This is a genomic window from Kribbella sp. CWNU-51 (assembly GCF_054073265.1).
The window spans coordinates 1-49,070 of record NZ_JBSXMZ010000014.1; the positions used below are offsets into that span (position 1 = coordinate 1).

Consider the following 49,070-nt stretch of genomic DNA (forward strand, 5'->3'; position numbering starts at 1 on the left):
GTCGACAGGACTCAAACAGTCCAGGAGGTATGAGTGCTCACCCGCCAGCGGCTACCAGCCACCGAGTCTGTCACCAACCGACCCGATAACACCCATTAGGAGGCCCGCCATGGAAGACATGCGCGCATTGAGCTACGGCCTTGGCCGGCAATACTTCGAGGACCGGGACTACCGCGGCGCGATCCGCGCCCTCCGCCCGGTCGTCGACGAAACCCCGGACGACGTCGGCACCCGGCTGCTGCTGGCCCGCGCCTACTACCACGCGGCCCTCCTCAAGCCCGCCGAAGAGCACCTTCTCGAGGTCATCGAACGCGAGCCCACCGAGTACTACGCCCACCTCATGCTCGCCCGCACCCTCGAACGCCAGTCCCGCCGCGACGAAGCCACCAAGCACCGCCGCATAGCTGCCGCCCTCACCGGCGACGACCAGCTCCTCGAGCCGCACACAATCTGACCGGCGCAGCCGACGGCCCGCGATCCCCTGTGGATCGCGGGCCGTCGGCGTTCACCGGGCAGGATGGAATGACTCGCCGGGAGTTGGCGTTCTGGTGGACAGAGTAGTTTAATAGTGAACTATCTAGGCGAGGAGGACCGATGCAGTTCGGTGTGTTCAGTGTTGGGGACGTGACCGAGGACCCGACGACTGGGACGACCGTGAGTGAGGGCGAGCGGATCAAGGCGATGGTGGCGATCGCGCTGAAGGCCGAGGAGGTCGGGCTGGACGTGTTCGCGCAGGGTGAGCACCACAACCCGCCGTTCGTGCCGTCGTCGCCGACCACGCAGCTCGGGTACATCGCGGCGAAGACGTCGAAGATCATCCTGTCCACCTCGACGACGCTGATCACGACCAACGACCCGGTGAAGATCGCCGAGGACTACGCGATGCTGCAGCACCTGGCCGACGGCCGGGTCGACCTGATGATGGGTCGCGGCAACACCGGTCCGGTGTACCCGTGGTTCGGTCAGGACATCCGCAACGGCATCGCGCTCGCGGTCGAGAACTACGCCCTGCTGCGCCGGCTCTGGCGCGAGGACGTCGTCGACTGGGAGGGCAAGTTCCGTACGCCGCTGCAGGGGTTCACGTCGACCCCGCGGCCGCTCGACGGCGTACCGCCGTTCGTCTGGCACGGTTCGATCCGGTCTCCCGAGATCGCCGAGCAGGCGGCGTACTACGGTGACGGGTTCTTCCACAACAACATCTTCTGGCCGGTCACGCATACCAAGCGGATGATCGAGCTCTATCGCAAGCGCTTCGAGCACTACGGGCATGGCGCCGCCGACCAGGCGATCGTCGGGCTCGGCGGTCAGGTCTTCATGCGGAAGAACTCGCAGGACGCCGTCAACGAGTTCCGGCCGTACTTCGACAACGCGCCGGTCTACGGACACGGCCCGTCGCTGGAGGACTTCAGCCGGGAGACGCCGTTGACGGTCGGCAGCCCGCAGCAGGTGATCGAGCGGACGCTGACCTTCCGCGAGGAGTTCGGCGACTACCAGCGTCAGTTGTTCCTGATGGACCACGCCGGGTTGCCGCTGAAGACTGTGCTGGAGCAGCTGGACATCCTTGGTGAAGAGGTCGTTCCGGTGCTGCGGAAGGAGTTCGCGGCCAAGAAGCCGGCGCACGTGCCGGACGCGCCGACGCATGCTTCCCTGAAGGCCGCGGCCGAGCGGGCGCACGACCTGGAGACGATCGAGGAGCCGACCCGATGACCGCACCTGCTGAACGGGTGATCGCGGTGGTGACCGCCGGGCTGACGACACCGTCGTCGTCCCGGCTGCTCGCCGACCAACTGGCGGCCGCAGTGCAGGACGAGCTGTCCGGGCGCGGAATCGCGTCCCGGGTCGAGCTGATCGAGGTGCGCGACCACGCCCACGACCTGACCAACAACCTGCTCACCGGCTTCCCGACGGCGTCGTTGCAAACCGTTCTGGACACGGTGACCGCGGCCGACGCGCTGATCGTGGTCAGCCCGACCTTCAGCGCGTCGTACAGCGGTCTGTTCAAGATGTTCTTCGACGTCCTGGACGACCAGGCCCTGGCCGGCAAGCCCGTCCTGCTCGCCGCGACCGGTGGCACCGAGCGCCACTCGCTGGTGCTCGAGTTCGCCCTCCGTCCACTGTTCGCCTATCTGAAGGCGCTGCCCGTCCCCACCGGCGTGTACGCCGCCTCCACCGACTGGGGCCCCAACGCCGCCAAACTCCGGACCCGCATCACCCAGGCGGCCACTGAACTGGTCGCTGCCCTCCACCATGAGGCCCCCACCCACGCCGACCCGTACGACAACCCCACCCCCTTCGAGGACCTGCTCAACAGCTAATCGATCAGCAGGGAGATGCCGTCGAGGATCCTGGTCAGCCCGAACGTCAGGGCGTGGGCCGGATCGATGACAGATTGGAAGTGTTCGCCGACCGCGGTGCCTACGCGGCCGGCAACGGGGAAGTGTTTGGCGCTGCCGGACATGACGTGGGTAAGCGTCGGGGATATCTGACGCCACCACTCGTCGTCGGTGAGGCCGGAGTCGCGTTGCGTGCGGAGTTGTTCGGCGCCGGCTCGAGCGGTGCCCTGGACGTGGGTGAGGACCAGGGTCAGCGCGGAGTCCATTTCGACGTCTGTGAGGCCGAGGCCGTCGAGGGGGCGTAGCTCGGCCTCGTACTTCGCGGTGATATTCGGGCCCAGCGCCGTACGCATCGTCGGGACCTCGTGGATCCACGGGTGCGCGGTCAGGACGTCCCAGTTGCGGTGGGCAATGAATTCCAGCGCACCACGCCAGCCGCCGGGTTGCCGTGACGGCTCGTCGACGTCGGCGTACAGGTCGCCGTACACGCGGTCGAACATCAGGTCGGTCAGCTCGCCTTTGCCGGGCACGTGCGTGTAGAGCGACATCGTGCCGACCTTCAGCCGCTCGGCGACCATCCGCATCGAGAGGGCCTCGAGCCCTCCGCCGTCGGCCAGCTCGACCGCCGCGTCGACGATCGCGCGGACGGTCAGACCGGAGCGGCCGGGCTTCGTGTGGCTCCCCCAGAGCAGCGCCAGACTGCGCGCCGGATCGGACGCCGCCACCTTCTTTCCAGCCAAGGAACTAACTCCAGCCGCTCGTCGTTGTCCCGATCGTACCTGAGCCGTACAGTGTACGGTACACTCTACGACTCAACTCGGGCGAGAGGTGGGACGTGACAACGGAACGTGTGATCGAGGCTGTCGGCGTACGGAAGCATTACAAGGGCGGCACCGAGGGGGCAGGGCTGAACGGGTTCGACCTGGAGGTCACCGCCGGCACGGTGACGGGTCTGCTCGGCCCGAACGGCGCCGGCAAGACGACGGCGGTGCGCATCCTGTCCACGCTGCTGGAGCCGGACTCGGGTACGGCGACCATCGCCGGGTACGACGTCCGCCGGCAAGGCGCCGAGGTCCGGCGCCGGATCGGACTCGTCGGCCAGTACGCCGCGATCGACGACGTACTGACCGGGCGGCAGAACCTGGTCATGTTCGGCCGGCTGAACCACCTGGGCCACTCGAAGGCACTCCGCCGGGCGGACGAGTTGCTCGAGCGATTCAGCCTGACGGAGGCGGCGGGGCAGGCGGTCAGCAAGTACTCCGGCGGGATGCGCCGGCGGCTCGACCTGGCGGCGAGTCTGATCGTGGCGCCGGCCGTGTTGTTCGTGGACGAGCCCACGACCGGTCTGGATCCGGCCGGGCGGCTCGAGGTGTGGTCCGCCGTACGGCAGTTGGTCGACGGCGGGACGACGGTGCTGCTGACCACGCAGTACCTGGAGGAGGCGGATCAGCTGGCGAACCGGATCTCGATGCTCAAGGCCGGCAAGGTCGTTGCCGAGGGCACCCCGGACGAGCTGAAGACGCAGCTCGGGTCCGACTGGCTGGATCTCGTCCTCGCGGATCCCGCCGACGTGCCGCGGGTGCTGCGGTTGGCGGAACCCTTGGCGGACGGAGAGATCCGGGTCAGCGACGTACGGATCAGCGTGCCGGTGAAGGATCGGACGCGGGCGCTCGTGGTGATGGCCAATTCGTTGCATGAGGCAAGGATCGAACCGGACGACATCACCTTGCGCAGACCGACATTGGACGAGGTCTTCCTGCATCTGACGGGGACGGAGGTGGCGGCGTGACGGCCTTGAGCTGGGCGCTGGCGGACAGTTGGACGATCGCGCGGCGGACGCTCGTGCACTGGCGGATGCAGCCGGGGATCGTGATCTTCAACTGGTTCTTCCCGGTGCTGATGCTGCTGATGTTCGGTGCGTTGCTGGGTGGGGCGATGGACTTCCCGGACGGGGAGTCGTACTACGAACTCCTCGTGCCGGGGATCTTCGCGCTGGCGATGCTCTTCGGGCTGGAGGGCACGATGACCGCGGTCACGACGGATGCCGCGAAGGGTGTCACGGACCGGTTCCGATCGCTGCCGATGAGCTCGGCGGCAGTCGTGATGGGGCGGTGCATCGCGGACATGCTCGACTCGGCGGTGACGCTGCTCGTGCTGGTCGCGACCGGGCTCGCGCTCGGCTGGCGGTCGCACGAGGGCGTGCCGTCCGCGCTGGCCGCGTTCGGGTTGCTGTTGCTGCTGCGGTTCGCGTTGCTCTGGGTGGGGATCTTCATCGGGCTGACCGTGAAGAACGCGCAGAGCGTGACGATGGTGCAGGTCCTGGTCTGGCCGGTCGGCTTCCTGTCCAGCGCCTTCGTCGCCACGTCGACGATGCCGTCCTGGCTGGGCACCATCGCTCAGTGGAACCCGCTGTCCGCGACCGCCACCGCCTCCCGCGCCCTCTTCGGCAACCCGGACCCCTCCGCCACCGCCACCTGGATCGGCACGCACGCGGAGATCGCCGCGGTGATCGCCCCGTTGCTGCTCATCGCAGTCTTCCTGCCACTCTCCGCACACCGGTTCCGCACACTTTCGCGATAACTGGGTACTGGTCGGTCATGGCCGTTCGGGACGGAGCGGTACGACGAGCCGCGTGGAGTCTCGCGCACGCCGTGGGGCGTGTGCTGGGACCACCCGCGGCACGTCGTACCGCCCGTCTGGTCGGCTTCTTCGAAGGACTCAGCGACGCCGGAGTGCACCGGATCGCGCTGCGGATCTCCCCGCGCGTCGCGGACCAGAACCCGGAGCTCGTGAAGATCCCGCCGACCTGGTCGACGACGGTCCTCGTCCGGAGGCAGGGCGTGGGGCTGGAACTGGACCTGCGGGACAACCTCCAGGCGATCCTGTACTACGCCGGCCGCTACGAACCCGCCGTACGACGGTTCCTGCGGGCCGAGCTCCAGAAGGGCGATGTCGTCCTCGACGTCGGCGCGAACATCGGCGTCCACGCACTGACGGTGGCGAAGCGGCTGGAGGAACTCGGCGGCGGACGGGTGATCGCGGTCGAGCCGGCCGCGGACTGTGTCGCCAAGCTCGGTACGGCGGCCGCACGCAACGGGCTCCCACTGGAAGTCGTGGCGGCGGCCCTGGGCGAGTGGAAGCAACACGCGAGCCTGCGCACGGACAGCCGGTACGACGCGGCTGACGCCGGCGTGCGCTCCCTCTACGGCGACGGAGCGATCGTCCAGGAGGTGCCCGTGATCCGGCTGGACGACTGGGCGCGGGAGCACGCGCTGACCCGCCTCGACGTGGTGAAGCTCGACATCGAGGGCGGGGAGATCGCGGCCCTCTCCGGAGCGACACGCACGCTCAAGCGGTTGCAGCCACGCGCTCTGCTGGTCGAGGACAAGCGAAGCGGGTCGAGCGCGCGGCTGCATACGATGCTGGACGAGATGGGCTACCTGCCGGCCGGCGAGGTGCTGGACCACAACGCGCTGTTCCGGCCGGAAAGCTTGCTCACGGCATCAATTGGCCGCCGTTGACCTCGATGATCTGGCCGGTGACGTAGGAGGCCATCCGGTCGGAGGCCAGGAAGAGGATGGTGCCGACGCACTCGTGCGGGGTCCCGGTGCGGCCCATCGGGATGGTGGCGATCATCGCGGTCATCTGCTCGTCGCCGGTGTGCCGATCGTGGAACGGGGTCTTGATGACGCCGGGTGAGATCGCGTTCACGCGGATGCCGTCGGGGGCGAGTTCCTTGGCCAGGCCGCGGGTGAACGTACTGACGGCGCCCTTGCTGGTCGCGTAGACGACCGAGCCGCCGCCTCCGCCGTGGCGGCCGGCGATCGAGGTCACGTTCACGATCGCGCCGCCGCCCTGCGCGCGGAACACCGGCACGATCCGGCGGCTGAGCGCGAACACCGAGGTCAGGTTCACGTCCAGGATCCGGTGGAACTCCTCGTCCGGTACGTCGGCCACCGGCGACCGCTTGACCAGGTCACCGGCATTGTTGACGAGCACGTCGATCCGGCCGTGCTGCGCGAGTACGTCGTCGATGAACGCGTCGGCCGACTTCGGGTCGGCCAGGTCCGCCTGGTGCAACGACGCCGTACCGCCGGCCGTCTGCACCGCGCCCACGGTGTGCTTCACGCCCTCCTCGTTGCGGTGGTAGTGCAGCGCGAGCGTCGCCCCGGTCTCCGCGAATCCCACCGCCGCCGCAGCCCCGATCCCGCTGCTGGCGCCCGTCACCACCACGACCTGATCCCTGAAATCCAGATATCCCATACGCCCTATCCTCTCCCGATCGCCCACGGTCGCGCGCCGGGGAACGCGCCGTGAGCGCGGTTGCTCTTGCGGGGTGGGCGGTAGATTCGATGGATGGGATACGCGCTCGGGGAGCTGGGGCTGCGGCGGTGGCGGACGGCTGACGCGCTGCGGCTGGCCGCGGCTCACCAGGATCCCGAGATGAGAACCCAGGGCGGGATCGTGGACCGGGCGTCCGCAGTGGACTGGATCGGCCGCGTCGCGGACCTGGACAACGGGCATGTGTACGCCGTCGCCGATGCCGACGACCACCCGATCGGGTGCGTGGCCGTGACGAACATCGACCGCCACCAGGTGGGCTGGACCTGGTATTGGACCCTCGCCGACGTCCGCGGTCACGGCGTCGCCCGGGATGCGCTCCGCGCCCTCGCCGACTGGGCCCACCACGACGCCGGCCTCTACCGGCTCGAGCTCGGCCACCGCCTCAACAATCCCGCGTCCTGCGCGGTCGCGGCCGGCGCGGGCTTCCTCTCCGAGGGCCTCGAACGCCAACGCCTCGCGTACGACGGCTCCCGGTACGACGTCGAGCGCCACGCGCGCCTGATCACCGACCCGCTGACCCCGCCCGAACGCTCGGTCTCCATCAGCGTCTGACGTCCGCCTGGATCTGCACCCAACCAGCAGTCGGGGTCGGTCAGGCGGCGTTGCTTATCCAGTTCTCCTCTCCAGATCCGTGTGATGTTTCCCCTTGTGGATAAGGGCTTTCGGGGTCTCGCCGGATTTGCCGCGGCTCGATGGCGATGCGTAGAATCGCACACATGTTCGAAGGAGATCTGGCGACACTCTCGACGGCCGACCTGCTGGCCTCGGCCGCCGAACACGACGCCGAGGCCCGACGGGTCGACGCCCGGCGCCTCGAGCACGCCCAGATCTACGCCGACCGCTACCACCCCTCCGCCCACCCGGGCCGGCCCGGCCGCCGTGCCTGCGACGGCCGCGAACGCGCGGTCGTGCTCGGGGGCGACGGCTGCCCGGAGATCCTGGAGTTCGCGATCGCCGAGTTCGCGGTCATGCTCGGCATCTCACCGCGGGTCGCGGCGAACTACCTCGGTCAAGCGCTGGCGTTGCGGCACCGGTTCCCCTTCACCTGGGCCAGAGTCCAGGCCGGCGAGGCCACCCCGTGGAAGGCCTGCCGAATCGTCACCGACTGCGCGAAACTGACCCAGGACGCCGCCGCCTACGTCGACCAGCGCATCGCGCCATTGGTGGACTCGATCACCCCGTACCGGCTGAACAAGATCATCACCGCCGCCAAACTCCACGCCGACCCCGACCTGGCCCGGGCCGAGGCCGCCGAGCACGCCCGCGAACGCGGCGTGTTCATCGGCCGCTCGGACCCACACGGCACCAAAACCATGTACATCAAGGCCGCCGCCGGCGCAGTCATCCGCAACAAGGCCACCCTCGACGCGATCGCCGAGGCGTTGAAGACCTTCGGCGACACCCGCCCCGTCCAACACCGCCGCGCCGACGCCGTCGGGATCATCGCCGACCCCCGCTACGCCCAAGAACTCCTCACCCAAGCCCGCCACCACCACCTCACCGACACCCCAGCCACCACCGGCACCGCGGACACGACCGCTCCGGGCACAGCGACCTCGGACACCGCGACCTCGGACACCGCGACCTCGGACACCGCGGCCTCGGACACCACGGCCTCGGACACCGCGACCTCGGACGCCACGGTCCCGGACGCCACGGTCCCGGGCACCAAGGCCTCGGACACGGCCGGGCCTGTGAGCACGAGCGCTCCGGGTGCGCGTCACCGGGGCGCCGGGTGGCCCGAGGCCGGTGACGACGATCGTCCTCACGCGACCACCGACCTGGCCCGGGCTCGTGCCGACCACCAGGTCGACTCCGGCCACGGCATCGCTCCCGCCAGGGCGACCGAGATGCCCGGCGCGGGCTCGGCATCCCGGTGGCGCGATGAGGACCGGACCGACATCCACGACGAACCCGGCCTGGACGACGAGGCCGACCGCGACACACCCCACCCGAGTAGCAGCGACCTGCCCGACCCCCTCGACAGCCCCGACACCGTGCCGATCGAACCCTTCGACCCCTCCGACCCCGGCCTACACCTCGACCCCGACGACGGCCAGCCCCTGGACGCCGCCGCCCAACGCGCCCTGCACGCCCGCCTGGCCAAGATCAAACAGGACGCCTACACCACCCACCCCACCCACGGCACTCGAACCGGCGCGGGGCGCGCCGGTAGTCCCGACCGTGCCGGCCGACGGGTGCGTCCGGGCCACACCGAGATCTATGTCCACCTCACCGACCACACCCTGGCCACCGGGACCGGCGTCCTCCGGGTCGAGGCCATCGGCCCGCTGCTCGCCGACCAGCTGGCCGAACTCATCGGCCACGGGCCGTACACCGTGAAACCGGTCATCGACGTCAACGACGCCGTCAGCGTCGACGCCTACGAAATCCCCGACCGGATCCGCGAACGCATCAAACTCACCCACCCCGTCGAACTCTTCCCGTTCGGCACCCAAGAAACCCACCGCGGCATGGACCTGGACCACATCCAGCCCTACGACCCCCTCGGCCCACCCGGCCAAACCAACACCACCAACCTCGCACCGCTGGGCCGCTTCGGCCACCGGGTCAAGACCCACGCCCACGGCTGGACCGTCCACCGCATCGACCACACAACCCTCGAATGGACCACACCCCACGGATTCGTCTTCCATGTCACGCCTACCGGCACTTTCAGGGCGACACCAGGAGCATGATCGTAATAGCCGGCGCCGCGTTCAGCCCAGCCAGAGAGGTCAACAGAACTGTCGAAGGCCGCGGATACGGCTCGTGGACACCCATCCCGCGCTCGATGTCGTACTGACCGACGATCCGACCGATGCTGAGGTCGCCGTGGTCGCGGATTCGCTGGACGAATTCAACCTCAGCGCGAGCGGCGTTCAGGACCGGCGGGCACTGGCTGTGTTCGGGAAGGACCCCTCGACCGGGCAGACCCTCGGCGGGTTGACCGGCCGCACCTCGCTGGGGCTCTGGTTCGTCGATCTGCTCTATCTGCCGGATGCGCTGCGCGGGTCGGGCCTCGGGAGCAGGATCCTTCAGCAGGTAGAAGCCGAAGCTCAGCACCGGAGCTGTGTCAGCGGCGTCGTCTACACAATCAACTTCCAGGCACCCGACTTCTACAAACGCCGCGGCTGGACCGAGTTCGGGCGAATCCCGAGCGAGGCCGGCATCAGCCGGATCTTCCTCAGCAAGAGCCTGGGCTAGAGGAATCGCTGCGGCAGTTTGGGGTGGCGGTTGACGTCCTTGTAGAGGAGGTAGCGGAAGCGGCCCGGGCCACCGGCGTAGCAGGCCTGGGGGCAGAAGGCGCGGAGCCACATGAAGTCGCCCTCCTGGACCTCGACCCAGTCCTTGTTGAGGAGGTAGACCGCCTTGCCTTCGAGGACGTAGAGGCCGTGTTCCATCACGTGCGTCTCCGGGAACGGGATCACCCCGCCCGGCTCGAAGCTGACGATGTTGACGTGCATGTCGTGCCGGACGTCGTCCGGATCGGCGAACCGTTGCGTCTTCCATCGACCCTCGGTGCCCGGCATCTCGCGACCCTCGACGTCGGCCTCGTTGGTGACGAAGGCCTGCGGTACGTCGATGCCCTCGATCCGCTCGTACGCCTTCCGGACCAGGTGGAAGGTCGCGGTCGCATCACTCGTGTTCCGCAGAGTCCAGTCGCCGCCCGGCGGCAGGTACGCGTACCCACCCGGCGCCAGCGCGTGCTTCTCGCCGGCGACCGTGAGTACCAAGTTGCCTTCGACAACGAACAGGACAGCCTCCGCGGCCGGGTCGGTCTCCGGCTTGTCGCTGCCGCCGCCCGGCGCGACCTCGACGATGTACTGCGAGAACGTCTCGGCGAACCCGGACAGCGGCCGGGCGATCACCCACAGCCGAGTGCCGTCCCAGAACGGGAGCCGGCTGGTGACGATGTCGCGCATCGTGCCGCGCGGAAGGACGGCGTACGCCTCGGTGAAGACCGCGCGGTCGGTGGTGAGGTCGGTCTGCGCGGGCAGTCCACCCTTCGGGGCGTAGTAGTTCATCGTTGTGCTCCTCGGGTCAGCAGGCGGCCACGCGGGGCCGCCTCGATGTCGACGGGGTGGCCGCGGAGCCAGGTGCTCCGGACGACACCGTCGAGCGTGCGTCCGTCGTACGGCGTGATGGCGTTCTTGTGCTGCAGGGACTTCGCTTCGACGACGAAGGTGTCGTCGGGCGCGAGGACGCAGAAGTCGGCGTCGTAGCCGACCTCGATCCGGCCCTTGGTCTTCAGGCCTACCTGCGCGGCCGGGGCGGCTGACATCCAGCGGGCAACGTCGGTCAGGGTGAAGCCGCGGCGGCGGGCCTCGGTCCAGACGGCCGGCAGGCCGAGTTGCAGGGAGGCGATGCCGCCCCAGGCGGTGCCGAAGTCGCCGGTGTCGAGGTGTTTGAGGTCGACCGTCGACGGCGAGTGGTCGGAGACGATCATGTCGATCGTGCCGTCGCGCAAGGCGTCCCAGAGGTGCTCGCGGTTGGCGGCTTCGCGGATCGGGGGGCAGCACTTGTACTGTGTGGCGCCGTCGGGGATGTCCTCGGCGGTGAAGGTCAGGTAGTGCGGGCAGGTCTCCGCGGTGATGCGTACGCCGGTGTCGCGGGCTGTGGCGATCCTCGGCGGGATGTCGGCGCTCGAGACGTGCAGGATGTGGACGCGGCAGCCTGACCGGCGCGCGAGCTCGATGACCTCGACGACGGCGGCGTTCTCGGCCACACGCGGGCGGGAGCGCAGGAACGCGGGATAGCTGGCGCCGTCCGGGCGCGGGGCCTGGTCGATCCGGTGAGCGTCCTCGGCGTGCACGATCAGCAACCCGTCGAACTCGCTGATCTCGGCCATCGCGGCCTCGAGCTGACTCTGGTCCAGCGGCGGGAACTCGTCGACGCCCGAGTGCAGCAGGAAACACTTGAAGCCGAAGACGCCGGCCTCGTGGAGTGGGCGGAGCTCGGGGACGTTGTCCGGGATCGCGCCGCCCCAGAAGCCGATGTCGACGTACGCCTGAGGCTGCGCGGTCTTTCGCTTCAGCTCGAGCGCCGGGACGTCGCAGGTCGGCGGGATGCTGTTGAGCGGCATGTCGATGAGCGTGGTGACGCCGCCCGATGCGGCTGCTCGCGTCGCGCTGGTGAAGCCTTCCCACTCGGTCCGACCTGGGTCGTTGACGTGGACGTGGGAGTCCACGAGGCCAGGGAGCAGCACCTCGTCGTCGGCGAGCTCTACTTGCCGCTCGGTCGCGAGGTCGGCGTCGTACGGCGCGATCGCGACGATCCGCCCGTCACGGACCCCCACGGCACAGGCCGTCTCCCCGGTGGCACGCACCACCCGGCGGGCCCGGATCAGAAGGTCCAGCGCGCTCATGCGATGCCCCTCTCACTTGCAGTCATCGTAGGTGCTCCCTCGCGATCCACTCCCCAACCCGCTCCAGCAACGGCGCGGGCTCAGCAATACACCGCCGTACGTCGGGCTCCAGGTCGGTGAGCGCGTACGCCGCAACTACGCCCGCCCCTCGCAGCTGCTCATCGTCCAACCGGTTGACCCCACACACCGCAACCACCGGGATCCCCGGTGCCCCGGCCGAGCCCGGGGCTCGGGCGGCGGCTGCGGCTATGCCGGCTACGGCTTTGCCGTGCAGGGTTTGCTCGTCGAGGGCGCCTTCCCCGGTGATTACCAGATCCGCACCAACGAGTTGCTCGTGGAAACCCACCAGATCAAGAACCAGCTCGATCCCCGGGCGGAGGTCGGCGTCCAGGAGTGCAAGTGCGGCGAAGCCCACTCCACCTGCCGCTCCAGCGCCCGGCGCGTCGCGCAGGTCACGGCCGGTCTCGCGGGCGACGAGGTCGGCCCAGCGGGTGAGCGCGGCGTCGAGATCGGCTACCTGCTCCGGGGTGGCGCCTTTCTGTGGGCCGTACACGGCCGCGGCACCCTTCGGTCCGGTTAGCGGGTTGTCGACGTCGCACGCGACGACGATCTCCACTCCGCGAAGCCGTTGGCGGAGTGCGGGCAGGTCGAGGGACTCGGTCCCGGTGAGGGCGTGGACCAGGCCGGCGCCGCCGTCGGTAGAGGCGCTGCCGCCGATGCCGAGGATCACCTTCCGGCAACCAGCGTCGATGGCCGCCGCGATCAGCTGGCCGGTGCCGTAGGAGGTAGCGGTCATCGGAGCCGGCCGGCCGCCGGGAAGCCGGACCAGGCCGGAGACATCGGCCAGCTCGACGACGGCGACATCGCCACGACCGCTGGAGCCACCGCGCGCCGCGTCTCCACCGAAGCCGCGTTCGAGGGGATATCTCCTCGAACCCTGGGTTCTCCCGTGGTGTGCCACGGGAGAACCCGACACTCGAAGGGATATCCGCTCGGGTGGAGCGCCGCGGTCGGGGGATGCGGGGCGGCGGGCGTAGGCGGTGCGGACTGGTTCGCCGGTCGGGCCGGACGCGGTGACCGGCACCAACTGGAAGCCGGCGGCGACGGCGGCGGCCAAGGTGCCGTCGCCGCCGTCGGCTACTGGGATCGCGACCACGGTGGCGTCAGGGCGGACTCGCCGTACGCCCGCATCGACCGCGGCGGCGACCTCCGCGCTGGTCAGGGTGCCCTTGAACTTGTCGGAGGCAACGACCACCCGGGGCGCCGGCATCAGTCGAGCAGCGCCAGTGCGGTGGGCGCGTCCTCGGGCACCTCGGCCAGGTCCTCGAACTCGGTGATGTTGTCGATTTCGAGGCCCATGGAGACGTTGGTGATGCGTTCGAGGATGATCTCGACGACGATCGGGACCTGGTGTTCGACCATCAGCTTCTTCGCCTGCTCGAGGGCGGGGAGGATGCCCTCGGGCTCGAAGACGCGGAGGGCCTTGCAGCCCAGGCCTTCGGCGACCTTGACGTGGTCGACGCCATAGCCGTTGAGTTCCGGGCTGTTGATGTTCTCGAAGGAGAGTTGCACGCAGAAGTCCATGTCGAACCCGCGCTGCGCTTGCCGGATCAACCCCAGGTACGAGTTGTTCACGACCACGTGGATGTACGGGATGTTGAACTGCGCCCCGACCGCCAACTCCTCGATCAGGAACTGGAAGTCGTAGTCACCCGACAACGCCACCACCGTGCTGTCCGGATCCGCGACCGCGACCCCCAGCGTGGCCGGCACTGTCCACCCGAGCGGACCCGCCTGGCCGGCGTTGATCCAGTGCCGCGGCCGGTAGACGTGCAGCATCTGCGCCGCCTGAATCTGCGACAACCCGATCGTGCTGACATACCGGACCTCAGGCCCGAACGCCCGGTTCATCTCCTCGTAGACCCGCTGCGGCTTGATCGGCACGACGTCGAAGTGCGTCTTCCGCTGCAACTCCGTACGACGCTTCCGGCACTCGGCCGCCCACGCGGACCGGTCGGCCAGGCGGCCTTCCAAAGCCCACTCCCGCGCCACCTCGATGAACACTTCCAGCGCGGCGCGAGCATCGGACACGACACCGTAGTCCGGCGCGAACACCCGCCCGATCTGCGTCGGCTCGATGTCGACGTGGATGAACTTCCGCTGGCCCTGGTACACCTCGAGGCCGCCGGTGTGCCGGTTCGCCCAGCGGTTGCCGATGCCGAGCACAAGATCGGAGGTCAGCAGGGTCGCGTTGCCATAGCGGTGCGAGGTCTGCAGCCCTACCATCCCGGCCATCAGCGGGTGGTCGTCCGGCAGCACGCCCCAACCCATCAACGTCGGTACGACGGGAATCCCGGTGAGCTCGGCGAATTCGACCAGCAGGTCGGCCGCGTCGGCGTTGACGATCCCGCCACCGGCGACGATCAGCGGCTGCTCGGCGGCGGCGAGGAAGGACAGCACCTTCTCGGCCTGCGCCCGGGTCGCGGCCGGGCGCGACACCGGCAGCGGCTCGTAGGTGTCGATGTCGAACTCGATCTGCGCCTGCTGCACATCCACTGGCAGGTCGATCAGCACCGGCCCCGGCCGGCTCTCACGCATCACCTGGAACGCCTTCTGGAACGTCCCCGGCACCTGCGCCCCTTCCATCACCGTGACCGCCCACTTGGTGACGGGCTTGGCGATCGACGCGATGTCGACGGCCTGGAAGTCCTCCTTGTGCAGCTTGGCGACCGGCGCCTGGCCGGTGATGCACAGGATCGGGATCGAGTCTGCCGACGCCGAGTAGAGGCCGGTGATCATGTCGGTCCCGGCGGGTCCCGACGTACCGACGCAGATGCCGATGTTTCCGGCCTTGGCCCGGGTGTAGCCCTCGGCCATGTGCGAGGCGCCCTCGACGTGACGGGCCAGCACGTGCTTGATCCCGCCGTGCCTCTTCATCGCGCTGTAGAAGGGGTTGATCGCGGCGCCGGGCAGCCCGAATGCCTGGGTGGACCCTTCCTTCTCCAGGATCAGGACCGCGGCATCGACCGCGCGCATCCGGGTCATCAGCCGATCTCCTGTCCGGACAGGCGCTCCACGCCACGCAGCAGCGCGGAGTGGTCGAGACCGCCGTCACCGTTCACGCGAGCGGACGCGACCAGTTGCGCCACCAGCGCACCGAGCGGTACGACGACACCCGCCTCACGCGCGGCGGCCGTGACGATGCCCATGTCCTTGTGGTGCAGGTCGATCCGGAAGCCCGGCTGGAAGGAGCGCGACAGCATGTTCTCCTTCTTCTGGTTCAGTACGGCGGAACCGGCCAGCCCACCGCCGAGGACTTCCAGGGCCGCCTTCGTGTCGACGCCGTACGCCTCCAGGAAGATGACGGCCTCGGCCACGGCCTGGATGTTGGCGGCCACGATCAGCTGGTTCGCGGCCTTGACCGTCTGGCCCGAGCCGCTCGGACCGACGTGGACGACGGTCTTGCCGACGACGTCGAACAGCGACTTGGCGGCGGCGAAGTCGTCGGCCTCGCCGCCGACCATGATCGACAGCGCGGCGTTCTTGGCGCCCGCCTCGCCGCCGGAGACCGGGGCGTCGAGCAACCGGAAGCCGAGCGCGCGCGCCTGCTCGGCGAGCTGCTGCGTGACGTCGGGCCGGATGCTGGAGAAGTCGATGATCAGCGTGCCGGTCTCGGCCTGCTGGAAGACACCGTCCTCTCCTTCGAGCACGTCCTGGACGTCGGGCGAGTCCGGCACCATCACGCAGATCACGTCCGCGCCCTTGACCGCGTCGGCGATCGAACCGGCAGCCCGGCCGCCCGCGTCGACGAGGGTCTGGGCCCGCTCCGGGCTGCGGTCGAGCCCGGCCACGGTGTGGCCGGCGTTGGCGAGGTGAACGGCCATCGGGTTCCCCATGATGCCGAGGCCGATGAAGGCGATATTCGTCATGTCAGTCTCCTAGTCAGCGGCGCTCGTACGGGAGCCACGCGAAGCTTTCGTCGGTGCTGGTGGACGGCTTGTACTCGAGCCCGACCCAGCCGTCGTACCCCTGCGCCGCGAGGGCGCTGAGCTGCTGGTCGAGCGGGAGGGTGCCGGTGCCGGGCTCGTTGCGGCCCGGTGCGTCGGCGATCTGCACGTGCGCGACCCGGTCGGTGTGCTCCGCGATCACCCGGTCGACGTCGTCGCCGTTGACCGCGAGGTGGTAGAGGTCCGCGAGCAGGCCGAGGTTCGGTACGTCGTACGCCGCCTGGACGCGATCGATCACGGCCAGGGCGTCGGCCGCGGTCCGCAACGGATACCGGTCCGCACCGCTGACCGGCTCGATCAGCACCGTGGCGCCGATCCGGGCCGCCGCGCGGGCGGCCAGGGCGAGGTTCTCGACCGCGAGCTCGTCCTGCTCGGCGTCGGTGTGAGCGTCGTCCCGGTTGCCGTAGAGGGCGTTGAACCCCTGGGCGCCGAGCCGCTCGCCGATCCCGACAGTGACCTCGACGTTGTCCCGGAACTCGCTCGACCGCTTCGGCCACGACACCAGGCCGCGGTCGCCGCCCGGCATGTCGCCGGCGAAGAAGTTGAGGCCGGTCAGCTGGACGCCGGCATCCGCGATCGCGCTGACGAACGCCTCGACCTGCCGGTCCGGCGGCACCGCCTCGACGAACGGCCACCAGAACTCGACGGCGCTGAAACCGGCGCGCCGGGCGGCCGCGGGCCGCTCCAGCAGGGGCAGCTCGGTGAACAGCAGCGAGCAGTTCACCGTGTGGCGCAGTGGGTGGCTCATGGCAACTCCATGTTTTCCGTATTGCGGAAGTCAAATTCTGTTCTGCGAAATGACCATAAGGCGGCCGTGTCGGCACCGTCAAGCACCCGGCCAAGCCGACGGGCAGCCGGCCGCGAGCGCTGTCTCGCGTACGGGCGCGCGTTGTACGTTCCTCTAAGACCAGATCGAGAGGAGGTATGTCGTGCTGCTGTCAGAACTGCTGGACGCGCCGGAGCTCGGGCTCCGCCTCCTGCACTCCGCCGGCGGTTCGCTCGACCGGCCGACCGGTCGCCTGGTGACCACGGACCTGCTCGAACCCGGCCGCTACCTGAACGGCGGCGAGGTCGTCCTCACCGGCCTGGTCTGGCGCCGGCGCCCGGCGGACAGCGAACTGTTCGTCGCCTCGATGGCCGGCCGGGGTGCCGCCACGATCCTGGCCGGCAAGGCGTTGCTGGGCGAGGTCCCGGACGACCTGCTCGCGGCCTGCCGCCGGCACGAGGTCACCCTGATCGAGGTGCCGATCGAGATCGCGTTCGCGGACGTGACCGAGTACGTCGCCGCCGCGGGGTCGGCCGAGACCGGAGCCCGCCTCTCCGCGAGTCTGGTCCGGCAGCGCCAACTGCTGTCGTCGATCGCGGCCGGCCGCAGCCTCGACGAACTCGCGGCCCGGATCTCCGCCGAGATCGGCCACGACTGCCGCGTGCTCACGTCAACCGGGCGGCACGTCGTACCCGGGCCGGGCGAGCTGGACGCCGAGACGCTCGACGTGGTCACGCGGCGGTTCCTGACCGCCGATCGCACACCGGCGGTGGCCGAGGCCGACGGTGCGTCGTACAGCCTGTTCCCGGTGGGATCAGGGCTCGGCAATCGGCTCACGGCTTGGGTGCTGGTCATCGAGGGCGACCACACGCAGTGGTCCGACGATCATGTCGAGGCCGTGCATGAGTTGTGCGCCATCGCTGCGCTGGATCGGGCGAGGCGCGACGAAGGGCGACGGGCACTGCGGCCGCTGGTGGCGGACGCGCTGGCGTTGGTCGAGTCCGGGGCGCCGCATGCGGAGGTCGCCGTACGGCTGCGGCAGGCCGGATCCCACGCGGAGCGGCCGATGGTCGTCGCGGTGGCCGAGCTGCGGGACGACGGACCGAGCGAGGTGGCGCTCAGCCTGTTCGAGGACGTCGCTCTCACCGTGGGTCCGGCGGTGGTCGCGCCTGGCCGCGACGGCTTGCTGGTCGGGTTCCTGCCGTTCGTACCGGGGCTGCCAGAGCAGATGCGGCGGGCGTTCGGGCGGCTCGCCCCCGGGCTCGTCCGGGCCCGGCTCGCGGTCGGCATCAGTGGCGAGACCACCATCGACGCGCTCGCCGGTGCGCTCGAGGAAGCGCGGTTCGCACAGCGCGCGGCTGGGGCCGGACGCGCGCCGGTGTCGGTGGTCACCTCCGACGAGGTCGCGTCGCACGTGCTCCTGCTCGCCACGCTGCCCGACGACGTACGGCGTACCTACACGCACCGGGTCCTCGGTCCGGTGCTCGAGCACGACCGCCGTACCCATGCCGACCTGCTCGCCACACTGCAGGAATTCCTCGCCTGCTCGTGCTCCTGGTCGCGTACGGCGGAGTCGCTGCATCTGCACGTCAACACGGTTCGCTACCGGATCGAACGCGTGGAGCAACTGACCGGACGCGATCTGTCGCGGCTCGAGGACCGGGTCGACGTGTTCCTGGCCCTGAAATCGCTCTGATGGTGTGATCCTCCAAAGCGGGGTGTTCATCAGCGGTTCAACTTCGGAGGTTCATCGGGTGCAATCCCGGCCGCGGTGAGCAGATGCTGACGTGCAGGTCAAACCTGCCGACGCCAAGGAGCGTGCCCCGATGAAGGCCACCCTGCGACCGAGCCGCCGTGCCAGCCGCCATCCCGTCGACGAGGTCCTGCCGGTCCGCAAGCTCGCGGTGTACGGCACGCAGCACGTCCTCGCGTTCTATGCCGGCGCCGTGATCGTGCCGATCCTGCTGGCGAACTCGATCGGGCTCACCACCCAGCAACTCATCCACCTGATCAACGCCGACCTGTTCACCTGCGGCATCGCCTCGATCATCCAGTCCGTCGGGTTCTGGAAGGTCGGCGTCCGGTTGCCGCTGCTGCAGGGCGTGACGTTCACGGCGGTGTCGCCGATGATCGCGATCGGCCTGGCCGCGGGCGGTGGCACGAACGGCCTGCTGGTGATCTACGGCGCCGTACTGGTCGCCGGTCTGGCCACCTTCTTCATCGCACCGTTCTTCAGCAAGCTGATCCGGTTCTTCCCACCGGTGGTGACCGGCTCGGTGATCACGATCATCGGCCTGGCACTGCTGCCGGTGGCGGCCGGGGACGCGGTCGGCGGCGCGGGCCTGACGGCCGACCCGACCAGCGGGAAGAACCTGGCCTACGCGCTCGGGACGCTCGGGCTGATCGTGCTGATCCAGCGGGTCTTCAAGGGCTTCATGGCGACGATCGCCGTCCTGGTCGGCCTGGTCGCCGGCACGATGGTCGCCTGGGCCTTCGGCGACGCCCACTTCGGCGCGGTCGCCGACTCGGCCTGGGTCGGTGTCACCCAGCCGTTCTACTTCGGCTGGCCGAAGTTCTCGATCGCGGCGATCATCTCGATGGTCGTGGTCATGCTGATCACCGCGGTCGAGACGACGGGTGACGTCTTCGCGACCGGCGAGATCGTGGAGAAGCGGATCGGCAAGGACGACATCGCCCGTGCGCTGCGGGCCGACGGCCTGGCCACCACGATCGGCGGTGTCTTCAACTCCTTCCCCTACACGTGTTTCGCGGAGAACGTCGGACTCGTCCGGCTGACCCGGGTCCGCAGCCGCTGGGTGGTCGCCGCGGCCGGCGGAATCATGATCCTGATCGGCCTGGTGCCGAAGGCCGGCGCGGTCGTCGCGGGCATCCCGCACCCGGTGCTGGGCGGCGCGGCGCTGGCGATGTTCGCCACCGTGGCCGTGGTCGGCATCCAAACCCTGGCCAAGGTCGACTTCCACGATCACCGCAATGTTGTCATCGTCGCGACCAGCCTCGGCCTGGCGATGTACGTCACCGCGCAGCCGCAGGTCGCCCAGGCCGTCCCGGGCTGGGCCGAGATCATCTTCGGCAGCGGCATCACGCTTGGCAGCCTGACCGCGATCGGCCTGAACATCCTGTTCCACCACGTCGGCAAGGACTACGGACCCGCGGTCGCCGGCCAACCGGGCGACTCGATCCGGCTGGACCAGGTGAACAAGATGAGCCGCGACGAGTTCGTCGAGACCTTCGCCGGCCTGTTCCAGGGGCCGCGCTGGGCGGTCGAGCGGGCCTGGGACATGCGGCCCTTCGCCGACACCCACGCGCTGCGCCGGTCCTTCCAGGAGGCGCTGTTCTCCGGCTCGCACGAGGAGCAGCGGCAGCTGATCGAGGCATACCCGCAGCTCGGCTCGCAGTTCGTCGCCGACGGGCTCAGCGGCGAGGCGTCGCTGCGGGACCAGGAGGCCTTGGGCCTGACCTTCCTGGCCGATCCGGACCGGGACGAGCTGGCCACGATCACCGAGGCGTACCGCGAGCGGTTCGGCTTCCCGCTGGTCATCTCGGTCCGGGACGCGGACTCGTTCGGCCGGATCGTCGAGCAGGGCCGGGAGCGGCTCGGCAACTGCGAGAACCAGGAACATGCTGCCGCGCTGCTCGAGATCGCGAAGATCGCCGGATACCGGTTCGACGACTTCCTCTCCGACGCCAACCCGATTCATAGTGCAAGAACACGCTGGAGCAGTAACCGATGACAACACAAGCCCAGACGAGACAGACACTCCGTGCACCTGCAGTGAAGGTGAACGGCGAGGACACCGCGATCGGCGATGTCGCCGTCCACACCACCGTGCTGGACTGGCTCCGCGACCAGGGCCTCACCGGAGCCAAGGAAGGCTGTGCCGAAGGCGAATGCGGCGCCTGCTCCGTCCTGGTGGCCCGACCCGGCATCGACACCCAGACCGAGTGGACCGCGGTGAACGCGTGCCTGCTGCCGATCGCCTCCCTCGACGGTCAGGAGATCGTCACGTCGGAGGGGCTGGGATCGCCGGCGGCGCTGCATCCGGTGCAGGAGGAGATGGCGGTCCGCGGTGGATCGCAGTGCGGCTACTGCACCCCGGGCTTCGTCTGCAGCATGGCGGCCGAGTACTACCGCCCCGGGCGTACGACGTCCGCCGACGGCGATCCCGAACACGGTCCGAACGGCTTCGACCTGCACTCGCTCAGCGGGAACCTGTGCCGATGCACCGGCTACCGGCCGATCCGGGACGCGGCGTACGCACTTGGTGACCCGACCGAGAACGACGCGCTCGCCGTACGCCGGGACTCGCCGCCACCCCCGCCTGCGGCGACCGGGATGGTGACCGGTGAGGCGGAGTTCATCCGGCCCGCATCGCTCGACGACGTGCTGGGCTTGCTGGTCGATCGGCCCGGGGCGCAGGTCGTGGCGGGGTCGACCGATCTCGGTGTGCAGGTGAACATCTTCGGCTCCCGCCCGCCACTGACCGTCGCGATCGACCGGCTGGCCGAGCTGCGCGAGTTCGCGTTCGGGCCGGACGAGGTCCGGCTGGGCGCCGCGCTCACACTGACGGAGATCGAGCGGCGGCTGGCCGGACGGGTGCCGCTGCTGGCCCAGATGTTCCCGCAGTTCGCGTCCCGGCTGATCCGGAACGGCGCGACCATCGGCGGCAACCTGGGCACCGGTTCGCCGATCGGCGACACCCCGCCCGCGCTGCTCGCCCTGGATGCGTCGATCGTCCTGGCATCGCGCCGAGGCGAGCGAGTGGTCGCGTTGGCGGACTACTTCACCGGCTACCGGCAGACGCTGAAGGCGCCCGACGAGCTGATCAAGACGATCGTGTTTCCGCTGCCGCTCGAGTCACTGACCGCGTTCCACAAGATCGCCAAGCGGCGCTTCGACGACATCTCGAGCGTCGCCATCGGGTACGCCGTCGACGTGGTGGATGGCGTCGTACGGCAGGCCCGGATCGGGATCGGCGGCGCCGCGGCCACACCGCTGCGGGCGCGAGCCACGGAGGCGGCACTCATCGGTCAACCGTGGACCGAGCGGACGGTCCGGGAGGCGGCCACGGTGATGGCTGCCGAGGGTACGCCGATGGACGACCACCGCGCGAGTGCGTCGTACCGCTCGGCGATGCTCGGCCAGTCGCTGCTCCGGTTCTACTTCGCTGAGGGGGCCGGCGCATGAGTTGGTTGTCCGAACGGCCTGCGCAGGCGGTGGTCGGCGTACCACTGCCGCATGAGAGTGCCGCGTTGCATGTCACCGGTACGGCGCTCTACACCGACGATCTCGTGCAACGGACCCGCGATGTCCTGCACGCCTGGCCGGTCCAGTCGTCGCACACACATGCCCGGATCACGGCGCTCCGGGTGAAGCCGGCGTACGACGTGCCTGGCGTGGTGCGGGTCTTGACGGCGGACGACGTACCCGGGGTGAACGACGCGGGGGTGAAGCACGACGAGCCGTTGTTCCCGGGTGAGGTGATGTTCAACGGGCATGCGGTGTGCTGGGTACTCGCGGAGACATTGGAGGCCGCGCGACTCGGGGCGCTGGCGGTGGAGGTCGAGTACGAGCCGCTGCCCTCGCTGGTGACGGTGCGCGAGGCGATCGCGGCCAAGAGCTTCCAGGGCATCGGGCGGCACCTGGAGCGCGGCGAGGTGGATGCTGCGCTGGCCGGAGCAGCGCATGTGTTCCGGGGTGAGTTCGAGTTCGCCGGGCAGGAGCACTTCTATCTGGAGACGCATGCGGCGCTGGCGCTGGTCGACGAGGGCGGTCAGATCTTCGTGCAGAGCAGCACGCAGCATCCGTCCGAGACGCAGGAGATCGTCGCGCATGTGCTCGGTCTGGCCAGCCATGCGGTGACCGTGCAGTGCCTGCGGATGGGCGGAGGCTTTGGCGGCAAGGAGATGCAGCCGCATGGCTTCGCCGCGATCGCGGCGCTCGGCGCGACGTTGACCGGCCGGCCGGTGCGGTTGCGGCTCAATCGCACGCAGGACATGACGATGTCGGGCAAGCGGCACGGGTTCCACAGCTCATGGACCGTTGGGTTCGACTCGGAGGGTCGGCTGGTCGCGCTGGATGCGACGCTGACCGCCGACGGCGGGTGGAGTCTGGATCTGTCCGAGCCGGTGCTCGCGCGGGCGATGTGTCACATCGACAACGCTTACGAGATCCCTCATATCCGCGTGGACGGGCAGATCGCCAAGACGAACAAGACGTCGCAAACCGCGTTCCGCGGCTTCGGGGGACCGCAGGGCATGCTCGTGATCGAGGACATCCTCGGTCGGTGCGCGCCGCTGCTCGGGTACGAGGCTCTGGAGCTGCGCCGGCGAAACTTCTACCAGGTCGGCGACTCGACGCCGTACGGGCAGCCCGTGCGGCATGCGGACCGACTGGACTCATGCTGGAGCCAGGTGATCTCTGGTGGGGACGTCGTGGCGCGCTCCGCCGAGATCGCGGCCTTCAACGCTGTGCATCCGCATGTGAAGCGCGGGCTGGCGATGACACCGGTGAAATTCGGCATCTCCTTCAACCTGACAGCGTTCAACCAGGCCGGGGCGCTCGTGCACGTCTACAAGGACGGCTCGGTGCTGATCAACCACGGCGGCACCGAGATGGGCCAGGGCCTGCACACCAAGATGCTGCAGGTCGCGGCGACCACGCTCGGCGTGCCGTTGGCCCGGGTCCGGCTGGCTCCGACGCGTACCGACAAGGTGCCGAACACGTCGGCGACCGCGGCCTCGTCCGGCGCGGACCTCAACGGCGCGGCGATCAAGAACGCGTGCGAGCAGATCCGTGAACGGCTCGCGCAAGTCGCGGCCGGGCGGCTCGGGATCGGCTCACACGATGTCCGCTTCGTCGACGGCGTCGTCCGCGGACTCTCCGGAGACGGCGTGGAGTGGAACGAGATCGTCCGCGCTGCCTACATGCAGCGAGTGCAGCTGTGGGCGGCCGGCTTCTATCGCACCCAGGGACTGCACTGGGACGCGAACGCGATGCACGGCGAGCCGTTCAAATACTTCGCGTACGGCGTTGCCGCGGCCGAGGTGGAAGTGGACGGGTTCACCGGGGCCTACACGCTGCGGCGGGTCGACATCGTGCACGACGTGGGCGACAGCCTGAGCCCGTTGATCGACATCGGTCAGATCGAGGGCGGGTTCGTTCAGGGAACGGGTTGGTTGACGCTCGAGGATCTGCGCTGGGACGAGAGCGACGGGGATCGCCGCGGACGGCTCGCGACGCAGGCGGCCAGCACCTACAAGCTGCCGAGCTTCTCGGAGATGCCGGAGGTCTTCAACGTCCGGCTGCTGGAGAAGGCGCACGAGGACGGCGCGGTCTACGGCTCGAAGGCGGTCGGTGAGCCGCCACTGATGCTGGCCTTCGCGGTCCGCGAGGCCCTGCGCCAGGCCGCCGCCGCGTTCGGTCCTGCCGGCACCAGCGTCGACCTCCCGTCGCCTGCGACGCCGGAGGCGGTCTACTGGGCGCTGGATCGCGCACGGGGTGGTGACTCATGGAGTGGATGAAGGCTGTCCAGCAGCTGCGTGCCGGGCGCCGGCCGGGCGTCCTGGTCACGGTGATGTCTGTCCGTGGGCACGCGCCGCGGGAGGCCGGGGCCAAGATGGTCGTTGCCTCTGACAACGTTTGGTCGACGGTCGGGGGCGGGAACCTGGAGTCGGTGGCCGTCGAGCGCTGCCGGGCGATGATCACGGACGGTGTGGTCGAGCCTGAGGTGCTCGAGGTCGCGCTGTCGGACAAAGCGCCGTACCAGCATGGTGTTCAGTGTTGCGGCGGTGAGGTGAAGCTGCTGCTCGAGCCGTTGCCGGTGGTGCCGTCGGTGGCCATCTTCGGGATCGGCCATGTCGGACTCGAGCTCGCGCGGATCCTGGCCCGGCACGACATCGAGTTGCATCTGGTCGACTCGCGGCCGGATCAGCTGACCGCGTCCCGGCTCGCGGTTCTCGATGACGCGGTGGCACAGGTGCACGTCCATCAGGTGCCTTTGCTGCCGGAGCTCGTGGTCGGCGAATTGCCGCCGGGCACCCACGCGCTGGTGATGACTCACGACCACGCCGAGGACGCCGCGTTGTGCGACGCCGCGATCCGCAACGAGCAGCTCGCCACCATCGGCCTGATCGGTTCGCGGGCGAAGTGGGCGCGGTTCCGCCGCAAGCTCGCCGAGGACGGCAACTCCGCGGAGGCGATCGATCGGATCACGACTCCGATCGGGCTCCCCGATCTGCCCGGCAAGGAACCGGCCGTCATCGCCGTCAGCGTCGCGGCCTGGCTCCTGCAGCAATTCTCCGCCGAGCGGCATCCCGCGTCGGCCCGATCTGCCGAGCGTCGCCCCACGCCGGCTCAGCGTGAGGCGAAGGCATGACCATCTTCCGAGGCACGTTCCTCGACACCCCGGACAACCCGTTCGCCGGCGGCAGCCTGCGGGTCGACTCCGACGCCGGCCTGCTGGTCGAGGACGGCGTCATCGTTGCCCGAGGCCCCTTCCTGGAGCTCCGGCAGGCGCACCCGGCCGAGCGGGTCGTCGACCTGAGCGGTGGCGTCGTACTGCCTGGTTTCGTGGACACGCACGTGCACTTCCCGCAGATCCGAGCGGTCGGCGGGCTCGGGTTGCCGCTGCTCGAATGGCTGGATCGGTACGCCTTGCCGGAGGAGGCGCGGATGGCGGACGTCGCCTACGCGACCGGGGTGGCCGGTGAGTTCGTCCGCGGGCTCGCGGCGGCGGGGACGACCTCGGCGCTGGTCTTCGGGGCGCACTACTCCGACGCGGTGGATGCACTCTTCAACGCCGCGTCGAATATCGGACTGCGGATCACCAGTGGACTGGTCCTGAGTGACCGGCTGCTGCGGCCGGAGCTGCTGACCACGCCAGTCCGCGCGTACGCCGAATCGCTTGCCTTGGCCAACCGTTGGCACGGCGTCGGCCGGAACCGGTACGCCGTCACACCTCGCTTCTCGCTGTCCTGCACGGACGACCTCCTCGCGACCTGCCGCGAACTGATGGATGCGGTCCCGGGCGCGCTGTTCACGTCGCACGTCAACGAGAACGAGGCCGAGATCGCGACCGTGGCCGATCTCTTCGGCGGCAGTGACTACGTCACGACGTACGACCGGCACGGACTGGTCGACCGCCGCTGCGTACTCGCCCACAATGTGCACCCGACCGACGTCGAGCTCAAGACGCTCGCCCTCGGTGGCGCGACCGTCGCCCACTGCCCGACCAGCAACGCCGCGCTCGGCAGCGGGTTGTTCCCGCTCGGCCGGCATCTGCAGCACGGCGTACGCGTAGCCCTCGGGTCGGACGTCGGCGCCGGCACCGGCTTCTCCCTCCTCAAGGAAGGCCTCCAGGCCTACTTCTGCCAGCAGTTGCTGGGCGATCACGGGCTCGCCCTGAGCTCCGCCCACCTGCTATATCTGGCCAGCACCGCAGGCGCTGAGGCCCTCGGCCTCGACGAGGTCGGCCACCTGAGTGTCGGCCAACGCTTCGACGCCCAACTCCTCCGCCCCGCCGACGGCTCTCCCCTCGCAGTAGGCGTCGCCCACGCCAACGACGCCGACGAAACCCTCTCCCGCATCTTCACCCTCGGCACCCCCGCCGACATCCAAGCCGTCTGGATCGACGGCGAACTCCTCCACGGGTAACGCCCAGCGGGGACCTCGGTCATGCTATTTCCTGTCCGAGATCCCCACTGCGTGTCCCAGCACCCCCCCGCCGGGACCTCCTGCACGGGGGTGACCAGGTGGAGCGGTGACCAGGTGGAGCTCCTGCATCTAGTGATCCTTGGTGGGACCTCGGACAGTCCATGCCGTGTCCGAGGTCCCCTCGGCGTGTCCGAGCAAGCCTCGTCGAAGCCTGGCGGCCGTCAGCGTGGGGTGATCGAGGTCGGCCCAGCCCACTCTGATCACGCGATAGCCCCGCTCGCGTAGGCGGTCCTCGCGCCATTTCTCCGCGAGTACGGCGTCGGCCGTGTCGCCGTACTTCAGAGCACCGTCGAACTCAACGATCAGCACGCCCGCCAGAAGGAAGTCAACCCGTCCGATCAGTCGGCCCTCGTCGTCGCGGATCTCCACCTGCAGCTCAGGTGCCGGCAGTCCGTGATTGGCCATCAGCACTCGCAGGCGGGACTCGCCGACCGATTCGCTCGCCCTGTCGGCGAAGCGTGCAGCGGCAGCGGCGGCCGGGCTGCCACGCCAGTGTCGATGGCGCTCCACCGCGGCGGCGAGCCGGTCCGGCGTCGTCAGCTGACGTCGGAGTGCAGCGTCGGCCAGGACGACTCCCACTTCGTACGACGTACTGCAGATTGTCTCGGTGATCGCGCGCTCGACCGTGGTCACTCGGACACCGTCCACTTCTGTGAGCTCGTCAGGGTCGACAGGCGATCGATGCAGAGCGACCGTCGCACCGGCCCGGATCCGCCCCGACGATCGCGTGAAGTGCACCCTGGCGAGATCGAGCTCCCAGAAGGGCAGACCGTGGAGCATGGTGGCCGACTGATGACTGACCACGACGTCACCGAGGCGGTCGATCGTTGACCGGAGGTGCAGCAGGTGGAGACGCGCCGCACGCTCCCAGGCCGGCTCGTCGGCGGGCCACTGGTGCGGCTCGACGTACGAGTTGAGGCTCAGTCTCAGCCACCGCCCGCTGCGAACCCGGTGGCGCAGCTCGCTGTCGCTGTACCCGGCCGCTACGGCGTCAGCGCGGGTGAACCACCCTTTCCGACGGGCTGCGATCACTTCCAGCTTCTTGTTCATGCCTCAGAAGATGCATCCGTAGGACGTCATCCCGCCGACCGATCTTCAGAGCTGCGGATAAGTCATCGGACACCCGCTCGGAACTTCGGACAAGGAATGCCGTGTCCGAGGTCCCCGGCACGTGTCCGGGCCTTTGTCCACGCGACCCCAGGCGGCACCTGCCCGGGACCCCGGGTCCTCAGGTGTCGGCGAGGAGGCGGGTCTGGGTTTTCGCTACCTGGCCGGCCAGGGCGAGTTCGTCGAGTGTGGTGACGGTGTCGTGCTCTACGACCGGGCGGCCGTTCACGAGCAGGAGCTCCAGGGGTGGTGGGGTGCCGAGGACCAGGGCGGCTACTGGGTCGGGGATGCCGGCGTGGGCGAGGGTGTTGAGGTTCCAGACGGCCAGGTCGGCGAGTTTGCCTGGCTCGAGGGAGCCGATGTCGTTCTCGCGGCCGAGGATGCGGGCGCCGTCGAGGGTGGCCATTTCCAGGGCGGCGCGGACGCCGAGGGCCTGGGGGCCGCCGCGGGCCCGGGCGAACAGGAGGGCGTGGCGGAGTTCCTCGATGAGGCTGCCTGCTTCGTTGCTGGCGGCACCGTCTACGCCCAGGCCGACGGGACTGCCGGCGGCGCGGAGGTCGGCGGCGCGAGCTATGCCGGCTCCCAGGCGAGCGTTGGAGCTGGGGCAGTGGGCGACACCGGTGCCCGTCTGGCCCATGCGCTTGATCTCGGCGTCGTCGAAGTGGATGCCGTGCGCGAACCACACGTCGGATCCGGTCCACCCGAGCTCAGCGGCGTACTCCAAAGGCGTGCAATTGAAGGTCTCGCGGCACCAGTAGGTCTCGTCGGTGGTCTCGGCCAGGTGCGTGTGCAGCCGGACGCGCTTACGCCGAGCCAACGAAGCCGCCTCGCGCATCAGGTCGCCACTCACGCTGAACGGCGAGCACGGCGCGACTACGATCTGCAGCATCGAATCCGGCGAAGGATCATGCCAGCGGTCGATCGCTGCCTCGGTCGCGGCGAGGATCTCGTCGCGGTCCTCGACCACGGAGTCCGGCGGCAGCCCACCGTCCTTCTGCCCGCGGTCCATCGATCCGCGCGCCGGGTGGAAGCGCAGCCCGATCTCGGCAGCGGCGGCGATCTCGGCAGCGAGCAGATCCCCATCACCGCGTGGGAAGACATAGTGATGATCCGCCGCGGTCGTGCACCCAGTACGCGCGAGTCGCGCCAACGCAGCCTGAGCAGCCACATGCACCGACTCGTCAGAAATCCGAGCCCACACCGGATAGAGCGTGGTGAGCCAGCCGAACAACGTCGCATCGGCCGCTAGACCGCGGGTCACCCACTGATACAGATGCTGATGGGTGTTGACGAAGCCGGGTGTGACGAGACAGCCCTGTCCGTCGATCACCCGCGCTCCGTCGTACGCCGGCGCCGGACCAGGGCCGACGGCAACAATACGGTTGCCCTTGACAACTACATGTCCGGTGAACTCACGCCGCTCCGGATCGACCGTGACCACGGCCGCCCCGTCGATCACGATCGTGTTCATCACTGCCTCAGCAGAAGCCCGGTACGGCGTGCCACGCGCTGCCGGCGTCACTCGCATCATCCCGGACCACAGTGGCCTCGATCAGACCGTACGGGCGATCCGCGGCGATGAACACCTCACCCGGGTTCTCCACGTCGAACGGGCTCAGATCGACCAGGAAGTGGTGCTTGTTCGGCGCCGAGAACTTGATCTCCGCGACCTCCGGATGCTGCTGCAGGACGGCCTCACCCATCCCGTACAGCGTCTGCTGCAACGCCAGACTGTGGATCTTCGCGAACTGCTCGAGCAGCAGTCCCTTGATCTCGTCGTACGACTTGTCCCAGTCGACCTCGGTGTGGTCGTAGCGCCAGCGGGCGACCAGCGACGTGGCCAGGATGCGGTCGTCGGTCTCCGGCAGCGTCGTGTACTTGTCCTTGAGGAACCCGTGGAACTCCGACCCGGTCGACTTCAGCACGACCAGATCGCGAATGCCGGAGACGACGTACCGCTTCTGCTCGTCACCCCGGCCCTCCACGTTGACGACCGTCGTACGCACGCCGCTGCCGGCCCGGACGAACGAGTGGTCGTGCGGCGAACCGTCGACGGAGATCCGCTCCCAGGCGTACTCCTCCACCTCGATCCGCGCGCCGTCGGCCGCCGGCGACGCGTCCAGGAAGTGTGCGCCGAGCGTCAGCGCGTAGTCCTCGATCGCGCCGACGCCCTTCTCCTTGGCGAACGCGAACGCGGTGTTCTTCTGCGTGTCGGTCGGCAGCACGTCGCTCTGGTCACCGGTGGTGTGCGCGGACTCGAACCGGCCGCGCAGGGCGGACGAGACGTTCAGGTCGCGGATCTGGTGGCGGGGCGTGTCGCGGTAGATCCGGACGACGCGGCTCTCGGCCTTGCCGTACTGGTTGGCTCCCAGGTGAATGGCCATCGGGCTCAACTCCCTCGGTAGGTGGAAAACGCGAATGGGCTGAGCAGCAACGGGACGTGGTAGTGCCGCTCGTCGGTGACCGTGAAGGTCACGGTGACCTCGGGAAAGAAGATGTCCTGGCCGGACGCGGCCGCATACGCGGCGACGTCGAACCACAGCCGATACGTGCCGGCCGGCAGCGCCGGTTCCAGCTCGGCGATCCGCCCGTCGTCGTCCGTAAAACCGGTCGCTAGTACGACGTCCTGCTCGCCGGTGACCCGGGACAGGCGAACCGGCACACCGTGTGCCGGTAGTCCCAGCCCGGTGTCGAGAACATGCGTGCTCAGGCTGCTCACGCCTCCACGACCTTGGCGAGTCGGAGCAACGCGATCTTGCGCAGTTCCTCGCGTACGACGGCGACCTCGGTGGCGTCGTCGTGGGTGAGCCGGCGGCGGAGGCTGGTGAGCATCTGCTCCGCCGACAGGCCGGTGGCGCAGATCAGGAACACCCGGCCGAACCGCTGCTCGTACTCACGGTTGCCCTCGGCAAGGGCCTCCCGGACCCCGGGATCCTCGCCGACGCCGGACTGTTCCCGGCGCGACCAGGTGGCCTCGGTGCCGGCGCCCTGCGGGCGGTCACCGATCCGCGGGTGCGCCTGGAGAGCGCGATCGACCTCGTCGTCGTCGAGCTCTCGCAGCGACTGGTCGGCGACCGCGGTCAGTGCGGCGAGATCGCCGTACGGCCGCTTGGCCAGGAGTCCGTCGACCCAGCGGGGGACGTCACAGCAGGCCGCCAGCATCGGACGCAGCCGGTCGGCCGGAGTGGAGTTGAACTCCTGCAGGTCCACGGATCACACCTTCTCGAATCCCGAAATCGACTTTCCGTATGACGAGAGTGGCATTCGTCTCGCCTGTCGTCAACAGTTTGTTGAAATCCGGGTCAGTCGCGCGCCCGGTTGAGGTAGTTGTAAACGGTGAAGCGGGTGACGCCGAGCGCCTCGGCGACGATCTCCGCGGACTTCCGGTACTCGAAGGCACCGCGGGCCTCGAGCATGAGGACGGCCTGCTGCTTCTGCCCCCGGGAGAGCGTGTGCAGCGGTCCGCCTAGCTCGTCGGCAACCTCCGCGAGCAGTGAGCTCACGCCACCCTCGGGAGCCTTCACAAGGCGACCGGCGGGTAGGCGGACGGCGACCAGCGGCTCGCCCTCCCACAGCAGTGGTACGTCGTCGTCGCGAGCCTCCTCGGGTACGACGAGTTCGGCGTCCAGTCGCTCGATCAGCGGCGAGATCGCCGTGATCAGCGGATGCACCTCCGGCTCAGGCATCGCGGCGTACCTGCAAGGTCACCTGGTTCGCACCGCCCGCGAAGGCGGCCGCCAGCACGTCGGGCAGCGCGGGCAGGAGCAACTCCTGCTCGCCGCGGACCTGTGTGCCCAACGGGCCGAAGTCGCACTCGAGACCGGCTTCCTGCGCCGCTCGCAGAGCCTCGGTGGCGTGAGCGGGTGGCGTTCCTTCGACGTCGAAGGGTTCGGTGGTGAACTCCGCAACCAGTCGCATCTAGTGAGGCTAGCGCTCCGATCGCAGCGGGCGACGGGCCAGCTTCGCGAGTCCCGCGATGTCGACGCCGATGAGCTTGTCGACCTCCGCCGGGTCCACCGCCCCGCAGTCGAGGCCGCGCAGGAGGAAGCCGGCCAGCGCCGCGGCGGTCGCGGGCTCGTCGAGGTACCCGGACTCACCGTGGCCGAGGTACGCCCGCAGCCGGGTGGCGGCTGTCTCCAGACCCTCGCGATAGAAGAGATACGTCGCCACGAAGCGAGTCGGCAGCTGAGCCGGGTGCATGTCCCAGCCCTGATAGATGCCGCGCGCGAGCGAACGTCGTACCAACCGGAGGTGGAGGCGCCAGGCCGCGTGGACGGCGTCGCGGTCGCCGATCGGGAGGACATTCGTGGAACCGTCGGAGACGAACACACCGGTCCCGGCCGCGGCCAGCTGCATCACGTCCTTCGCGTGGTCGGCCACGGGATGCTCCATGCTCTGGTACGCCGCGGCGACACCGAGCGAGGCCGAGTAGTCGTACGTGCCGTAGTGCAGGCCGGTGACGCGGCCCGCGCCTGCCTTGATCATCCGCGCGATCAACGCGGTGCCGTCCGACCCGAGGATCGCCTGTGGGGTCTCGACCTGGATCTCGAACTTCAGCTCAGATGCGCCGTACTCGACCTCGAGCGCCTCCAGCACCACCACCATCGCCTCGACCTGCTCGACCGAGGTCACCTTCGGCAACGTGACCACGAAACCGTCCGTCAGGCCGCCCGCCGCCGTCAGCTCACGGACGAACAGATCCAGCGTCCGCACCCCACGCCGCCGGGTCGGCGCCTCCAGCGACTTGATCCGCAGCCCGTGGTACGGCGCCACCGCGCCGGCGCCGTCCGCCGACGCCCCGGCCCGCACGCTCCGCGTCAAGGCGCGGGCAGCGGCGAAGGCGGCCGCGTCCTCTTCCTCGTCGGATCGGGGCCCGTAGCCGTCCTCGAAGTCGATCCGGAGATCCTCGATCGGCTCCCGCGCGAGCTTGGCGCGAACGCGCTCGAAGACCTCGTCCATCAGCCCGGGCGGCAGCTCCAGCACGTCCGCGAGCACCTCGGCCGAGCCGCCGTACTCGCTCAGCACGGCCGTTGCCTCCGCACCCCAGGTGCCGACGGTGTTCACGTCGTACTTGTCGGCCGGCACGTAGACCGTGTGCACCGGCTGCCGGACGCCGCGGTCCCCCGGGTAGTCCGCCGCCAGCGCTGCGTCGGCGGCCGCCAACCGCCGATCCAGCTCGCCGACCAGATCCTCCAGGCTCATGCGGGCCACCTCTCACGCTAGAATTCCGTATTGCGGAGACTAATATCTACTTTGCGGAAGACACAAGGTCCACACTTTCCGGAATCTGGCGCTAAACTTCCGTCATCCGGAAACCCTCGAGAGGCTGGATCCATGGCGGAAGCGAACGGCGGCAAGGGCCGCACCGGCAGTGTGCAGTCCATCGAACGCGCCTTCGGGCTGCTCGAGACCATGGCCGACGCGGGCGGGATGATGGGCCTGTCCCAGCTCGCCACGGCGTCCGGCCTGCCGCTGCCGACGATCCACCGGTTGGTTCGCACCTTGGTCGACCTCGGCTACCTCCGTCAAGAACCCTCGCGTCAGTACGTCCTCGGCCCGAAGCTGATCCGCCTCGGCGAGAGCTCCTCACACATGCTCAGTGTCTGGGCCCGCCCGCACCTCGCGCGGCTGGTCGACGAGCTCGGCGAGTCCGCCAACATGGCGATGCTCGACGGCGACCAGGTCGTCTACCTCGCCCAGGTCCCGTCCCGGCACTCGATGCGCATGTTCACCGAGGTCGGCCGCCGGGTCCTCCCGCACTGCACCGCCGTCGGTAAGGCGATCCTCGCCCAGCTCCCGGAGTCCGAGGTACGCGACCTCCTCCACCGCACCGGTATGCCGAGGCACACCGACAACACCCTCACCACCCCGGACGCCTTCACCGCCCAGCTGCACAAGGCCGAGGAGTACGGCTACGCCACTGACGAAGGCGAGCAGGAGGTCGGCGTCCGCTGTGTCGCGGTAGCGGTCCCCGACGCTCCGTCCCGACTGGCCATCTCCATTTCCGGCCCCGCCGGCCGCATGACCGAAGATCTGGTCGAGCGGGCCGTCCCCCTCCTCACGCAGGCCGCCAAAGCCCTGTCCGACGACCTGCGCTGAGGTGCGCGGCTAGGGGGCGTAGGTGCGCCAGCGTTCGGTGAGGACGTAGCCGAGGGATTCGTTGGCCTGCAGGCTCGCCTGGTTCGCGGCGGCGCCGCCGGTGCTGAAGCTCTTGATGCCGAGGTCGAGGAAGGCGAGGATCGAGGCTGCCTTCACGGCCTGGCCGACGCCGCGTCGGCGGTACGCCGCCAGCACCGAGGTGAACCTGGTGTCGCCGAAGCCATCGCGGACGCGGATCACCGTAGCGCCGACCAGGCGGCCGCCGTCGAACGCTCCGAACACGCGGTGAACCGGCCAGAGGCCTTGGGTGTCGGAGAGGTCACCGACGACGCGATGGGTGGCGGGGGTGTAGGGGTAGTCGGGTTCGTTGGTCTTCTCCAGGGCATGGAGTGCCTTGGCGGACTCCGGGCCGACTTCGCGAATGGTGAGTCCGCCGGCGACCGCACGGCGTACGGCGGAGTCCAGCAGCTCGCGGTCGGGGTTGTGCAGGCGGACGGCCCAGGACTCGGCGACCACGCGGTAGCCGGCGGCTTCCAGCTCGGCACACCGCGGGTCGCCCTCCTGCACAATCACGTAGTCGCCCATCTCGCGATTGTCGCTCCTCAGCCCAGCTTGCGCAGTAGCGGAAGCACGTCCTCGGTGAACTGGGTGAGGAAGCGTTCCTGGTCCTGGCCGGGGCCGTGCACGACGAAGTGGTTGAAGCCGGCATCCAGGTAGGGCTGGAACTGCTTGACGACCTCGTCGGGATCGGAGGCGACGATCCAGCGCTGCGCGACCTGCTCGATCGGCAGCTCGTCGGCCAGCCGCTCCATCTCGGTCGCGCTGGTGACGCTGTGCTTCTGCTCCGGCGTCAGCGACAACGGCGCCCAGAACCGGGTGTTCTCCAGCGCGGCGGCGGGGTCGCGGTCGTAGGAGATCTTGACCTCGAGCATCCGGTCGACGTCCTCGAACGTCTTCCCGGCCTTCTCGGCGCCTTCCTTCACGGCGGGGATCAGCTTGTCGGTGTAGAGCTCCATGCCCTTGCCCGACGTCGCGATGAACCCGTCGCCGGCGCGACCGGCGTACTTGGCGACCAGCGGTCCGCCGGCGGCGACGTACACCTTGAGCGGGGTCTCCGGCCGGTCGTAGATGAACGCGTCGACGGTCTTGTAGTACGGGCCTTCGGCGTTGACGCCGTCCTTCGTCCACAGGTCGCGGATCAGCTGCACGGCCTCCCGCAGCCGGGCGAACCGCTCCTTGAACTCCGGCCACTCCATCCCGGAGACGGCGATCTCGTTCAGCGCCTCACCGGTGCCGACGCCGAGCATCACGCGGCCCGGGTACAGCTCGCCGAGCGTGGCGAACGCCTGCGCGATCACCGCCGGGTTGTACCGGAAGGTCGGCGTGAGCACCGAAGTCCCGAGCAGCACCCGGTTGGTCCGCTCGCCGACCGCCGCCATCCAGGCGAGCGCGAACGGCGCGTGACCGCCTTCGTGCCGCCACGGCAGGAAGTGGTCCGACACGGTCACACTGTCGAGCCCGAGCTCTTCGGCCCGGACCGAGTACTCCACCAGCTCCCGCGGACCGAACTGCTCCGCCGAAGCCTTGTACCCGACTCGAATGCTCACCCTCTGCTCCCAACGTCGTCTGCTCGTACTCGGTGGACAACCGCGTCCGGGTCCGACTTTATGCCGCCAGGGGTAACCCGCGGCGTGGCGGCGTGGACGTTTGACCAAGGGCATGGGGTCGGCAAGGATATGGGCCCGGCGCGGTCCGCGCCGCACCTTCGCCGACCGGCCCCAGCCTGGTCCTGCTGAGAAGGCAAAGGGACTTCCTGTCTCGGACCGCTCGTCCTGGTCAACTGCCTCGGGCGGGATCGCTGGGGGATCGCGTGCGAGTGCGTGGAAGGCCAGATGACAGCGCACAGGAACTTCAAGCAGCGGGTCCGTGCCCGCGCCGCCAAGACGGGCGAGTCCTACACGGCTGCCCTCCGGCACTTCCGTCCGACTCCTCCAGGAGAAGACATGCCGGAGAACGCCCTGCGGATCGCCGTCGCCCAGTCGACGGTCCGCCAAGATCCCACCAACGCCGCCCTGCTCCGCGCGAGTGGCACCGAGGTCCGCGACCTGGTGCGGCAGGCGGCTGCGGCAGGCGCTCGTCTCGTCCACTTCACCGAGGGCGCGCTCTGCTTCCCGAGCAAGCACGTGATGTCCGAGCTGGGCCCGGACGAGATCGGGCCTTCGGACTGGAGCAAGGCCGACTGGGCCGTGCTCCACGACGAACTCGACCAGATCACCAGGCTCTCCCGCGAGCTCAGCATCTGGACCGTGATCCCGTCCGTGCATCCACTGCCCGAGGCCCGGCCGCACAACAGCATGTACGTCGTCTCAGCCGCGGGCAAGGTGGTCGCGCGGTACGACGAACGCGCGCTGTCGACCACGAAGATCACCTGGATGTACACCCCGGGCAGGGAGCCGGTGACCTTCGAGATCGACGGCTATCGATTCGGCCTCGCGCTCGGGCTGGACGTGCTCTTCCCGGAGCTGTTCACGGAGTACGACCGCCTCGACGTGGACGCCGTACTCGTGTCGTACGCGAGCACCGGCGTCGGGCAGAACGAGCACATCGGGGTCCAGACCCGCGGGACGGCTGCGACTAACACCTACTGGATCAGCCTGGCCGTGCCGGCCAATCCGGGGGCCGGCCTGGACTCGGGCGTGAGCGATCCGCACGGGGTCTGGGCGGTGCAGGGACCGGCGGACAGTACGCCGGGGATCGCGGTGACCGACCTGCACCGGGTGGACGTGAGCCAGGTCGGCCGCGACTTCCGGCGCCGGACCCGGGAGCGCATCGGCTCCTGAGGCCTCACACCTCCGGGTGCTGACGCGTTCCATCAGCATGAACAGGCATGCGATCGTCAGCACCCGGATCGGGGACCTCACGCTGGTCGCCTCGAACCACGCGCTCGCCGGCGTCTACTTCCCGCATCACTGGGTGAAGCCGTCGCCGGAGGTGCTCGGTGAGCTGGTCGAAGCCACCGACCCGGTCATCGCCGAGGCGGCCCGCGAGCTGGACGAGTACCTGACCGGCGAGCGGACCACGTTCGACTTCCCGACCGTCCTGCGCGGCGACGACTTCCAGCGCCGCGTCTGGTCGATCCTCGAGGACATCCCGTACGGCGGAACGACGACGTACGGCGAGATCGCGGAACGACTGGGCGACCGGACGCTCGCGCAGCGGGTCGGGAAGGCGGTCGGTCAGAACCCGCTGTCGATCGTCGTACCGTGCCACCGGGTGATCGGGAAGAACGGCTCACTGACCGGATACGCCGGCGGCCTCAAGCGCAAACAGTTCCTCCTCGAGCTGGAGGAGCCGGTGGGCGCGCGGCTCTTCTAGGACATGTCGCCCACCTGCTCGGCGTACCACTCGACCTCGACCAGGTGTTCGGCGATCTGGCGGAGGGTCCAGTTGGCGCCGCGATCCTTGTCCCACTCGGCCGGATCGACCGCGGCGTACCGCAGCGCGAAGGTCCGTCCCAACCGGCTCAACCGCTGCTCGGCCTCGCGCACGTCCTCGACCGTGAACGGCGCGAGGTCGGCGGCGGAGGTGAGCGCGCTCGCGTGCCACTCGTCCGGCTGGGTCGGTACGCCGGCCAGCAGCGCCTCCACTTCGGCCAGGTGATCGACGAGGTGGTCCGCGATCCGGCGGACGGCCTTGTGCGGGGTGAAGGTGCGACCGTCGTCCGACGTACGCGGACGGCCGTCCCAGGCCGGCCAGGTGGTGACCAACCGGAGCGAACGCCCGACCGCGTGCTCCACCAGTTCTCCAGGGTTCTCAGTCATGCCGCTCACGCTAAGCCTGTGATACTTCGGCACCCGCCGAAGTGATCCCGAGCCGGCGGGAGAGCCCCTCCGCGTCGAACGGCGCCCGGACCTTGGCGTCGTTGTCGAAGTAGACGTAGGCGTTCTGGCCCCAGGCCCGGATCTTCGCGGCCCACCGGTCCAGCGCCTCGTCGTCGTACCCGCTGACGTAGAGCTCGTCAGCGCCGTGCAGCCGCACGTAGGCGAAGTCGGAGGTGATGTCGTCGAACATCGGCCACTTCCCGGCGGTGTCCGCGCAGACCAGCGCGATGTCATGCCGGCGGCACAGCTTGATGAAGCCGGGCGTCTGGAAGCTGGAGTGCCGTACTTCGATCGCATGCCGGAGCGGGATGTCGACCGCGCACTCCAGCAGTGAGCGGCCCTCCATCCGCTCGTCGTGGCCCTTGGCAACCTCTGCCGCCTGCACCGTTGTCCGCGGCAACGAGGCGAAGAACGCGGCGCAGCGCTCCTCGTCATACCCGAGGGTCGGCGGGAGCTGCCACAGCACCGGGCCGAGTTTGTTGCCGAGAGCAAGTACTCCGGAGGCGAAGAAGTTGGCCAGCGGCGCGTCCACGTCGGCCAGCTTCTTCAGATGCGTGACGAACCGCGGGCCCTTGACCGCGAACACGAACCCGTCCGGCGTCTCGTCGTACCAGCGCTGGTACGACGACGGCCGCTGGAGCGAGTAGAACGAGCCGTTCAGCTCGATCGAGTTCAGCCGGCTGGAGGCGTACTCGAGCTCGGCCCGCTGCGGCAGGCCGTCTGGGTAGTACACCTTCCGCCAGGGCGGGTAGCGCCACCCCGAGATCCCGACCCGGTACGGACCATCCGGCCACCCATCGCTCACGTCCCGATTATGCGGCGTGATCATCCGGATCGCCGCCGGTTGACGGGGTCGTGTGGTACGAAGGTCGGCATGTCTGTCACCGACAGTCCCGTCGACGCGCTGCTCGAGAGCGGCCTGCGGATGCTGATCACGTCCATCGTCGACAACGCCGGCATCACCCGCGCGAAGACGGTGCCTGCGGCCCGCGTGCGTACGGCGGTCCGCGACGGGATCGGACTTTCGCCGGTGTTCGCGCTGATGTGCGCCGACGACGCCATCACCTCGTCGCCGCTGGTGAACGGGCCCGTCGGCGACAACCGGTTGATGCCGGATCTCGGCGCAGTCGCCCCGCTCGGGCCTGACCACACCGTGTTCTGGGCGCCGGCCGACCAGCTGACGCAGGACCACGAGCCGGTCGACATCTGCCAGCGTGCGGCGCTGCGGCGGCAGGAAGCGCGGGCGGTCGCGGCCGGCCTCGACGTCAAGCTCGGGTTCGAGCTGGAGTTCACGGTCTTCACCGGTGATCCCGGCGATCCCGCGGTCGGCACCATCGGACCGGCGTACGGCGTGCTGGCCATGGTGAAGCTGGAGGACTTCGCGGTCGACCTGCTCGAGGCACTCGACGCGGCCGGGGTCCCGGCGGAGCAACTGCATCCGGAGTACGCGCAGGGTCAGGTCGAGGTCGCGCTGCCGCCCGCGACGCCGCTGGCCGCGGCCGATCAATCGCAGCTCGCGCGGCTCGTCGTCCATCGGGTCGCTCGTGCACATGGGCTGCTGGCGTCCTTCGCGCCGATCACAGTGGCCGGGTTCGTCGGCAATGGCGCGCATATCCACTTCTCCGCGTCGCTGGATGGCGTGCCGTTCGGTGCTGACGACGGTCCGTCCGAGCATGCGCGGCAACTGATCGCCGGAGTGCTCGCCGAGCTCGACGGACTGACCGGCGTACTGGCGCCGAGCGTGGTCAGCGCGGATCGCCGCGTGCCCGGGAACTGGGCCGGCGCGTTCGCGTGCTGGGGCGAGGAGAATCGCGAGGCCGCGCTGCGCTACGTGCCGGGCAGCGTGACCAGCCGGCCGGACTCGGCCAACTGCGAGATCAAGATCGGCGATCCGTCGGGCAACGCGTATCTCTCCGCCGCGGCCGTGCTGGCCGCCGCCTTGACCGGGCTGGAGCGGAAGGCGGTCTTACCGCCTGGGCTCGACCGCGACCCGGCGACGTACCCGGACGACGAACGCCCGCGCCGCTTGCCGCTCACCCTCGACGACGCGCTGTCGGCCCTCGAGCGCTCGGCCGTCCTGCGGGACGCGCTGGGTGATGCGATCGTCGACCCGTTCCTCGCCGTACGCCGTCATGACGCGGAGTCGCTGGGCGGGTTGTCGCTCGAGGACCGGGTCCGCGCGCTGCGCTGGCGGTACTGAGGCCGGCGGCATTGAGTACGGCGCACCCCGCCGGGGCGAGCTGAAGTGGCCGCCCGGATCACTTACGGTGAACCCCATGGCGTTAGCTGCGAAGGGGAGCAAGGGCGAGTCGTTCCTTGCGGTGGTCGTCGGCGGCGGTGCGGCGTTCGGGCTGGTCGTGATCACCTCGCGGGCGTGGAAGGCCTGCAATGTCGACGTCACCGGCAGCGTCCCCAACGGCCTCACCCTGCTGTTCCTCGGTCTGCCGCTCGCCCTGATCGTGAACCTCGTCCTGTTCACCACGGTCTTCCGCTACGCCGGCAAGGCGTTCCTGTTCTCGCTGATCGCCGCCGCGGTCGCGATCACGATCGCCGACCTCGCCCTGTTCTCCTGGCAGGGCACACCCGCCGGTTCCCCGGGCACCTGCCCGGGGAACGTCCCACCGTGGTGGCCCACGTGGATTCCGACCTGACGTCAGCGGGCTGAGCGCCGGGTCACCAGGACGAGGGCGACGGCGGCGATCACGCCGAACGGGATGGCCTGCAGTTCCTGGAACGCGATCAGCTTGAAGAGCGTGAAGTAGATCATCCACGTCGCGTAGAGGATGACGCCCGGGCGGCCGAGGGGATGGTTACGGAGCAACGCGACGACGGCGATCAGGCCGGTCAGCGTGAGGAACTCGTACGCCACGACGAAGCAGACGCCGAGGGCCGTCCAGCCCTCGAGGCCGGTGAAGTAGATCGAGCCGTAGCCGCCGACCGCGGCGACCAGGCCGAGCAGGATCGCGGCGACGAGCACGCTCGCCGGCCGCCGGCGCGTCGCGGTGGAGTGGGTGGTGGTCGCGGTGGTCACAGTGTTTCTCCTGTCGATCGGATTCGGTGTCCCAACGGTCGCGACCGGGCTGTCCCGTCCACCACGGCCGGCCGTCACGATCCGATCCGGGACTCCTTGTCCCGTGACGCCGGGACAAGTTGGCGGCGATGATGCGGTCATGGGGGTTGTCATCGGTGTACTCGCGGTCCTCGCCGGACTGGTGGGGGCCGGCCTGCACGCGGTCAACGCGCCCGCCGGCCGGACGATCGAGCCGTCGTTCTGGTTGATGGAGCTGGCCGCCGCGCTGGCGTACGGCCTCGCCTGCCTGCTGCTCCGGGCGACCGGCGCCCGGCGGATCCAGGTGTTGCTCGGGGCAATCGCGCTGACCCAAGGCCTGGCCCTGCTCGGCACCGAGGTCGGTCTGCTGACGGACGGGACGTGGTCGACCTGGCTCGGCGCTTGGCTCTGGGCGCCCGGCTACACGGCGATCGCCGTACTTCTGCCGGTGATGCTGCCGGATGGCCGGCAAGCGTCTCGGCCGGCGTTGTGGTTCAACGCAACCGCAGTGGCCGTCATCGCGGTCACCTGGGCGCTGACGCCGTACGAAGGGCCGGAGTATCCCGAAGGTCTGCATGGTGCGACGAATCCGGTCGGCGTCGCGGCGACCGGTGAACCGGTCGTCGCGGCTCTGCTCGGCGGACTGCTTCTCGCAGCCGTGATCGTGGGCTTCGTGTCGCTCGTGACCAGGTGGCGGCGGGCCGCCGATCTCGAGCGGCAGCAGCTGAAGTGGGTGTTCGTCGGCTACGCGTGCACGATCGTGCTGTTCGCGGTCGCGCGGCTCCTCCCGGCCGGCACGGGAGCCGTGGCAGGGCTCGCCATACTGCCCCTGCCGATCGCGATCGGCATCGCGGTGATGCGTTACGGGCTGTGGGACGTCGACATCGTCATCTCCCGCGCTCTCGTGTACGGCGCTCTGTCGACGCTCGTGATCGGTTTGTACGCCGTCACGGTCTGGCTGGCCGGTGACCGGCTGGGCGCCACGACCGGAGCACCCATCCTCGCGACCACCGTGGTCGCCCTGGCGGCGCTGCCGTTGCGGTCCTGGCTGCAGCGGCACGTCAACCGGCTGGTCCATGGTGACGTCGAGGAGCCGTACGCCGTACTCGCACGGCTCGGCACGAGGCTCGCGGCGGCAACCACTCCGGACGACCTGTCCGAACGGGTCTTGCCGTCGGTGGTCGAGCAGGTGGCTCGGTCCCTGCGCGCACAGCAGGCGACCATCGTGCTGCGGGACGGACTGGTGACGTCGTACGGCGAAGGGACGGGGATCGGGATGACCGTGGAACTGGAGTACGCCGGCGAACACTTCGGGCGGCTCACCGTCACCCGGTCGACCGAGTTCGACGGCCATGAGGTGCGAGCGCTGGACCGGCTCGCCGCGCAGGCCGCGGTCGCGGCACACACCGTCCTGCTGGCGCGTGAGGCGCAGCGCGCCCGGGAGGCTGTGGTGGTCGCGCGGGAGGAGGAACGCCGCCGGCTTCGTCGCGACCTGCATGACGGCGTCGGCCCATCGCTCGCCGCACTGGCTCTGCATGTCGAGACTGCGCGCGACATCGCGGCGGACGACCCGGAGGCGGCTCGGAAACTGCTCGACCGGCTGGTGCCTCGGCTCAACGCGGCAGTGGCCGACGTACGGGCGTTGGTGCACGAGCTCAGGCCGCCGATGCTGGACGAGCTCGGGCTGGCCGCGGCCGTGCGCGAGCTGGGCGATCGGCTGTCCACGGGTACGACGAGGGTCCGGGTGTCGGCCGACGAGATCGCCGGATTGCCTGCTGCTGTGGAGGTTGCGGCGTACCACATCGCCGGTGAGGCGACCGGGAACGCGGTCCGGCACGCGGGCGCCGGGACCGTCGCGGTCCGGGTCCGGGATGGCGACGGGTGCGTGTGCATCGAGGTCGCCGACGACGGACGCGGGCTGCCTGACCAGGTGCGGCCCGGGGTCGGTACGTCGTCGATGCGGGAGCGGGCTGAGGAGCTCGGTGGTCAGCTGCGGATCGACTCCGGTCCGGCGGGTACGACGGTGACGGCGCTGCTGCCGAAGGGGGCGTCATGAGCGTCCGGGTGCTCGTGGTCGATGACCATCCGCTGTACCGCGAAGGGCTGGTGACTGCCATCTCGACCATGCCGGGCAAGGAGGTGGTGGGCGAGGCAGGCGATGGCGCGGAGGCGGTCAGGCTGGCGGGCGAGCTCGTCCCGGATGTTGTCGTGATGGACCTGCACATGCCGGTGCTGAACGGCGTCGAGGCGACCCGGCAGGTGACCGAGCAGCAGCCGTCGATCGCCGTACTTGTGCTGACGATGCTGGAGAACGACGAGTCGGTGTTCGCCGCGGTCCGGGCCGGCGCGCGCGGCTACCTGCTGAAGGGCGCCGACCGCGCCGAGATCGGCCGCGCCCTCGACGGGGTGTCCCACGGCGAGGTCGTGTTCTCCGCCGCCATCGCCAGCCGGGTCCTCGCCTACTTCGCCGCCGGCCGCGCCGGGCCCGAGGTCGCACCCTTCCCCGAGCTCACCGACCGCGAACGCGAGGTCCTCGACCTGGTCGCCCGCGGCCTCACCAACGCCGCCATCGCCCGCCACCTCTTCCTCAGCGACAAAACCATTCGCAACCACGTCTCCAACGTCTTCACCAAACTCCACGTAGCCGGCCGCTCAGAAGCAGTAGCCCGAGCCCGCGACGCCGGCCTCGGTCAGTAGGTGAGCGTGCTCAGAGTTTGGCGCCGATCAGTTGGTAGATGTCGTCGTGGGCGCCGGGGAGGTCGTCGTGGCCGAAGTCGGGGTAGAGGCGGACGTCTTTGGGGGACGTGATCTTGTTGTACGCCGCGAACTGGGTGGACGGCGGGCAGACCTGGTCCTCGAGGCCGGTGAAGAGCGTGACCTCGGCGCGGATCCGGGGAGCGAGGTGCTGGACGTCGATGTAGCCGAGGGTGGTGAACACCTCGTCCTGGCGCAGGTGCCGGGGATCGCGCTTCTTGAACCAGGTGACGATCTCGTCGTACGGGCCGGTCTCCAGGTTCAGGTCCCAGGTCCGCTGGTAGTCGCACAGGAAGGGGAAGACGCTCGCGGTGTACTTGATGCCCGGGGTCAGCGCCGCGGCGACCAGGCTGAGTCCACCGCCCTGGCTCCAGCCCGTGGTCGCGATCCGCGCGGCGTCCACCTCGGGCAGGCCGCCGATGATGTCCGCGAGCCGCCGGGTGTCCAGGAACACGTGCCGGTACAGCAACCCGTCCGGTCCGTCGTCGAGGCCGTGGACCAGGTGGTTGTGCAGCGAGAAGCTGTTCGCCGCCTGCGACTCGGTCCGGAATCCGACCTGCTCACGCACGTCCAGCGCGGCCACGGTGAACCCGCGGGCGGCGTACGGCAGCAGATCGACCCACTTCGGCTGCTCACCGCCGTACCCGTGGAAGATCAGCACGGCCGGGCCGGTGGGCTCGGCCGGACGGATCACCTTGGCGTGCACGCGGTAGCCGCCGGTGCCGTTGAAGTACAGGTGCTGCGCGGTCGCCGTGGTCAGCGGGAAGTCGGTCGCGTCGGCGAACTCGGTCTCCGGGGCGACGGCATCGAGCTCCAGCAGCGCCTTGTCCCAGTACTGGTCGAAGTCCGCCGGCTTGGGGTTGGTGCCCTGGTAGGCGATCAGTTCGTCGTACGACAGCTCGAAGGACAGCACCCGGACTCCTCAGGTCGAATCGGCTCGCAAGTCATTCTGCGCGATCGTTGCCGTCCGGGGCAGTGCCGTCCCAGATCGTGTAACCGTGCGCCGCGTTCAGCCGGTCCCGCAGCGCGGTCTCCAGGCTCGCGGCGCGACCAGGCGCCAGCCACGCGATCGGCAGCAGGATCGAGTGGTCCGGCTGCGTGGTGCGCAGCACGATCGCCTCGCCGTGCGTGGTCTCCACCCGGCCGACCTGGGTCACGTCGGTCCAGGGCGTCCGGACACCGCGCACCTCGATCCCGGTGTCCCGCAGCTTCGCGATCTTCGGCGGCCAGATCAGGATCCACAGCCCGGCCAGCGTGATCAGCCCACCCAGGGTGACGAACACCGAGACCGCCACGGCCGGCAGCCCGAGTGCCCACAGGATCGCGGCCACGCCGAGGATGATCAGCCCGGCGGCCAGCACCCCGAGGAACCGCCCCGCCCGCATCCGGTACGTCGTACGCATCGCACAAGGATCCCATTCACGGTCCCGGCCGGTTCCCCCGGGCGGCGGGTCGGGCCACCGATCAGAAGGCGTCGGTGTCCGAGGTGGAGGCGTTGCCGAAAGGTGTCGGGTTGCTGTCAGTTCCCGGTCTGGCTGGGGTTGTACGCGCAGGCGTCGTTCAGGTTCTCGGTGGCACCTGGCGTCACGGCCGGCTTCGGCGTCGCCTTCTTGGTCGACCCACTGGACGGCTTCTTCGTCGTGGTGGTCGACGGAGTGGAGACCGGCTTGGTCTGCGGGGCGATGGCCTTCTGGATGATCTCCTGCATCGCGGTGTAGTCGGGGTTCTTGCCGGTCGGGAAGTTCTTGTTCTTGTCCAGGTCGACGTTGGTGACCTTCGCGCCCTTCACCTTCAGACCCAGCTCGATGAACGCCGGCAAGATCTCCTGCGGGATGTCGGTCCGCAGCACCTGCTTGCCGGCCGAGGCGATCTGCTGGTACTTCGTCACCAGGGTGGCCGGGTTCACGCTGTTCACCAGCGCGTGGATCGTGCACCGCTGCCGCTCCTGCCGCGACGGGTCGCTCAGGCCGTAGCGGCCGCGGGCGAACCAGAGCGCGTGGTAGCCGTCGAGCTTCTGGTTCGGGCCCGGCTCGATGTAGCCGGACGGCTTCTTCGCGGTGTTCGACCCCGGGCCGTCGCCGTAGTCGCCGCCGATCGGCACCCGGTAGTTGACGTTGACGGTGATGCCGCCGACCGCGTCGATGATCTGCCGGAAGCCGGCCAGGTTGACCTGCATGTAGTAGTCGATGTCCAGCCCCAGCGCCGCGCCCGCGGCCAGCTTGACCACGTCGGCGCCCTCGTTGTCGGTCTGGCCGAGGACCCCGGGATGCGCCTTCGGGACGTTGTCGTACATCGAGTCCAGGTAGTACTCCGGCTGCTCGACATTGCCCAGCTTCGGGTCCCAGAAGCCGTCCGGGTAGATCTTGTGCAGCGGTGAGTCCTCGGGGAACGGCATCCGCATCCAGTTCCGGCTGAGCGAGATCAGCGCGGTGTCACCGGTCTTGGTGTCGATACTGGCCACGATCACGGTGTCGGTCCGGACGCCGGTGCGGCCGACGCCGTCGTCAGCGCCGAGCAGCAGCAGGTTCAGGCGGGGAGTCTTGGCCCACGGATCCTTGTTGTTGTCCACCTTCGGACGGGTCGCGCTCTTCGAGTTGCCCTCGGACTGGAACACGCTCCCGACCAGGTCGCGCTGCGCCATCACGGTCTGCGCCGCCACGGTCGTCGGTACGGCGATCGCGAAGCAGAGCATCCCGACGAACATCGACCCGACCAACCGCCCGGTGTAGGTCATGCTGACCGGGCGGAGCAGTTTGTGCGAGGCAACCACTATCCAGATCCAGCACACACCCAGCACCACGACGGCCGCGGTAGCGATCAGCAACTGCCGAGGCGACACCGCGAAGGCGAGAATCGAGTCCCGTCGCGTGAGGCCGACGTACGTGGCGATCAGCAGCAACCCGACGCTGATCGTGAGCACGAACGCACCCAGCTTCTTCCGCCCACCCATCAGCAACCCAGAACCCGGGATCAAGGCGCTGAGCAGCGTCAGGCCGATCGCCTTCGAGGTCGTCCGGGCCCGCTGCGAGCGGTGCCTGGACCGGCTGGCCCGTGGCGCGGACCTGCGTCCGGCTGCGCGAGTACTCCGCGACATAGCTCCGTTCCCTGATCGACGACGTGGCGACCCTCCGTCGGCCGCGCACGGCAGCCCACGGTACTTCTGACGCCCACGACACCTGGTTGGTTGACGTGAAGCTGGCGACCCCCGTCGATGCCCGCCACAGTACAGGTGCCCCGGGCTACTCTCCCAAGGTGCCGCCCCCGGCACGCAGAGTGTCGGTCAGGAGGGTCGGGACCCGCTTTGCCGCCGACAGGGTCGAGCGGATAGTCTTGGCCGTCGTCGTGTCCCCTCAGGGGGATCGTCGGAGGAGGCGTCGCCTAGTCCGGTCGATGGCGCCCGCCTGCTAAGCGGGTTGAGGGTAATCCCCTCTCGCGGGTTCAAATCCCGCCGCCTCCGCTCCCGGGAGCTCCCTGTCCGCAGAATGCGCGGACCAGGGAGCTCCGGCTGTTTTCCGGGGGTGCGACCCCCGGGCCCCGCCCGGCGGGCTTCGCCCCCGGACCCCCGGGGTTGTGCCTGGCGGGCGTTGTTTATTCGCTCAGCGGGTGCCTGGAGGGCGTTGGCTGCTTGCTCAGCAACGTGGCTGGCGTTGGCTATTTGCTCAGCAATTGCTTGGCTTCGGCGATGCGTTCGACTGAGCGCGGGGTCATCGGCTCCGGGGAGATGATCAGGTGGTCGACGCCTAGTTTCTGGTACGCCGTGAAGGCCTCGGCCAACTCCGGGATCGTGCCTTCGATGGCGCGGGGATCGGGGTCCGCAACGGACGGCTGGTCGGTGTCGCGGACGACGATCCCGACTGTGGCGGCCACGGTGCCGTCGGGTTTGCTAGCCGTCTTGACCGCCTCGCGGAGGGTGCCGAGCTTCTCCTCGACCTTCTCGCTCGCGGCGCCGTACCAGGCGGTGTTCCAGGCATCGGCCCACTCGGCGACGAGCCGCATCATCCGCGGGCGGTGACCGGCGACCAGGATCGGGATCCGGTGCGGCGGCGCCGGATCGAGGTTCGCCTCGCTGACCCGGTAGTACGTGCCGTCGAAGGTGACCGTCTCGCCGCGGATCATCCGCGCCACGATCTCGAGCCACTCCTCGAAGCGCCCGACCCGATGGTCGGTCGGCAGCCCAAACGCGTCGTACTCCGGATCGTGCCAGCCGGCCCCGACACCGAGGATCAGCCGTCCGCCGGATACCTCGTCCAGCGTCGCGGCCATCTTGGCGGTCAATCCGGGGTCACGGAACGATGCGCAGAGCACCATGTTCCCCACCTCGACGTTCGTGGTGACCGCGGCCACCGCGCTCAGCAGCGTCCACGACTCGTGCATCCCGAACACCCGGCCCTCCGGGTCGCGGTAGAGGAAGTGATCCGCGAGCCACACCGAGTCCAGCCCGTTCTGATCGGCCGCCTCGGCGACCGCGCGGAGGTCCTTCCACCCCGGCATCCCACCCCCGGGCCCGTCGCCGTCACCCAGCGGAAGCATCACGCCGATCTTCAGGCCCATGGTCCGACACCTCCGATCTTGTCCACCGTGATGTGCGTGACGTACCCCGGCGGCAGCTCCTCGCCGGGCCGGTACTGCGCGTCCGGACCGATGTAGGTCTTGACGAGCCCACGCAGTACGTCGACCGCCCCGCCCTCGGTGATCCGGGCGGTACCCGTGATCACCAGGTACTCGGTCAGGCCCACCTCGTTACTCCGGTCGGTCTCGACCGACAACACCACCCGGCCGTCACGCCGGATGTTCTTCACCTTCTGGTTGTTCGGGATGTGGGCGGCGATGATCTCGTCCCCGTCCAGCCCGACCCAGATCACCGACACCTGCGGGCTGCCGTCCGCATTGATCGTCACCAGATGCCCAAGAGCATTCGATTCGAGCACGCCCCGCGCGCTCTCCGGGATTCGCATGCGGCCAACGTAGTTGGATGATGGCGTTATGAGGAGGCCGTACCTGGATCGGGCGGCTGCGGGCCGGGCGTTGGTGGAGGAGCTCGGCGAAGTCGGTGGATCCGTTCTGGTGCTGGGGCTGGCGCGGGGCGGGGTGCCCGTGGCGGCTCCGATCGCGGACGCGTTGGACGCGGATCTCGACGTACTGATCGTCCGCAAGCTCGGTCTGCCGGGTCAGCCGGAGCTGGCGATGGGGGCGATCGCGGGCGTCGGCGACGCGACGTACACCGTCCGCAACGAGCCGGTGCTGAAGGGCATCGACGAGCAGACGCTGGAGCAGGTCCGTGAGCGCGAGGTCCGTGAGCTCCGTCGGCGTGAGCGGGAGTATCGCGGCGACCGGCCGCCCATCGACGTCCACGACCGCGTGGTGATCCTGGTCGACGACGGCCTCGCCACCGGTTCGACCATGCGCGCCGCGGTGGAAGCGGTACGACGACAACGGCCGGCTCGCGTGATCGTCGCCGTACCGGTCGGTGGCGTGGAGAGCTGCCGGTGGCTGGGGCAGGTCGCGGACCAGGTGGTGTGCGCGTGGATCCCGCGGCGCTTCGCCGCCGTCGGGCAGGCGTACCGCGACTTCTCGCCGGTCGGCGACGACGAGGTCCGCCGGGTGCTGGCCGAAAGTACAGCGCGGGGGG

49 protein-coding genes and 1 tRNA gene are annotated in these 49,070 nt (G+C 69.3%); 24 read left to right on the forward strand and 26 right to left on the reverse strand.

Features of this window, described 5'->3' with window-relative positions; genetic code table 11:
* Positions 1 to 109: 109 nt before the first annotated feature.
* From ACXC9Q_RS18160 to ACXC9Q_RS18170, 3 genes are all read left to right on the forward strand, one after another.
* The gene (locus ACXC9Q_RS18160; protein WP_457057750.1) at positions 110 to 454 is read left to right on the forward strand and encodes a tetratricopeptide repeat protein; all 345 of its coding nucleotides are present in this window, start codon (positions 110 to 112) and stop codon (positions 452 to 454) included.
* Between the two features lie 140 nt (positions 455 to 594).
* A complete protein-coding gene (locus ACXC9Q_RS18165) occupies positions 595 to 1,707 on the forward strand; it encodes an LLM class flavin-dependent oxidoreductase (protein WP_457057751.1) in 1,113 nt (370 codons plus the stop codon).
* A complete protein-coding gene (locus ACXC9Q_RS18170) occupies positions 1,704 to 2,315 on the forward strand; it encodes an FMN reductase (RefSeq protein ID WP_457057752.1) in 612 nt (203 codons plus the stop codon). The genes ACXC9Q_RS18165 and ACXC9Q_RS18170 overlap by 4 nt, the downstream gene beginning before the upstream one ends.
* On the opposite strand, the gene ACXC9Q_RS18175 is transcribed toward ACXC9Q_RS18170, so the two are convergent.
* A complete protein-coding gene (locus ACXC9Q_RS18175; protein ID WP_457057753.1) occupies positions 2,312 to 3,073 on the reverse strand; it encodes a TetR/AcrR family transcriptional regulator in 762 nt (253 codons plus the stop codon). The genes ACXC9Q_RS18170 and ACXC9Q_RS18175 overlap by 4 nt on opposite strands.
* Positions 3,074 to 3,168: 95 nt before the next feature.
* Between ACXC9Q_RS18175 and ACXC9Q_RS18180 the strand changes: the two genes are divergently transcribed.
* The 3 genes from ACXC9Q_RS18180 to ACXC9Q_RS18190 are packed head-to-tail and all read left to right on the forward strand — an operon-like array spanning position 3,169 to position 5,854.
* The gene (locus tag ACXC9Q_RS18180) at positions 3,169 to 4,122 is read left to right on the forward strand and encodes an ATP-binding cassette domain-containing protein (protein ID WP_457057754.1); all 954 of its coding nucleotides are present in this window, start codon (positions 3,169 to 3,171) and stop codon (positions 4,120 to 4,122) included.
* Complete coding sequence (locus tag ACXC9Q_RS18185) at positions 4,119 to 4,913, forward strand: ABC transporter permease (protein ID WP_457057755.1); 795 nt, start codon at positions 4,119 to 4,121, stop codon at positions 4,911 to 4,913. Before ACXC9Q_RS18180 ends, ACXC9Q_RS18185 begins: the two co-directional genes overlap by 4 nt.
* A 17-nt stretch (positions 4,914 to 4,930) precedes the next feature.
* Positions 4,931 to 5,854: an FkbM family methyltransferase gene (locus ACXC9Q_RS18190; protein ID WP_457057756.1), complete on the forward strand. Its 924-nt coding sequence runs from the start codon at positions 4,931 to 4,933 to the stop codon at positions 5,852 to 5,854.
* On the opposite strand, the gene ACXC9Q_RS18195 is transcribed toward ACXC9Q_RS18190, so the two are convergent.
* Positions 5,829 to 6,596, reverse strand: a complete 768-nt coding sequence (locus ACXC9Q_RS18195) for an SDR family NAD(P)-dependent oxidoreductase (protein WP_328525178.1) — start codon at positions 6,594 to 6,596, stop codon at positions 5,829 to 5,831. The two genes, ACXC9Q_RS18190 and ACXC9Q_RS18195, sit on opposite strands and share 26 nt — an antisense overlap.
* Positions 6,597 to 6,689: 93 nt before the next feature.
* Between ACXC9Q_RS18195 and ACXC9Q_RS18200 the strand changes: the two genes are divergently transcribed.
* The 3 genes from ACXC9Q_RS18200 (at position 6,690) to ACXC9Q_RS18210 (ending at position 9,884) form a co-directional block, all read left to right on the forward strand.
* The gene (locus ACXC9Q_RS18200; RefSeq protein WP_457057757.1) at positions 6,690 to 7,229 is read left to right on the forward strand and encodes a GNAT family N-acetyltransferase; all 540 of its coding nucleotides are present in this window, start codon (positions 6,690 to 6,692) and stop codon (positions 7,227 to 7,229) included.
* A gap of 164 nt (positions 7,230 to 7,393) precedes the next feature.
* Positions 7,394 to 9,376 carry a hypothetical protein gene (locus ACXC9Q_RS18205; protein WP_457057758.1) on the forward strand — a complete coding sequence of 661 codons (1,983 nt, stop codon included), beginning with the start codon at positions 7,394 to 7,396 and terminating at the stop codon, positions 9,374 to 9,376.
* Between the two features lie 73 nt (positions 9,377 to 9,449).
* The gene (locus ACXC9Q_RS18210) at positions 9,450 to 9,884 is read left to right on the forward strand and encodes a GNAT family N-acetyltransferase (RefSeq protein ID WP_457057759.1); all 435 of its coding nucleotides are present in this window, start codon (positions 9,450 to 9,452) and stop codon (positions 9,882 to 9,884) included.
* On the opposite strand, the gene ACXC9Q_RS18215 is transcribed toward ACXC9Q_RS18210, so the two are convergent.
* The 6 genes from ACXC9Q_RS18215 to ACXC9Q_RS18240 are packed head-to-tail and all read right to left on the reverse strand — an operon-like array spanning position 9,881 to position 16,800.
* Positions 9,881 to 10,705, reverse strand: a complete 825-nt coding sequence (locus tag ACXC9Q_RS18215; RefSeq protein ID WP_457057760.1) for a bifunctional allantoicase/(S)-ureidoglycine aminohydrolase — start codon at positions 10,703 to 10,705, stop codon at positions 9,881 to 9,883. The genes ACXC9Q_RS18210 and ACXC9Q_RS18215 overlap by 4 nt on opposite strands.
* Positions 10,702 to 12,045, reverse strand: a complete 1,344-nt coding sequence (gene allB, locus ACXC9Q_RS18220) for an allantoinase AllB (RefSeq protein WP_457057761.1) — start codon at positions 12,043 to 12,045, stop codon at positions 10,702 to 10,704. The genes ACXC9Q_RS18215 and allB overlap by 4 nt, the downstream gene beginning before the upstream one ends.
* 22 nt (positions 12,046 to 12,067) lie before the next feature.
* The gene (locus ACXC9Q_RS18225; protein ID WP_457057762.1) at positions 12,068 to 13,315 is read right to left on the reverse strand and encodes a glycerate kinase; all 1,248 of its coding nucleotides are present in this window, start codon (positions 13,313 to 13,315) and stop codon (positions 12,068 to 12,070) included.
* Positions 13,315 to 15,090 carry a glyoxylate carboligase gene (gene gcl / locus ACXC9Q_RS18230; RefSeq protein ID WP_457057763.1) on the reverse strand — a complete coding sequence of 592 codons (1,776 nt, stop codon included), beginning with the start codon at positions 15,088 to 15,090 and terminating at the stop codon, positions 13,315 to 13,317. The genes ACXC9Q_RS18225 and gcl overlap by 1 nt, the downstream gene beginning before the upstream one ends.
* A complete protein-coding gene (locus ACXC9Q_RS18235; RefSeq protein ID WP_457057764.1) occupies positions 15,090 to 15,974 on the reverse strand; it encodes a 2-hydroxy-3-oxopropionate reductase in 885 nt (294 codons plus the stop codon). Before ACXC9Q_RS18235 ends, gcl begins: the two co-directional genes overlap by 1 nt.
* Positions 15,975 to 15,987: 13 nt before the next feature.
* Positions 15,988 to 16,800 (reverse strand): hydroxypyruvate isomerase family protein, encoded by an 813-nt coding sequence (locus ACXC9Q_RS18240; protein WP_457057765.1) that lies wholly within the window; start codon positions 16,798 to 16,800, stop codon positions 15,988 to 15,990.
* Between the two features lie 181 nt (positions 16,801 to 16,981).
* On the opposite strand from ACXC9Q_RS18240, the gene ACXC9Q_RS18245 reads away from it, so the two are divergent.
* The 6 genes from ACXC9Q_RS18245 (at position 16,982) to ACXC9Q_RS18270 (ending at position 26,491) form a co-directional block, all read left to right on the forward strand.
* Positions 16,982 to 18,514 (forward strand): PucR family transcriptional regulator, encoded by a 1,533-nt coding sequence (locus ACXC9Q_RS18245; protein WP_457057766.1) that lies wholly within the window; start codon positions 16,982 to 16,984, stop codon positions 18,512 to 18,514.
* 130 nt (positions 18,515 to 18,644) lie between these two features.
* Entirely contained in the window at positions 18,645 to 20,570 is a 1,926-nt protein-coding gene (gene uraD / locus ACXC9Q_RS18250) for a 2-oxo-4-hydroxy-4-carboxy-5-ureidoimidazoline decarboxylase (RefSeq protein ID WP_457057767.1), read from the forward strand.
* Entirely contained in the window at positions 20,567 to 22,024 is a 1,458-nt protein-coding gene (locus ACXC9Q_RS18255) for a xanthine dehydrogenase small subunit (protein ID WP_457057768.1), read from the forward strand. The genes uraD (ACXC9Q_RS18250) and ACXC9Q_RS18255 overlap by 4 nt, the downstream gene beginning before the upstream one ends.
* Positions 22,021 to 24,360 carry a xanthine dehydrogenase molybdopterin binding subunit gene (xdhB, locus tag ACXC9Q_RS18260; RefSeq protein ID WP_457057769.1) on the forward strand — a complete coding sequence of 780 codons (2,340 nt, stop codon included), beginning with the start codon at positions 22,021 to 22,023 and terminating at the stop codon, positions 24,358 to 24,360. The genes ACXC9Q_RS18255 and xdhB overlap by 4 nt, the downstream gene beginning before the upstream one ends.
* Complete coding sequence (gene xdhC, locus ACXC9Q_RS18265) at positions 24,348 to 25,214, forward strand: xanthine dehydrogenase accessory protein XdhC (RefSeq protein WP_457057770.1); 867 nt, start codon at positions 24,348 to 24,350, stop codon at positions 25,212 to 25,214. The genes xdhB and xdhC overlap by 13 nt, the downstream gene beginning before the upstream one ends.
* Positions 25,211 to 26,491 carry a guanine deaminase gene (locus ACXC9Q_RS18270; RefSeq protein ID WP_457057771.1) on the forward strand — a complete coding sequence of 427 codons (1,281 nt, stop codon included), beginning with the start codon at positions 25,211 to 25,213 and terminating at the stop codon, positions 26,489 to 26,491. Before xdhC ends, ACXC9Q_RS18270 begins: the two co-directional genes overlap by 4 nt.
* Positions 26,492 to 26,620: 129 nt before the next feature.
* Here ACXC9Q_RS18270 and ACXC9Q_RS18275 read toward each other — a convergent pair whose 3' ends face one another.
* The 8 genes from ACXC9Q_RS18275 to ACXC9Q_RS18310 form a co-directional block, all read right to left on the reverse strand.
* Complete coding sequence (locus tag ACXC9Q_RS18275; protein WP_457057772.1) at positions 26,621 to 27,601, reverse strand: type IV toxin-antitoxin system AbiEi family antitoxin domain-containing protein; 981 nt, start codon at positions 27,599 to 27,601, stop codon at positions 26,621 to 26,623.
* Between the two features lie 178 nt (positions 27,602 to 27,779).
* Entirely contained in the window at positions 27,780 to 29,129 is a 1,350-nt protein-coding gene (locus ACXC9Q_RS18280; RefSeq protein WP_457057773.1) for an 8-oxoguanine deaminase, read from the reverse strand.
* 7 nt (positions 29,130 to 29,136) lie between these two features.
* Positions 29,137 to 30,042, reverse strand: coding sequence for a factor-independent urate hydroxylase (gene pucL, locus ACXC9Q_RS18285; RefSeq protein WP_329483450.1), 906 nt, complete (start codon positions 30,040 to 30,042; stop codon positions 29,137 to 29,139).
* Positions 30,043 to 30,047: 5 nt separating this feature from the next.
* Positions 30,048 to 30,377 (reverse strand): hydroxyisourate hydrolase, encoded by a 330-nt coding sequence (uraH, locus tag ACXC9Q_RS18290; RefSeq protein ID WP_457057774.1) that lies wholly within the window; start codon positions 30,375 to 30,377, stop codon positions 30,048 to 30,050.
* Positions 30,374 to 30,868: a 2-oxo-4-hydroxy-4-carboxy-5-ureidoimidazoline decarboxylase gene (gene uraD, locus ACXC9Q_RS18295; protein WP_457057775.1), complete on the reverse strand. Its 495-nt coding sequence runs from the start codon at positions 30,866 to 30,868 to the stop codon at positions 30,374 to 30,376. The genes uraH and uraD (ACXC9Q_RS18295) overlap by 4 nt, the downstream gene beginning before the upstream one ends.
* A 92-nt stretch (positions 30,869 to 30,960) precedes the next feature.
* A complete protein-coding gene (locus ACXC9Q_RS18300; RefSeq protein ID WP_457057776.1) occupies positions 30,961 to 31,344 on the reverse strand; it encodes a helix-turn-helix domain-containing protein in 384 nt (127 codons plus the stop codon).
* Positions 31,337 to 31,576 carry a hypothetical protein gene (locus tag ACXC9Q_RS18305; protein WP_457057778.1) on the reverse strand — a complete coding sequence of 80 codons (240 nt, stop codon included), beginning with the start codon at positions 31,574 to 31,576 and terminating at the stop codon, positions 31,337 to 31,339. Before ACXC9Q_RS18305 ends, ACXC9Q_RS18300 begins: the two co-directional genes overlap by 8 nt.
* A gap of 9 nt (positions 31,577 to 31,585) precedes the next feature.
* The gene (locus ACXC9Q_RS18310; RefSeq protein ID WP_457057779.1) at positions 31,586 to 32,860 is read right to left on the reverse strand and encodes a DUF6986 family protein; all 1,275 of its coding nucleotides are present in this window, start codon (positions 32,858 to 32,860) and stop codon (positions 31,586 to 31,588) included.
* A gap of 132 nt (positions 32,861 to 32,992) precedes the next feature.
* On the opposite strand from ACXC9Q_RS18310, the gene ACXC9Q_RS18315 reads away from it, so the two are divergent.
* Positions 32,993 to 33,757 (forward strand): IclR family transcriptional regulator, encoded by a 765-nt coding sequence (locus ACXC9Q_RS18315; protein ID WP_329483445.1) that lies wholly within the window; start codon positions 32,993 to 32,995, stop codon positions 33,755 to 33,757.
* Between the two features lie 9 nt (positions 33,758 to 33,766).
* Here the strand turns inward: ACXC9Q_RS18315 and ACXC9Q_RS18320 are convergent, their stop codons facing one another.
* Positions 33,767 to 34,342 (reverse strand): N-acetyltransferase family protein, encoded by a 576-nt coding sequence (locus ACXC9Q_RS18320; protein ID WP_457057780.1) that lies wholly within the window; start codon positions 34,340 to 34,342, stop codon positions 33,767 to 33,769.
* A 17-nt stretch (positions 34,343 to 34,359) separates the two neighbouring features.
* Entirely contained in the window at positions 34,360 to 35,364 is a 1,005-nt protein-coding gene (gene fgd / locus ACXC9Q_RS18325) for a glucose-6-phosphate dehydrogenase (coenzyme-F420) (RefSeq protein WP_457057781.1), read from the reverse strand.
* Positions 35,365 to 35,649: 285 nt separating this feature from the next.
* On the opposite strand from fgd, the gene ACXC9Q_RS18330 reads away from it, so the two are divergent.
* Both ACXC9Q_RS18330 and ACXC9Q_RS18335 read left to right on the forward strand, forming a co-directional pair.
* The gene (locus tag ACXC9Q_RS18330; RefSeq protein WP_457057782.1) at positions 35,650 to 36,597 is read left to right on the forward strand and encodes a carbon-nitrogen hydrolase family protein; all 948 of its coding nucleotides are present in this window, start codon (positions 35,650 to 35,652) and stop codon (positions 36,595 to 36,597) included.
* A 37-nt stretch (positions 36,598 to 36,634) separates the two neighbouring features.
* On the forward strand, positions 36,635 to 37,132 hold the full coding sequence (locus tag ACXC9Q_RS18335; protein WP_457057783.1) for a methylated-DNA--[protein]-cysteine S-methyltransferase: 498 nt from the start codon (positions 36,635 to 36,637) through the stop codon (positions 37,130 to 37,132).
* Here ACXC9Q_RS18335 and ACXC9Q_RS18340 read toward each other — a convergent pair.
* Positions 37,129 to 37,578: a hypothetical protein gene (locus ACXC9Q_RS18340; RefSeq protein ID WP_457057784.1), complete on the reverse strand. Its 450-nt coding sequence runs from the start codon at positions 37,576 to 37,578 to the stop codon at positions 37,129 to 37,131. The two genes, ACXC9Q_RS18335 and ACXC9Q_RS18340, sit on opposite strands and share 4 nt — an antisense overlap.
* 10 nt (positions 37,579 to 37,588) lie before the next feature.
* Positions 37,589 to 38,443: a DUF72 domain-containing protein gene (locus ACXC9Q_RS18345; protein ID WP_457057785.1), complete on the reverse strand. Its 855-nt coding sequence runs from the start codon at positions 38,441 to 38,443 to the stop codon at positions 37,589 to 37,591.
* A gap of 69 nt (positions 38,444 to 38,512) precedes the next feature.
* On the opposite strand from ACXC9Q_RS18345, the gene ACXC9Q_RS18350 reads away from it, so the two are divergent.
* The gene (locus ACXC9Q_RS18350; protein ID WP_457057786.1) at positions 38,513 to 39,838 is read left to right on the forward strand and encodes a glutamine synthetase; all 1,326 of its coding nucleotides are present in this window, start codon (positions 38,513 to 38,515) and stop codon (positions 39,836 to 39,838) included.
* A 76-nt stretch (positions 39,839 to 39,914) separates the two neighbouring features.
* Complete coding sequence (locus tag ACXC9Q_RS18355) at positions 39,915 to 40,289, forward strand: hypothetical protein (protein ID WP_457057787.1); 375 nt, start codon at positions 39,915 to 39,917, stop codon at positions 40,287 to 40,289.
* A gap of 2 nt (positions 40,290 to 40,291) precedes the next feature.
* Here ACXC9Q_RS18355 and ACXC9Q_RS18360 read toward each other — a convergent pair whose 3' ends face one another.
* The gene (locus ACXC9Q_RS18360; RefSeq protein ID WP_457057788.1) at positions 40,292 to 40,669 is read right to left on the reverse strand and encodes a hypothetical protein; all 378 of its coding nucleotides are present in this window, start codon (positions 40,667 to 40,669) and stop codon (positions 40,292 to 40,294) included.
* A 139-nt stretch (positions 40,670 to 40,808) separates the two neighbouring features.
* Between ACXC9Q_RS18360 and ACXC9Q_RS18365 the strand changes: the two genes are divergently transcribed.
* Positions 40,809 to 42,743, forward strand: coding sequence for a sensor histidine kinase (locus tag ACXC9Q_RS18365; RefSeq protein WP_457057789.1), 1,935 nt, complete (start codon positions 40,809 to 40,811; stop codon positions 42,741 to 42,743).
* Positions 42,740 to 43,384, forward strand: a complete 645-nt coding sequence (locus tag ACXC9Q_RS18370; RefSeq protein ID WP_457057790.1) for a response regulator — start codon at positions 42,740 to 42,742, stop codon at positions 43,382 to 43,384. The genes ACXC9Q_RS18365 and ACXC9Q_RS18370 overlap by 4 nt, the downstream gene beginning before the upstream one ends.
* Positions 43,385 to 43,394: 10 nt before the next feature.
* Here the strand turns inward: ACXC9Q_RS18370 and ACXC9Q_RS18375 are convergent, their stop codons facing one another.
* The 3 genes from ACXC9Q_RS18375 to ACXC9Q_RS18385 all read right to left on the reverse strand — a co-directional run bounded on the left by ACXC9Q_RS18375 (position 43,395) and on the right by ACXC9Q_RS18385 (position 46,535).
* Positions 43,395 to 44,354 carry an acetylxylan esterase gene (locus ACXC9Q_RS18375; protein ID WP_457057791.1) on the reverse strand — a complete coding sequence of 320 codons (960 nt, stop codon included), beginning with the start codon at positions 44,352 to 44,354 and terminating at the stop codon, positions 43,395 to 43,397.
* A 31-nt stretch (positions 44,355 to 44,385) separates the two neighbouring features.
* Positions 44,386 to 44,844 carry a hypothetical protein gene (locus tag ACXC9Q_RS18380; RefSeq protein WP_457057793.1) on the reverse strand — a complete coding sequence of 153 codons (459 nt, stop codon included), beginning with the start codon at positions 44,842 to 44,844 and terminating at the stop codon, positions 44,386 to 44,388.
* A 116-nt stretch (positions 44,845 to 44,960) separates the two neighbouring features.
* Positions 44,961 to 46,535, reverse strand: a complete 1,575-nt coding sequence (locus ACXC9Q_RS18385; RefSeq protein WP_457057795.1) for an LCP family protein — start codon at positions 46,533 to 46,535, stop codon at positions 44,961 to 44,963.
* A 273-nt stretch (positions 46,536 to 46,808) separates the two neighbouring features.
* Between ACXC9Q_RS18385 and ACXC9Q_RS18390 the strand changes: the two genes are divergently transcribed.
* Positions 46,809 to 46,898: transfer RNA gene (locus ACXC9Q_RS18390), tRNA-Ser, on the forward strand.
* A gap of 194 nt (positions 46,899 to 47,092) precedes the next feature.
* Here ACXC9Q_RS18390 and ACXC9Q_RS18395 read toward each other — a convergent pair.
* Complete coding sequence (locus ACXC9Q_RS18395; RefSeq protein ID WP_457057797.1) at positions 47,093 to 47,992, reverse strand: LLM class flavin-dependent oxidoreductase; 900 nt, start codon at positions 47,990 to 47,992, stop codon at positions 47,093 to 47,095.
* The gene (locus tag ACXC9Q_RS18400; protein ID WP_457057799.1) at positions 47,983 to 48,396 is read right to left on the reverse strand and encodes a PPOX class F420-dependent oxidoreductase; all 414 of its coding nucleotides are present in this window, start codon (positions 48,394 to 48,396) and stop codon (positions 47,983 to 47,985) included. Before ACXC9Q_RS18400 ends, ACXC9Q_RS18395 begins: the two co-directional genes overlap by 10 nt.
* 28 nt (positions 48,397 to 48,424) lie before the next feature.
* Between ACXC9Q_RS18400 and ACXC9Q_RS18405 the strand changes: the two genes are divergently transcribed.
* Positions 48,425 to 49,070 (forward strand): phosphoribosyltransferase (locus ACXC9Q_RS18405; RefSeq protein WP_457057800.1); only part of this gene is annotated, 646 nt, incomplete at its 3' end.

Bases quoted from the DNA above. Each gene is read 5' to 3' on its own strand.
- ACXC9Q_RS18335 (WP_457057783.1), top strand. From the start codon at position 36,635: ATGAACAGGCATGCGATCGTCAGCACCCGGATCGGGGACCTCACGCTG.
- ACXC9Q_RS18330 (WP_457057782.1), top strand. From the start codon at position 35,650: ATGACAGCGCACAGGAACTTCAAGCAGCGGGTCCGTGCCCGCGCCGCC.
- ACXC9Q_RS18215 (WP_457057760.1), bottom strand. From the start codon at position 10,705: ATGAACTACTACGCCCCGAAGGGTGGACTGCCCGCGCAGACCGACCTC.
- ACXC9Q_RS18190 (WP_457057756.1), top strand. From the start codon at position 4,931: ATGGCCGTTCGGGACGGAGCGGTACGACGAGCCGCGTGGAGTCTCGCG.
- uraD (WP_457057767.1), top strand. From the start codon at position 18,645: ATGAAGGCCACCCTGCGACCGAGCCGCCGTGCCAGCCGCCATCCCGTC.
- ACXC9Q_RS18340 (WP_457057784.1), bottom strand. From the start codon at position 37,578: ATGACTGAGAACCCTGGAGAACTGGTGGAGCACGCGGTCGGGCGTTCG.
- ACXC9Q_RS18395 (WP_457057797.1), bottom strand. From the start codon at position 47,992: ATGGGCCTGAAGATCGGCGTGATGCTTCCGCTGGGTGACGGCGACGGG.
- ACXC9Q_RS18205 (WP_457057758.1), top strand. From the start codon at position 7,394: ATGTTCGAAGGAGATCTGGCGACACTCTCGACGGCCGACCTGCTGGCC.
- ACXC9Q_RS18315 (WP_329483445.1), top strand. From the start codon at position 32,993: ATGGCGGAAGCGAACGGCGGCAAGGGCCGCACCGGCAGTGTGCAGTCC.
- ACXC9Q_RS18400 (WP_457057799.1), bottom strand. From the start codon at position 48,396: ATGCGAATCCCGGAGAGCGCGCGGGGCGTGCTCGAATCGAATGCTCTT.
- gcl (WP_457057763.1), bottom strand. From the start codon at position 15,090: ATGACCCGGATGCGCGCGGTCGATGCCGCGGTCCTGATCCTGGAGAAG.
- xdhC (WP_457057770.1), top strand. From the start codon at position 24,348: ATGGAGTGGATGAAGGCTGTCCAGCAGCTGCGTGCCGGGCGCCGGCCG.
- ACXC9Q_RS18200 (WP_457057757.1), top strand. From the start codon at position 6,690: ATGGGATACGCGCTCGGGGAGCTGGGGCTGCGGCGGTGGCGGACGGCT.
- ACXC9Q_RS18370 (WP_457057790.1), top strand. From the start codon at position 42,740: ATGAGCGTCCGGGTGCTCGTGGTCGATGACCATCCGCTGTACCGCGAA.
- ACXC9Q_RS18365 (WP_457057789.1), top strand. From the start codon at position 40,809: ATGGGGGTTGTCATCGGTGTACTCGCGGTCCTCGCCGGACTGGTGGGG.
- pucL (WP_329483450.1), bottom strand. From the start codon at position 30,042: ATGGCCATTCACCTGGGAGCCAACCAGTACGGCAAGGCCGAGAGCCGC.
- ACXC9Q_RS18385 (WP_457057795.1), bottom strand. From the start codon at position 46,535: ATGTCGCGGAGTACTCGCGCAGCCGGACGCAGGTCCGCGCCACGGGCC.
- xdhB (WP_457057769.1), top strand. From the start codon at position 22,021: ATGAGTTGGTTGTCCGAACGGCCTGCGCAGGCGGTGGTCGGCGTACCA.
- ACXC9Q_RS18380 (WP_457057793.1), bottom strand. From the start codon at position 44,844: ATGCGTACGACGTACCGGATGCGGGCGGGGCGGTTCCTCGGGGTGCTG.
- ACXC9Q_RS18305 (WP_457057778.1), bottom strand. From the start codon at position 31,576: ATGCGACTGGTTGCGGAGTTCACCACCGAACCCTTCGACGTCGAAGGA.
- ACXC9Q_RS18255 (WP_457057768.1), top strand. From the start codon at position 20,567: ATGACAACACAAGCCCAGACGAGACAGACACTCCGTGCACCTGCAGTG.
- ACXC9Q_RS18280 (WP_457057773.1), bottom strand. From the start codon at position 29,129: ATGAACACGATCGTGATCGACGGGGCGGCCGTGGTCACGGTCGATCCG.
- ACXC9Q_RS18300 (WP_457057776.1), bottom strand. From the start codon at position 31,344: ATGCCTGAGCCGGAGGTGCATCCGCTGATCACGGCGATCTCGCCGCTG.
- ACXC9Q_RS18270 (WP_457057771.1), top strand. From the start codon at position 25,211: ATGACCATCTTCCGAGGCACGTTCCTCGACACCCCGGACAACCCGTTC.
- ACXC9Q_RS18235 (WP_457057764.1), bottom strand. From the start codon at position 15,974: ATGACGAATATCGCCTTCATCGGCCTCGGCATCATGGGGAACCCGATG.
- ACXC9Q_RS18240 (WP_457057765.1), bottom strand. From the start codon at position 16,800: ATGAGCCACCCACTGCGCCACACGGTGAACTGCTCGCTGCTGTTCACC.
- ACXC9Q_RS18225 (WP_457057762.1), bottom strand. From the start codon at position 13,315: ATGCCGGCGCCCCGGGTGGTCGTTGCCTCCGACAAGTTCAAGGGCACC.
- ACXC9Q_RS18355 (WP_457057787.1), top strand. From the start codon at position 39,915: ATGGCGTTAGCTGCGAAGGGGAGCAAGGGCGAGTCGTTCCTTGCGGTG.
- ACXC9Q_RS18275 (WP_457057772.1), bottom strand. From the start codon at position 27,601: ATGAACAAGAAGCTGGAAGTGATCGCAGCCCGTCGGAAAGGGTGGTTC.
- ACXC9Q_RS18170 (WP_457057752.1), top strand. From the start codon at position 1,704: ATGACCGCACCTGCTGAACGGGTGATCGCGGTGGTGACCGCCGGGCTG.
- ACXC9Q_RS18160 (WP_457057750.1), top strand. From the start codon at position 110: ATGGAAGACATGCGCGCATTGAGCTACGGCCTTGGCCGGCAATACTTC.
- ACXC9Q_RS18165 (WP_457057751.1), top strand. From the start codon at position 595: ATGCAGTTCGGTGTGTTCAGTGTTGGGGACGTGACCGAGGACCCGACG.
- ACXC9Q_RS18195 (WP_328525178.1), bottom strand. From the start codon at position 6,596: ATGGGATATCTGGATTTCAGGGATCAGGTCGTGGTGGTGACGGGCGCC.
- ACXC9Q_RS18310 (WP_457057779.1), bottom strand. From the start codon at position 32,860: ATGAGCCTGGAGGATCTGGTCGGCGAGCTGGATCGGCGGTTGGCGGCC.
- ACXC9Q_RS18350 (WP_457057786.1), top strand. From the start codon at position 38,513: ATGTCTGTCACCGACAGTCCCGTCGACGCGCTGCTCGAGAGCGGCCTG.
- ACXC9Q_RS18320 (WP_457057780.1), bottom strand. From the start codon at position 34,342: ATGGGCGACTACGTGATTGTGCAGGAGGGCGACCCGCGGTGTGCCGAG.
- allB (WP_457057761.1), bottom strand. From the start codon at position 12,045: ATGAGCGCGCTGGACCTTCTGATCCGGGCCCGCCGGGTGGTGCGTGCC.